Below are 54,425 nucleotides of genomic sequence, written 5' to 3'. Positions count from 1 at the left end.
GGAGCCGATCCGGGCTCAGGTGAGCATGCGCTCCAGGACCATCCGGCGGCTGGAGAGCACGTGCTGCTTGGCCACCTCGGCCGCTCGGTCGGCGTCGCCCGCGGTGATCGCGGCCTGGATGGCCTCGTGCTCGCGGCAGACCCGCTCGGGTTCGAGGTTCATCCGGAACAGCCAGGCGAGCCTGCCGTGCAGCGGCTCCAGCATCGACGCCAGCAGCTCGTTGCCCGACAGCTCCACGAGCTTGTCGTGGAAGGCCCCGTTGGCGTCGGACATCTCGTCGATCGCACCGGCCTCGTAGGCCTTGCGGCCCCGCTCGGCGAGCTCGGTCAGCAGCACGACGTCGCCGGACTCGGCGCGCTCGGCGGCCAGGCGGGCGGCGTGGACCTCCAGCGCCTCGCGCACCTCGAACAGCTCCTTGGCCTGCTGGCGGTCGAGCCCTCGGACGAACACCCCGCGCCGACCAGGAGGAACGTCCACGAAGCCCTCGCTCTGCAGCATCCGGATCGCCTCGCGCACCGGGACGCGGGAGATCCCCAGCTCGACGGCGAGGTCCTGCTCGAAGATCCGGTCACCGGGCAGCAGGCGGCCGTCGGCGATGCGGGCCTGCAACTCCTGCCGCACCCGTTCGCGCAGCGGAACGCGCGGTTCGACGGCTGGTTCTCCGGTGACCGACACGGCTCCTCCTCGTCGCTGGCTGCCGCACCACCCTAGGCCAGGGACCGGGCGGTGCGGCAGCCTTCGCGATCAGACGCCGCGCTTCATGGCCCGGGTGCCCAGCAGCAGGCCGAGCACCGCGATCACCACCGCGGCGATGCCGCCCGCCAGCACGGAGGGGTCCAGGAGCTGACCGGCGAACAGCGCTCGCTCGGCGTCGGCGATGTGCGAGACCGGGTTGATCCGGGCGGCCACCTGCAGCCAGGCCGGGCCGAAGTCCATCGGCAGCAGCACGCCGGACAGCAGCATCAGCGGGAACAGGACGAGCTGGGTGATCGCGTAGAACAGCTCACCGCCGGGGTGCGCGGCGATGGCCAGCACGTAGGACAGGGAGCCCAGGCCCACGCCGAACACCAGCAGCAGCGCCAGCCCGGCCAGCACGCCGACCGGGTGCAGCTGGAAGCCCAGCGGCACCGACAGCGCGATGAGCAGCACGGCCTGCACCAGCAGCAGGACGAACTCCTTGAGGGTGCGGCCGACGAGCATCGCCGAGCGGTTCAGCGGGGTCACCAGCATCCGCTCCAGCGAGCCGCCGCCGAGCTCGACCAGCAGGTTGTAGCCGGACATCATCGGCCCGAACAGGCACATCATCACCAGGATGCCGGGCACGAACCACTGCCACGGCGATGCCGGGAACCCGGAGGTTCCCGCCAGCAGCGGGCCGAACAGGAACAGGAACAGCAGCGGCTGCGCCATGCTGAACAAGATCGCCGTCGGCTCCCGCAGGCTCGGCGTGATCTCCCGCTGGAAAACCGTTGCGGTGTCGCGGAAGAAATGCAGTCCCGCCTCCGGTCCCGCCTCCGGTCCCGCCTCTCCGCGTTTTTCAGTGGTGGTTGCGTTTGGTGTCGTTCTTGCGTTCTGCGGTTTCTTGTGGCTGGTTTGCATCACGGTCCCCTGAGGTGCGGTTGAGCAGGACTCCGGTTGACACAAGACGTGTCACGTTTCGCTCTCGCGCAGGCTGCGGCCGGTGAGTGCGAGGAACACGTCGTCCAGGGTCGGGCGGGCGGTTTTGGCCGCGATGGCCTTGATTCCGTTGTCCTCCAGGGCGCGCAGGTACTCCGGCAGGGCTGCGTCGGCGCGCGGGACGCGGACCTGGATCGTGCGGTCCTCGACGCTCACCGCGTCGGGTTCGGCGATGCGCTCGGCGATCCCGGTGGCGGCCGCCACGTCCGGTTGCGGCACGGTGATGGTGATGCGGTCGCCTGCCAGGTCGGACTTGAGCTGGGTGGGAGTGCCGTCGGCTATGACCCGGCCGTGGTCGACCACCACCACCCGCTCGGCCATGTTGTCGGCCTCGTCGAGGTAGTGGGTGGTGAACAGCAGGGTGGCCCGGTGCTCCGCGCGCAGCCGCAGCACGTGTTCCCAGATGTTGGCGCGGCTGTGCGGGTCGAGGCCGGTGGACGGCTCGTCGAGGAACAGCAGCTCGGGCTCGTTCACCAGGCCCATCGCGATGTCCAGGCGGCGGCGCTGGCCGCCGGAGAGGGTGCCGGGCTTGCGGTCGGCGAGCGCGGTCAGGTCGAGCAGGTCCAGCACCTCCTCGGCTCGGCGATGGGCGTCGCGGCGGGACAGGCCGTAGCTGCGGCCCTGGGTGATCAGCTCGTCGCGGGCCCGGTAGTTGTCGCCCGCGCTGTTCTTCTGCCCGACGTAGCCGATGCGCGCGCGGACGGCGGCGGGGTCGGTGCGGATGTCGTGGCCTGCGACGGTGGCGGTGCCGGAGGTGGGCGGCAGCAGCGTGGTGAGCATCCGCAGGCTGGTCGACTTCCCGGCGCCGTTGGGGCCGAGGAGGGCGACGAGCTGGCCGGGCTCGATGTCGAGGTCCAGGCCGCGGACGGCCTCGACGGGGGTGCGCTTGACGGTGAACCTGCGGGTCAGACCGCGGGCTCGGATCATCGACTGCTCCTAGTTGATCGATCGCCCGCCGAATGCGGGCATGGCGAAGAAACCCCAGTTCAGGGGCTGTTTCGGGAGTGATTCGATCCTGCCCCGGCCAGGGAGTCGGAGTCAAACGTGAACGGTACTTTCATGTTTGCTCTGACCTGCGGAAACGCTGTTCGGCCGGGGTGTGGGCCGGTGCCCGGTTTCGGCTGAATTCGCAGTTCAGCGATCAGTTCGGGAAACCCGGAAGAAATTTTGCTGTGAACCCGAGGTTTACATGTGGTACTGTAAACCACAGGTTCACAGAGGGGTGGGATGATGGCAGCGAACGAAGTCGAGCAGCTGGTGCGGCAGATGGCCGGTGCGCCGGTCGAGGTGGCCGACCCGGGACCCAAGGTTAGCGACGTCGGCGACGAGCAGGGGCGGCGGTTGCGCGCCCTGGGCAGGTTCCGGGCGGCGCTGGACGTCGAGGAGCAGGTGGCGGAGGCGGCGCTGCGGCAGACCGCGGAGGCCGCCGAGGAATCGGTGTGGCTGGGCGCGAGCCTGGCCGACCTGAGCGCGGTCACCGGGCGGACCCGCCAGGCGGCGCGCAAGCGGTGGCCGGAGCTCGGCGGCGTCTACCGGCGCCGCAAGTGGCTCGGCAACCACGTGGAGGACATCGCCTACATGGCCGGGCTGCTCGCGTCCCGCGCCGACGACCTGGTGCCTTCCTACGGCCACGGCACGTTCATGAAGCTGATCCGCCAGCTGCGCGAGGGAATCCGCCGCTGCGAAGCGGACTTCACGCCGGAGTCGCAGGACGTCGAGAACCCCGCCGCCCGCTGGCGGAGCCTGGACGACCTGGTCAACGTGACCTTGCGCGGAGTCATCGAAGCGGCGGGCGAACCGCAGACGCCGGAAGCGGACTTCGCCCTCCACGGTGCCAAGGGCGTCCTCGGCTACTACGACCACGCCGTTGCGGCCGAGGACGCCTGAGAGCACTGTCGGCGTAGCCGTCCGCGCCTTGCAAGCGGCGTCAGCCGCTTTGAGTACGTACGCAGCTTGCACCGCTGCGGGTTCTGAGTGCTTTCCTGGCGAGGACGGCCCCTCCGCCGTGTATCTGGTCATACATCAGGAGGGGCACCCGCAGTCCAGGGAAGCACTCAGAACCCGCCACCCGCACCGCCACGCAAAACAACCACCAACAGGCTAGGGCTTCAGGAGAACACGGCCAATCCGTAGATCAGGAAGACGAGGAGGTGCGCCGCTCCGTGGAGCGGCGTGACCTTCTTGCCCGCGAACGTCGTGATCGACAGCAGCAGGGTGATGCCGAGCAGCACCAGGTTGGCCGGGCTCTCCGCGAGCACCACGGTCTGCCCGGTCAGCAGCCCGATGGTCAGCACCGCCGGGATGGTCAGACCGACCGTCGACACCAGCGCGCCGTGGCACAGGTTGCTCACCCGCTGGATCTCCCCGGCCTGCGCGGCCCGCACGGCGGTGATCGTCTCCGGCAGGAACACGATCATGGCGATGAGGATGCCCGACAGCGCCACCGGAGCACCGGCGCGGCCGAGGCCGTCGTCGAGCAGCGCGGCCATGTCGTGCGAGAGCAGCACGATGGGCACCACGGTGAGCACGAGGACGAGCGCCCGCAGGGCGATCTCGGAACGGTGCTGCGCCAGGACCTCGGAGATCCCCGGCCGCTCGTGGTCGTCCGGGGCGGCCGAGACCTCCTGGAAGTCCGCGCGCTGCTCGCCCATCTGCCGGTGGAGGAAGAAGGCGTACAGGACCACGGTCAGCACGATGACCGGGATCGCCTGCCCGGGCCGGTAGGCGCCGCCGGTGCCGATGAGGCCGGGCATGGCGAAGGCCAGCGTCGAGAGCACCACGAGCAGCGACAGGTAGGCCGACACGCCAGTGCGGTTGGGCTCGAGGTCGTCGTGCCGCCTGCCGCCGACGAGCAGCGCGACGCCGATGACCAGGTTCATGATGATCATCGACACCGCCATCACCGAGTCGCGGGCGATGGTGGCGTGCTCACCGGGGCCGAGCATCACCGCCGAGATCAGGACGACCTCGATGAGCACGATGGACAGCGTCAGCACGAGCGTGCCGTAGGGGTCGCCGAGGCGGTGCGCCAAGTGCTCCGCCTGCGTGACCACGCCGAAGGCGCAGACGACGATCACGGCGATGATGCCCGCGAGCACACCGATCAGCGCGGGGCCCGGCAGGTGCGCGGAGAGGACCGGTTCGGCGAGCAGGACGCCGGCGAAGGCGCCCCAGCCCAGCAGGAGCCGGAAGATCACAGCGGGAGTGATGACGTTTCGGAAGGTGGATGCTGTCCGCACCGACGTGCACCTGGTTCTGCTGGGCCGTCCCCGCTCGCGACTTCGCTCACGGGTCGTCCCGCTCGCACCGTTCCGTGCGCCCCACTCTACCAGCGTCTCGGAAACCGGGCTCCCGGATCCGGCCAGCCTCAGAGATCGGCGATGTGTCTCGCTGACCTCCACGTGTGGACTCCGATCACGATCTGCCCGTGACCAGACTGCGGATGCTGCGACGGGCGTCAGTCGCCAGGAAGTCGCGCACCGCACGGTGTTCTGGTCGTTCTACCAGCGCCTTTGCGAGCACGGTGCGAACCAAGCGGTGCGGGCTTTTCGCCAGGAACAGGCCGTGTTCCGCATCTGCGGGGTCGGCGGCCCACAGCGAGGCGGCCAGCGCCTGGACGTGCGGGTGGGGGTGGGCCGCGAAGAACTGGGGTGGCGTTGTCAGACTCGACAAACCGATCCTGCGCAACGCACGTACGACGACCGGGATTCGGACCTCAGTTGAGCTGCGGAGCAGGTGTATTGCCTGCGTCTGTACGGATGAGCGGTCCGTTTCGGTGACTGCTAGCCAGGCACGGGCGAGGACGGCCCCGTCCGCAGTCGTCTCCGTGCCGAACTTTGTTCTGAAGAACGACAGCGGGTGCCTCGACGCCTGGTGCATGGCATTGCCTTGGGCATGGGGGTGATCCTCATGTGCGATTGGATCGAGTGCGTCGAAGATGCGCCGCCGATGGTCGACGTCGAGATCTGCGGCTATACCGGCAAGTCCGTCCAGGGCGTCGAGCCTGTTCATCATGTCATCGTCCAGATCGAGGGCGTGTCGGAGCATGGCGTCGGCGAGTTCGTTCCTGACGGCTGATGGCAGCAGATGCGCCAGGTTCAGCAGTTCGTAGTACGGACCCCAGTATGTGACTTGCGTCGGGGTCGCTGCGGGCCGATTGATCACCTGCTTTGCACCCTTGATGGCCAGGGAACGAACGGCGTCCGTTGGTCGTCCGAAGCGAGCCAGGACCAGGCAGGCTCGCCTGTTCCCCTCTGACGCGTGCATCACGAACCTGTCTTCCAGCTCCGTGATGCAGTCGGACAGCAGTGGCGAATCCTGGTTGCGAAGTGCTGTGCGGAGGAAATCGTCGCTGCCAAGCAATCCGTCGACGAGCTGCTTCGCAGCACGTTCCGAGAGCTCTTGGTGATCGGCCGCGATGTGTACGAGCAGCTCCGCATGGTCGTGATCCGTCCGGTAGCTGCGTCCTGGAGCGGGGACCAGCGGTCCGAGGATGTCCAGCGCCGTGCGCGCTTGCGCTTCCGTCAGTACGGGCCCCAGTGCGGTGAGCGCCTTGATGGCGTGAAAAACCGGTTCGTCGGGGAAGACGCCAGCGGGTCCCTTTCCGCGCATCGTCGCCAACGCTGCGTCAACCCAGCCGCTCGCGGCCTCGTCGCTGACTAGGTCAGCGCAGACCGATGTTGCGGCGAAAGCGGTCGCTACCTGTCCGGCAGTGGTCCCCATGGCTTCGACGGGCCAGTCGATGGACTCCTCCGGGAGCGACTTCGCGGCTTCGATGGCCTGCTTTCGCGATTCGGACCAGACGAGATGTTGGAGGCCGGCCAGGGGCTCCTGGTTCGCTGCCATCGCCTTGCCGAGTTCACGCGTCGCCTCCATCTCGGAAAGCAGGTTCGCGCGAACGTAAGACCGCCAGCGCCATCGCGACAGCCTGGAGACCGCTTGCCTGGGCTTGTTGGCCAGCAAACTCCGCAACGCCTGCTTGTCGATCAGGGCGTTGCCCGGGAGCCTGCTTGGTCGGCTTTCACCGCGCAGGTGCTGCGCGAACGGGTGCTGGGTGTCGCCTTCCGGGAAGAGGGGGCCCTGTTTCATGCGCAGCATCCGCAGCGCGTACAACCAGTCTGCGGCCTCCTCGTTCATGGACTCGATCAGCGCGTCCTCGATAGCCGCGGAGTAGTCGTGCTCGGCTTCGTGGATCCGATTCGCGAGGAAGTACCACCGCGCTCGGCGTGCGAGGATCCACGGTCGACAGTAGGGCGCGAACTCGCGTCGGGCGCGTTGCAGCAGCGATTCCCATTCGCCGGTGACCTCGGCAACGCACATCGCCAGCCGAACTGCGGACTGCTCGTGTGGTGAACCGGGTTCCGCGATTTCTCCGGAGAGCACGGACAGCTCCTCGGCCCGGTTGGCCACTACGTGCTGATTTCGCGTTGACATGGCCTGTTCAGCGAGGCACACGGCGGCATCGAGCCGATGCGGATCGTCGTCGGTGAGCGTATCAAACGTCGGGGCCAAGCTTCGCTCAACGCAATCGTAGCCGCTTGCCACGTCCGGTACGTTCAACAAGAATGAGGCGACTCGGCGAACTTCCGGGCTCATGACGTCGTTCCCGTGGAGTTCCCCGATCACAGGCTCGATCGGTACGTGCTCGGATCCTTCGCGGAACTCGCTCCAGAGCAACTCCATAGCGGTCAGCGCGGCCTCGTCGTGCTTCCCCGCCGCGCGCAACGCCTTCGCCTGTTCCACCTGGAACGGGCCCGAATGCACTGCGAAACCACTGGCGCGCAGCTTCGCCGCTATGGCGCCGTAGCGATCGGCGGCTTGAAGCGGGTCGGTTTCCCGGAGCTGGTCGGCGCGCGCCCGCTCCGCGTCGAGCCCGAGGTGGCGGAGCGGACCTCGGCTGACCGCATGCGCGAGCTCGCTGCCCGCAGTGCCGACCGGCTGCCCGGGCAAGTCGGGCTTCTCCGGTTCGTCGCGGGACAGGCTGCGTCGGAGCCCTGGAAGGTTTCGGCGCGCTTCTGCTGCGAAGACACGTGCCTGAGGCGCCGGAACTCCGGAGTCCTCGAAAGCCCGGCGTGCGCCTTCCATGGAAATCCCCGGCAGGACCACGACGGTTCCTTCGGTCGGTTGATTCGGGCCCGCGGGTACCAGCACGTGGTGCCCGCGCTGCACCGCTCTGGCCACTCCGGGTGCGTCGAAGGTCGGAACCAGGAGTCGGGACTGCGGAATCTCGATGCAGTACCGCCATGCTTCCTGATCGGAAACGACGACAGCTCGGGCAAGTGGATCTTCTCGGGCTTCACAGAACGCTCCGATGAATGCGATGGCCTGGCTCTGGGAATCGCTTTTGACAAATGTTGCGCTCGGAGGGCCGTGCAACGCTGACTCAATGTCAGCGACCTCCTGCTCGCGCCCGGCCAGCAGGACTCCTGGAGGCATTGCTGGTTCGGTTCCCGCGGACCAGGATGCCCACCACTCGCTCAACTCCTCAGTTCCCGGGAGCTGGATCGCTGCGAGCTCCGGCACCGTGGCGACGAGCTCGGTGATTAACCGGTCGATCTCCTGGACCGCGCCCTTGTAGGTGATCCTGCGGAACTGGCAGCGGGCGAGATCTGCGATGTCGTCGGGAAGATCGCTGCTGTTGAGCTGGGGTGTGTTGTCGATCAGGATAGGAATGACCCGCTTGCCGTTGCCCAGCGCGTACGCGATTTCCCGGCGGACCCAGTCGTCGGGGTCGTCGAGTCGTCGGCCATCGGCTCCGGCCGCGGTCAACCACTCCCGGCCGATCACCGCGATGAGCACGGCGCAGTCGCGGAGCGCGTCTCGAATGGCCTCGTCGAAGTACTCACCGAGGCGTATTTCGCGGGATGCGAAGAAGATCTGTCCCTTTCCCAGCTGTTTGCTGAGCGTGTCGGCGATCAGGCTCGCCACCACGGCCTGCCCGCTGTCATCGACCCGGTAATTGCAGAACACTGAACAGCGAGACCTCTCGAGCACTCTTCCTCCGTGCGTTCGGCTGATGTCGGCACGGTATTCAGGTCGGCCGGAATCTGGCTTGGGCCATTTGGCTGATACTGCGGGGTAGGAAACAGGAAACTAGGTCGTGAGATTGCCGAGTGCTTCCCGTGCCTGCTTTCCTGATTGCGTGATTCCGATTGATGAGGCGGGCCGGTCGTGCTAGGTCCGGCGGGTTTCAGTCCCATGAAAGCGGTTCAGAAAGCCTTTCGCGAGCTCGTCGACTCGAACAGCGCGCCGGTGCTCGACGGCTGGTCGCTGAGCCCGGATCTCTCGGAGAAGCAGGTGCAACTCGGCAGGATTGCCGAGTTGTTGCGGGACCGCACCGCGGAAACCTCGGTTAAGGACGCGGTCTGGGCTGAAGTCGTCCGGTTAGCCCAATCCGTCGGTCAGCCATGGATGCTCGTGGCTACCGGGCTCATGACCTCTGGGCTGACCTCCGTGGTCCGACGCGTGATCCTGAACCGCGGTGGGGAACCTGCCGAGGTGGAGGCAGAGGTTCTGCTGGGCTTCGTCGAAGCCCTGCGGACCGCCGATCCTTCGATGAGGCGGTTGTCGAACCACCTCCGGCAAGTCGCTTACCAGCGGGCGCTGAGCGCCCACCAGTCGCAGTTCCAGCGCGCTGACTCCAGCAGTGTTCCTCGACCGGTGCCGTACACGACGCCGCCGGGACATCCGGACCTCGTGCTGTCTCGAGCGATAGAGGACGGTGTGCTTACTCCGTTTGAAGCCGAACTCATCGGGCGAACACGACTGGAGGGTATGGAGCTGCACGTGGTGGCTGGGGAGTTCGACCTGGCCCCAGCAGTCTGCCTGTCAGTGCGGGCCGAAGCTGAGACAGATCTCGTCGGCTACTTGGGGCAGCGGTGAGCGAGTCCTGCTCACCGCTACCCGCGGCGCCTCAGACGTCGGCGAGGGCTGTGACGGGGTTCTCCACGCAATCCGCCAGGTGGCGGAGGAACCCGCCCGCCGTGCCGCCGTCGCAGACCCGGTGGTCGAAGGTCAGCGACAGCTGGGTGACCTTGCGCAGCGCCAGCTCGCCCCGGAAGGCCCAGGGCTTGTCGATGATCCGGCCGACGCCGAGGATCGCCGCCTCCGGGTGGTTGATGATCGGCGTCGAGCCGTCCACGCCGAACACGCCGTAGTTGTTGAGCGTGAAGGTGCCACCGGTGAGGTACTTCGGTTCGAGCTCTCCCGCGCGGGCCCGTTCGGTGCGGTGGGCGATCGCCTCGGCGAGCTGCGCGGTGGTCATCTCGTGCGCGTCGCGGACCACCGGCACCACCAGGCCGCGCGGGGTCTGGGCGGCGAAGCCGAGGCCGATGCCGCGGTGCTGGACGATCTCGCCGCGCTCGGCGTCCACCGAGGAGTTGAGCTCCGGGAACCGGCGCAGCCCGACGACGCAGAACCGCGCGAGCAGCGCCAGCAGCCCGATGCCGCGCGATCGCAGCTCGTCGCGGGCCTCCAGCAGCCGGGTCGCGTCGACGTCCACCCACGTGGTCGCGTCCGGGATCTCCCGGCGGCTGCGGGTGAGCTTGTCGGCCACCGCGCCGCGCAGACCGCGCAGCGGGATGCGGACCTCGTCGCGCTCCGGCTCCGGCAGCCGGGCGGCCTCCACGTCGCGGCGCAGGATCACCCCGCCCGGACCTGATCCATCCACACTGGACAGATCGACGCCGTGCTGCTTCGCGAGCCTGCGCACGATCGGCGACAGCACGCGCGGCGCACCCGTCGCGGTCCGGGCCGCGGCGTGCTGCGGGCGGACCCGCTGGCGGCGCCTCCGCGCCGCGGTCCCGGTCCCGTAGCCGACGAGCACGTTGCCCGATCCGGCCCGTTCCTCGGTCCGGTGCTGCTCGTGCGGGGAGTCCGCTCCGTCGATCGCGATCAGCGGCGCGCCCACGGCGATCACGTCACCGGGCTCGCCGTGCAGCGCCCCGACGACTCCGGCGTGCGGGCACGGCACGTCCACCACGGCCTTGGCGGTCTCCACCTCGACCACCACCTGGTCCGCCGCGACGTGGTCGCCGACCGCGACGTGCCAGCGAACGATCTCCGCCTCGGTCAGCCCCTCGCCCAGATCCGGCAGGGAAAACGTGCGGTTGGTCAGAACAGGGCTGTTCACGCCGCTCCCTCCTGTCCACCGATCCACTTCACGTCGGGTTGGTCGTCCCACTGGAGGCGGGCCAGGGCGTCGAGCACGCGGTCGACGTTGGGCAGGTGGCTGTGCTCCAGCTTCGGGGGCGGGTACGGGACGTCGAAGCCGGAGACGCGCAGCACCGGGGCGGACAGCGAGTGGAAGCAGCGCTCCTGCACGCGGGCCGCGATCTCGGCGGCCACTCCGGCGAACCCCTGCGCTTCCTGCAGCACCACGCAGCGGCCGGTCTCGCGCACCGCTGCGGTCACCGTCTCGTCGTCGAAGGGCACCAGGCTGCGCACGTCGACGACCTGCACGTCCCAGCCCTCCTCGGCGGCCGCCGCCGCGGACTCCATCGCCAGCGGCACGCTGGGTCCGTAGGCGATCAGCGTGGCGTCGCGGCCCGGTCGGCGGATCGCGGCGCGGCCGATCGGTTCGGTGGTCACCGGCAGCTCGACGTCCTCTTTGGACCAGTAGAGCTTCTTGGGCTCCAGGAACACCACCGGGTCCGGGTCCGCGATCGCCTCGCGCAGCAGCGAGTACGCATCCGCCGCACCGGACGGGGTCACGACCTTCAGCCCCGGGGTGTGCGCGTAGTAGGCCTCGCTGGAGTCGCAGTGGTGCTCGACGCCGCCGATGCCGCCCGCGAACGGGATCCGGATCACCATCGGCAGCGCGACCGCGCCGCGGGTGCGGTTGCGCATCTTGGCCACGTGCGAGACGACCTGCTCGAAGGCGGGGAAGGCGAAGGCGTCGAACTGCATCTCCACCACCGGGCGGAACCCGGCCATGGCCATGCCCACGGCGAACCCGGCGATGCCGGACTCGGCCAGCGGGGTGTCGAAGCAGCGGTCCTCGCCGAAGGCGTCCTGCAGGCCGTCGGTGATCCGGAAGACCCCGCCGAGCTTGCCGACGTCCTCGCCGAAGACCACGACCCGCTCGTCCTCGGCGATCGCGTCGCGCAGCGCCGCGTTGAGCGCCTGCGCCATGCTGGTCGCTGCCATCACAACGCCTCCTGTTCGGCTCGGAGCTGGGCGAGCTGTTCGGTCAGCTGCGGGGTCGGTTCGGCGTAGACGTGGCGGAAGAGGTCCGCCGGGTCGGCGCTGGGCTCGACCTGCATCCGGCTGCGGACCTGCGCGGCGAACTCCTCGGCCTCCGCGGCGATCTGCTCGACCGCGGTGTCGTCGAGGTGCCCGCTCTCGCGCAACCGGCGTTCCAACCGCTCGATCGGGTCCCGCTGCCGCCACCGCTCGACCTCCTCGGCGGAGCGGTAGCGCCCGGCGTCGTCGGCGTTGGTGTGCGCCTCCATCCGGTAGGTGTGCGCCTCGACCAGGAACGGCCCGCCGCCGGACCGGGCGTGCGCCACGGCGGTGTCCAGCACCGACAGCACCGCCGCCGCGTCGTTGCCGTCCACCTGCTCGCTGCGCACGCCGTAGCCGATTCCCTTGTGCGCCAAGGACGGCGCGACGGACTGCTTGGCCAGCGGCACGCTGATCGCATAGCCGTTGTTCTGCACCAGGAACACCACCGGTGCGCGGAACACCGCGGCGAAGTTCAGCGCCTCGTGGAAGTCGCCCTCGCTGGTGGCGCCGTCGCCGATCAGCGCCAGCGCGACCGTGTCGCGGCCCTTGCGGGCCTCGCCGTGCGCCAGGCCCACCGCGTGCAGGGTCTGGGTGGCCAGCGGTGTGCACTGGGGTGCGGTGCGGGTGCTCGGCACGTCGTAGCCGCAGTGCCAGTCACCGCGCAGCAGCGTCAGCACCTCCACCGGGTCGATGCCGCGGGTCACCAGCGCCATCGAATCCCGGTAGGTGGGGAACAGCCAGTCCTGCGCGCCGATGCTCAGCGCCGCGCCGACCTGGCAGGCCTCCTGGCCGCGCGAGGACGGGTACACCGCCAGCCGGCCCTGCTTGGTGAGCGTGGTGGCTTGCGCGTCGAACCGCCGGCCGACGACCATCGCCCGGTAGGCGGCCAGCAGCCGGGACGGCTCCGGCTCCGGGTGGTTCGGATCCGGCAGCTGCACCGGACTGCTCGACGGAAGCCATTCCACGGTCTGCACCTCCATTGGACGACTGGCTTGAGATCGTCGTTCAGCGGAGCCATGTGATACAAGTCATCGGCGAGCAATCGGGACGAACGGCTTCAGGAGCGCGCGATGGTCGACCAGACGTCCGGTGGGAGCGGCATCCGGAGCACCCGGGCCGGACGATCGGCTCCGGCGCTGGACGACATCGACGCGCGCATCGTCGACGAACTGGCCCGCGACGGCCGGATGTCCATCCGCACGCTGGCCGAGCGGGTCAGCATCTCCCGGACCAACGCGCACAGCAGGCTGGACCGGCTGCTCGGCAGCGGGGTGATCACCGGTTTCCACGCCCGCGTCGAGCCGGCCAAGGCCGGGCTGGGCACCGCGGCGCTGATCGGGCTGTCCATCGAGCAGGACACCTGGCGCGAGGTGTCCCGCAGGCTGGCCGAGATCGACTCGGTCGAGCACGTGGCGCTGGTGGCGGGGGAGTTCGACATCGTGGTCCGGGTGCGCACCGAGGACAACGTGTCCCTGCGCAACCTGGTCTTCGACCACGTCCAGTCGCTACCGGGCGTGCGCACCTGCCACACCTGGCTGATCTTCGACGAGTTCGAACCGGAGCACCGCTGACCCTCGGTACACCACGACCACGACCGAGTCCCTCACCACCCACCGTCACCACGGCCCCCACCTGCGCAAACCCGCCCGCGTCACCCGGGGCTGAGTCAATTTCGCACGAAATTGACCATCACCCGGGTGAACGTCAATTTCGTGCGAAATTGACCGCCCGCCTGGCCCGGCCCGGTCAGGGGAGGTCGAGGTCGACGACCACCGGGGCGTGGTCGGAGGTGCCCTTGCCCTTGCGCGCGTTGCGGTCGACGTAGGAGTCGGTGACCGCGGTGGTGAACCGCTCGTCGCCGTAGACCAGGTCGATGCGCATGCCCTGGTTGTTGGGGAAGCGCAGTGCGCGGTAGTCCCAGTAGGTGAAGGGCACGTCGTACTTCAGGGCGCGCGGGTGGACCTCGGTCAGGCCGATCTCGCCGAGCGCGGTGAGGGCCTTGCGCTCGTCCTCGGTGACGTGCGTGCAGCCCGCGAACTCGGCGATGTCCCAGACGTCGGCGTCGGTCGGGGCGATGTTGAAGTCGCCGAGGACGGTGAACGGGAGCTCGCCCAGCTCCTCGGCGGCGGTCGCGCGCAGCGCGTCGAGCCAGCGCAGCTTGTAGGCGTAGTGCGGGTGGCCGACGTCGCGGCCGTTGGGCACGTACACCGACCAGACGCGAACGCCGCCGCACGTGGCGCCGATCGCACGCGGCTCCTCCGCCTCGAACATCGCGCCGTCGGCGAGGAAACCGGGCTCGTCGAGCAGGCCGCGGCGCACGTCCGCGATGCCGACCTTGGACAGCACCGCCACGCCGTTCCACCGCCCGGTCCCGTGCGCGGCGACCTCGTAGCCCAGCTCGCCCACCTCGTCGTACGGGAAGGCGTTCTCGGCGCACTTGAGCTCCTGGAGGCACAGCACGTCCGGCTCGGCGGTGCCCAGCCAGTCCAGCAGCTTCGGCAACCGGGCCCCGACGGAGTTGACGTTCCAGCTCGCGATCCGCACGCCAGAACCCTCCCACACGGCCCCGGCGCGCCCGGCCGGTGGTCAGCGGGGCAGCCATTCGGGGCGCGAGGAACCGCGGGGGACCAGGACGTGGCGGTAGTCGCCGGGTGTTGCGCTCATCCGGACCTGGTCGGTGACGCCCTGGTAGCGGCCGAGCGGGGTGTCCGCGGTGAAGGTCTCCGGAGCGAGGTAGGCGTGCTCCTCGCCGGTGCCGGCGATCGAGCGGGCGTAGTCGCGGTCGAAGACGCCCATGCTCAGGATCCACAGCGCCGCGCGGGTCAGCGAGACGTGCACGCGGTAGCTGCCGCCTTCGGTGGCTCGGCGGATGAGCGCCTGACCGACGCCGACGGCCATCAGCCAGGACACGATGTAGTCGTTGACCACCAGGATGGGCGGCAGCTGCGGGGTTTCGCCGTCGCCCTCGAGGTTCATCATGCCCACCACGCTGCCCGCGGACTGGTCGAAGCCGACCCGCTGTGACCACGGCCCGGTGCGGCCGTTGAAGGAGGTCGTGACGTGGACGACGCCCGGTCGCGCTGCCGCGGCCTGCTCCGCTGACAGGCCGATCCGCTCCAGGTACCCGGGACGCCGGTTGGCGAAGAAGACGTCGGCGCCGGCGAGCAGGCTCCGGATCAGCTCCGGACCGCCACCGCGGTACGGGTCCACTGTGGAGGAACGCATGCCGACGTTGGCGGTGACGTAGGTGGTGTCGTGCTCCAGCTCGTCCGGCCGCCACAGGTTGGGCACGTCGGCGCCGTGCAGCGCCAGCGCCCGCCCGGCACCCGCGCCGGCGATCACGTGACCCATGCCCAGCGCCCGGACGCCGTCCAGCGGCGCGGTGCCGCCGGGCTCGAACGGTTCGGGCTCGCTGTCGCCGATCCTGGTGATCTCGATCAGCGGCTGGTGGACCAGCGATTCCCGGTAGTGCGGCTCGGTGAACAGCTACGCGGGCGTGCGCAGCATCGGCATCACCACGCCCGCCTCGGCCCCGGCGTCCTCCAGGTCGCGGGCCCGCCACTCGGCCACGGCCTTGGCCACCGCGTCGGCGTCGTCGGGCACGCCGAGCAGCTTCTGGGCGGCGACCTTCAGCTTCGGGTACGGGTTGAGGGGCATCACCCAGCGATCGTCCGCGGTGCGGTAGAAGGCGAAGCCGAGCGCGTTGCCGACGTTGGCCGGGCTGCTCGCCGGGTAGCCGTTGAGCAGTTCCCACTTGCGGTCGTAGAACGGGCACAGCCGGTGCGGGGTGCGGCGCAGGTCCACCGCGATGTCCTGACCGGAACCGCCGCGCAGCTGCCAGATCTTGGCCATCACCACCGACTTCGCGGCCAGTGCGATGCCCGCGGCGCCGCCGAGCCGCAGCGTGCTGGGCACCACCGGGTCGGCGCCGCGGAAGGTGATCCGCCCGCCCGCGTCGGCGGGGCTCAGGCCGACTCCGGCGAGAACCTCGGTCAGCTCGGCGTGCGGGTCGAACGCGTCGTCGGTCGCGGGCGCGGCCACTGCGCCGGTGATCCGCTCGGTGAGCGACATGGTGCCTCCGGGTGCATCGACGAACCAGATTCGTTATCGATGCTAACTAGAGGCCTGCTGGACGGCTCGACCGATTCGGGAACTCCGGCGTGACCGCTGCGGTCATGAGCGGATGACGGGTTCTCCTGCGTACTGGTAGCGCCAGACGCCGTCGGCGCGGCGGTCGTGCCGGTCGTAGCGCGCGCACGGGGATTCACCATCTCGCGGGGACGGGAAGGTGAACTGACCGAGGGGTAAGTCCGCCTCCGGTGCGGGGATGATGAACGACCGGCCGTCCTCCGGGCCACCGATCAGTTCGGCGTGCACGTGCTGCTGCATTGGTGGTCTCCCTGGCTGGCGACGAACGCTTTTCTCGCCCCATAGGAACAAATGCGCCGCCAGTTGGTTCCAGGTTTCACCCGATCGTCTCAACTTGATGTGTCAGCAGGCGGTTTTCGCGCCGCGGGCCGGTTGCGCTTGGTTAGCGGACGACCACTCCGGGTAGGACCGGGGCATGGCTGAGGACGAGCTCGGAACCTACCGGCGCAAGCGCGATCTGCGGCGGTCCGGGGAGCCTACGGGTGGTGAACCCGAACCCGGGGACCGGCCGCGCTTCGTGGTGCAGCGGCACGACGCCTCCAGTCTGCACTACGACTTCCGGCTCGAGGTCGACGGCGTGCTCAAGTCCTGGGCGGTGCCGAAGGGACCGTCGCTGGACCCGCGCGAGAAGCGGCTGGCGACTCCGACCGAGGACCACCCGCTGGACTACGCGGACTTCGAGGGCGAGATCCCGGAGGGCTACGGCGCGGGCACCGTCATCGTCTGGGACACCGGCACCTACCGCAACGACACCGAGCGCGACGGTGAAGAGGTGCCGATGGCCGACGCGCTCGCGGCCGGGCACGTCAAGGTGCGGTTGCACGGCACGAAGCTGCACGGCGATTTCGCCCTGACGCGCAGCGAGTTCCGCGGGAAGGAGCAGTGGCTGTTGGTGAAGGTCGACGACGACGGTGCCGACCGGCGCCGGAACCCGGTGAGCACCCAACCGGAATCGGTCCTCTCCGGCCGGACGAACGACGAGCTCCGATGAGCACTCCGTGGGAGGTCGACGGGCACCGGTTCGACGTGTCCAATCCGGACAAGGTGCTCTACCCCGGCAACGGCTACCGCAAGCGTGACGTGCTGGACTACTACCGCTCCGTCGCCGAGGTGATGACCGGGCACAGCAGGGGGCGACCGCTGACGCTGCGCCGATTCCCGGACGGGATCGACGACGACGGCTTCTTCCAGAAGGAGGCCTCGGACCACTTCCCGGACTGGATCCGGGTGGCATCGGTGCCGCAGCGCGGCGAGCGCGGTGTGGTGCACCACGTGGTCCTCGACGATGCCGCGACGCTGCTCTACCTGGCCGGTCAGGCCTGCCTGGAGTTCCACCTCGCGCTCTCCACAGTGGACGACCTGGAGCGGCCGGTGCTGGCGGTGCTCGACCTGGACCCACCGGAGGGCACCGGGCTGACCGAGCTGCGCGAGGTGACCCGGCGGATGTGCGAGCGGTTCCGCGACGCCGGGCTGGATCCGCACGTGCAGGCCACCGGCGGCCGGGGCTTCCACGTGGCCGCGCCGCTGCGCGCCGAGCGCGAGTTCGACGAGGTGCGGGCCGACCTGCGCGAGCTGGCCGAGCGAGCGGCCCGCGACGAGCCGGAGCTGCTGACCACCGAGCAGCGCAAGGACAAGCGGGGCGACCGGATCTTCCTGGACATCAACCGCAACGCCTACGGCCAGACCGCGATCGCGCCCTACTCGCTGCGCGCCCGCCCCGGTGCCCCGGCCGCGACCCCGCTGGACCTCGACGAGCTCGGCCGCGCGGAGCCGCAGTCCTACGGCCTGGCGAACATGGCGCGCAGGCTGGCGCAGAAGAGCGATCCGTGGGCGGATCTGGCCGAACGGAGGTGAGCAGGATGTCCGAGCAACCGGAGGAACCCGAGACCTTGCAGGGCGCCGAGAGCCTGGACGAGGAGGAGCTCGGCGGTGACCCGGTGGAGCGCGGGGTGCAGCCGCCGGACAGGTGGTCCCGGGAGACCGAGAGCCGCCCGACGCCGCGGGAGGAGCGCGAAGGGGAGTCGCTCGACGAGCGGCTCGCCGAGGAGGTGCCGGACGAAGACGGGTGAATGCGGGTTCCGGGAGGCGGGTACGCCTGGTTGGCAGGTCTTGAGGGGAGGCGCTTTGGACACCGAGATCACCCTCGTCGTGGACGGCGTCGAGCACCACCTGGTCGTCGACACCCGCACCACGGTGCTCGACGCGCTGCGGGAGCGGCTCGGCATCACCAGCCCGAAGAAGGGCTGCGACCACGGCCAGTGCGGCGCGTGCACGCTGTTGCTCGACGATCGCCGGGTCAACAGCTGCCTGATGCTGGCGGTGGCCTACGACGGCGCGAACCTGCGGACCGCCGACGGCTTGGCCGACGGTGATCTGCACCCGGTGCAGCGCGCGTTCATCGAGCACGACGCGTTCCAGTGCGGCTACTGCACGCCGGGTCAGGTGGTGTCCGCGGTGGGCATGATGCGCGAGATGCGCGAAGGGGAACCGAGCGCGGTCACCGCCGATGCCGCTGAGCTGGCCGACGAGGTGCGCGAGCGGATGAGCGGCAACCTCTGCCGCTGCGGCGCCTACGCCAACATGATCCCGGCGATCGTGGAGGTCGCGCAGCGATGAGACCGTTCCGCTACCAGCACGTCCAGGACGTCGGCAGCGCGGTGACCGCGCTCGCCGCCGCGCCCGGCGCGGCGTACCTGGCCGGTGGCACCAACCTGGTCGACCTGATGAAGCTGGAGGTCGCGGTGCCGGACCTGCTGGTCGACGTCCGGCAGCTGACCTCCGACCGGATCGAACCGCACCCGGAGTTCGTGCGGATCGGAGCGGCGGTGACCAACAGCGCGCTGGCCGCCGATCCGGTGGTCCGCAGGAGGTTCCCGATGCTGTCGCAGTCGATCCTGGCCGGTGCGTCGGGACAGCTGCGCAACCTGGCCACGACCGGCGGGAACCTGTTGCAGCGCACCAGATGTCCCTACTTCCAGGACCTCAACACGCCGTGCAACAAGCGCGAACCGGGCACCGGCTGCTCGGCGCGTGCGGGCTTCCAGCGCGATCACGCCGTTCTCGGCGCTTCCGAAGCGTGCATCGCCACCCACCCCTCCGACATGGCCGTGGCGCTGGTCGCCCTCGACGCCGTGGTCAACACCGAAGGCCCGCACGGGCCGCGGGCGATCCCGCTGGTGGGCCTGCACCGGCTGCCCGGCGACGAACCGGAGCGGGACACGGTCCTGGAGCACGGCGAGCTGATCACCTCCATCGACGTGCCGCAGCTGGACTTCGCCACCAACTCCCGCTACCGCAAGGCCCGCGATCGCGCGTCCTTCGCCTTCGCGCTGGTGTCGGTGGCCGCGGCGGTCGACACCGCTGACGGCGTCGTGCGCGACGTCCGCTTGGCGCTGGGCGGCGTCGCGCACAAGCCGTGGCGGGCGACCGCCGCCGAAGAGGCGCTGCGCGGTGCCGAAGCGTCGGCGGAGGCGTTCCGCCGGGCCGCCGACGCCGAGCTCGCCGGGACGAGGCCGCTGCCCGGCAACGAGTTCAAGGTTCCCTTGGCGCGCAACATGATCGTCGGTGTGCTCTCCGAGCTCGCGGGGGTGCCGCGATGACCGCGACGACCAGCATCATCGGTGCTCCCGTCGACCGCGTCGAAGGCGTGGAGAAGGTCCGGGGCGCGGCGTTGTACGCGGCGGAGCACCCGGTCGACCAGCCGGTGCACGCCTGCCCGCTGCAGGCCGAGATCACCCGGGGCCGGATCACCGGCATCGACCCGGCCGAGGCGATGGCCGAGCCGGGCGTGATCGCGGTGCTCACCCACGAGAACGCCCCGGAGCTCGCGTCGGGGCAGGACGCCGAGCTGACCATCCTGCAGTCCCCGGAGATCGCCTTCCACGGCCAGCTCATCGGGGCGGTGCTCGCCGAGAGCATCGAGGCCGCGCGCCGGGCGGCGCAGGTGGTGCACGTCGGCTACGAGCAGCGGGAGCACGACGTCGACCTGCACCCGGCGCGGCGCGACCTGGTCAAGCCGGAGCTGGTCAACGGCGGGTTCCAGACCGACACCGCCGAAGGCGACGTGGACGCGGCCCTGGCCAGCGCCGCGGTGGTGGTCGACGAGGTCTACACGACACCGCAGGAGCACAACAACCCGCTGGAACCGCACGCCACCATCGCCAGCTGGACCGACGGCGACCTCACCCTCTACGACTCCACCCAGGGCGTGCACTGGGTGCGCGACAGCATCGCGGCGGTCTTCGGCCTGGACCGGCGGCGCATCCACGTGGTGTGCCCGCACGTCGGCGGCGGTTTCGGCGCCAAGGGGCTGCCGCACGCGCACGTGGTGCTGGCCGCGATGGCCGCCCGGCTGGTGGCGCCCCGGCCGGTGAAGCTGGTGCTGACCAGGCAGCAGATGTTCACCGTCGTCGGCTACCGCACCGGCACCCACCAGCGCGTCCGGCTGGGCGGCGACGCGGCGGGCCGGCTGACCGCGATCAGCCACGACGCGGTGTCGCAGACCTCCCGGATCAAGGAGTTCGCCGAGCAGACCGCGGTGGCCACCCGCACCATGTACGCCGCGCCGAACCGCCGCACCACGCACCGGGTCGCGGAGCTGGACGTGCCGGTGCCGTCGTGGATGCGGGCTCCCGGCGAGTGCCCCGGCATGTTCGGCCTGGAGGTGGCGATGGACGAGATGGCCATCGCCTGCGGCCTGGACCCGGTGGAGTTCCGCATCCGCAACGAGCCGGACACCGACCCGTCGACCGGGCGCCCCTTCTCCAGCCGGAACCTCATCGCCTGCCTGCGCGAAGGTGCGCAGCGCTTCGGCTGGGCGCAGCGCGATCCCGCACCGCGCTCCGGTCGCGACGGCCGTTGGCTGGTGGGCACCGGAGTCGCTTCCTCCACTTACCCGGTGTTCAGCATGCCCGGCTCGCGCGCCACCATCCGGGCCCGGCCGGACGGTCGCTACCGGGTGCTGATCGGCGCGGCCGACATCGGCACCGGCGCGTGGACGGCGCTGACCCAGATCGCGGCGGACGCGCTGGGCGTGGAGATGTCCGAGATCCAGCTGAGCATCGGCGACACCGACCTGCCCTACGCCAGCGGTGCCGGCGGGTCCACCGGGATCACCTGCTGGGGCTCGGCGATCGTGGACGCGGCCCGCCGCTTGCGCGCTCAGCTGCCCAACGGCGAGCCGATCCCGGACGAGGGCGTCGAGGTCACCGGGACGCTCCCGGACAACCCCTACGCCGGGCAGATGGCGATGCACAGCTTCGGCGCGCAGTTCGCCGAAGTCCGGGTGCACGCCGACACCGGGGAGGTGCGGGTGCCGCGGATGCTGGGCGTCTTCGCGGCCGGCCGGATGATCAACGCCAAGACGGCCCGGTCGCAGCTGCTGGGCGGGATGACCATGGGCCTGTCCATGGCGCTGCACGAGCACAGCGTGGTGGACCCGCGCTACGGGCACGTGGTCAACCACGACTTCGCCGGTTACCACATCGCGACCAACGCCGACGTCGGCGAGATCGAGGTGGACTGGATCGACGAGCACGACCCGTACGTGAACCCGATGGGCACCAAGGGGATCGGCGAGCTGGGCATCGTGGGCACCGCGGCGGCGATCGCCAACGCGGCCCACCACGCGACGGGCGTGCGCGTCCGCGACCTGCCGATCACGCTGGACCGCTTCCTGGCCTAGATCCGCTGCACAGCGGCGCGCAGCAGCACTCGCAGGCAGTACCGGACGAGGTAGTGCCCGCGCACCAGCAGCCACGGGAGGCCTTTGCCGACCAGCCAGCGCAGGTGGTCGAAACCGCTGGTCCGGATGCCGCCGGAGGCGACAAGGGAGACCTCGCCGGGCACCGCGACGCCGACGGCGCGGAACTCCTCGGCCAGCGAGGCGGCCAGCAGCCGGTGCCCGAGCTCGGACGGGTGCAACCGGTCGACGCTCCACGTGGTCGGGTGGTAGACGCCGGGCAGCCGGTCCAGGTCCACGATCCCCGCCGCGTGCTCTTCGGCGACCTCCTCCAGGATCCGGTTGAGCGCGTCGATCCGCCTGGCCAGCGCCGCGCGCAGCGGCCCGGGCAGCCGGAAGACCCGCCCGTGGTCGTGGTAGCGGATCGTCACGACGGTCGTTCCCGCCGCGGTGAGCGCGCGCAGCACATCGGTCAGCAGCCGCCGCAGCCGCAGCGGATCGAAGTCGTAGCGCATCGTGTCGTTCATGCCGACCAGCACCACGGCCGCCTCCGGCGCGGCGCGCAGCGCGGCCGGCAGCTGCGTGCTGTGCACGTCGGCCACGCGCGCGCCGCTGGACGACACGTTCGCCAGCTCCGCCGCTCCGAGCGCTTCGGCCAGCAGCGGCGCGAAGCCGCGCCACCCGCCGGTCACCGGATCGCCCATGCCCGCACCGACCGAGTCGCTGAGGACGGCCAGCGCGCGAACTCGTCGCGGACCCGCCCGGTCCGCCAGGATCGCCTCCCGCACGTGATCATGGTGATCGGCGATCACCCTGCCGCGATGAGGCGGCGGTGACGATCCGGCAACCGCTGGGCGAAGAATCGGCGCGCGTCAGCCGGGTCGGTAGCCCTTGCCCGGCCAGAACGGCCACTCCTCGAACGTCCGGCACCTGCCGTCCGGGGCGAAGCCGATGATCCACAGGTCGCGGTACTCCTGAGCGGGCGGATCGCCGTACTGGACCGCCACGCGGACGACGGCGGTGTCGCCTTCGAGGGCCACCGGAGCGCTGGTCATCCGGAACCGCTCGTCCGGACCCGTGCGTTCGGCCTCCCACATCCGCTCGATGGCGGGCAGCCCGGTGCGCGGTTCCAGGTACGGCGCCTGCAGGTAGGTGGCGTCGGCGGTGAAGAGCTCGGCGAGGGCGTCGACGCCCGGCGTCCGCCACGCCCGCTCGTACTCGCCGACCCACGCGAGTGCTCGTTCCCAGTCCATGCCCCTGGACCCTGGCACACCTGCCCGGACCTCGCGTGATCGTCAGCCGTCCCGGGCCGGGCGTCTGGCGAGCCGGTGGCCGAGCCCGTGCACCTGCGTGATGACGAAGACGCCGAGGAAGCCGAACAGGAACATCGGCCACATCCCGTCCGGGCCGGGGTTCATCACCGCGACCAGGGTTGCCGTGCACGACCACCAGCAGTTCCAGGGTCAGCGTCCACCAGCGCGATGAGCCGCACCACCGAGCGCCTGGAGCGGACCGGCCTGGTCACCCGCGGCGTCGACCCGGACGACCGCAGGCGGACCATCGCGCCGCTCACCGACGCGGGACGCCGGCCCCTGACCGAAGCGCGGCGGGAGGAGCGCGAATCCCAGCTGCTGCTGGGCGTGGTCGACGACTACGAGCGCTTCCGCGCGCAACCGCTCAAGATCGTCCGTCACGGTTCCGAGGGCTGAGCGGCCAAGGCCCGGTCGGCGACGGCGCGCAGCGGGAGGCCGAGAGCGGTCGCGGCCGCCACCACGTCGTCGTGCTCCGGTTTGGTGCGCCACGGACCGTGCTTCAGCCGGATCTCGTGGCCTTCCACGGTGACCGTCGTGGTGCGGCGGGGCAGCGCCAGCCGGTCGACCAGGTGGCGGCGGATGCCGAGGCTGCCGGTCTCGGCCAGCACCAGCTCGGTCAGCTCCGGTTCCCGCTGCGGGTGGCACAGGACGTGCAGCACGTGCGCGGGGCGGGACTTCTTCGCCGTCGCCGGGGTGGTCCACGCATCGGCGGCACCGGCCAGCAGCGCGCGGTCGATGAGGTGACCGAGCAGCTCGCCGGTCACATCGTCCACATTGCACTCCAGCACCACCATCGGCTCGGCCGAGGCGTTCAGCGGCGAGCCGAGGGTCGCCGAAAGCACGTTGGGCCGCTGGGCGAACCGCCGGTTCCCGGCTCCGTAGGCGGTGTCCTGCACGATCATCGCCGGAGGTGGGGTGAACCTGGTCCCGGCCGCTTGCAGCAGCGCCGCGCCGGTCGGGGTCACCGTCTCACCAGGCAGGTCGGTGCCGACGACCGCTGCGCCGCGCAGCAGCTGCAACGTCGCCGGAGCGGGCGCGGGGAGCACGCCGTGCGCGCACCGGACCGTGCCGCTGCCGAGCGCCAGCGGCGCGGAATGCACTGCTGCGACGTCTAAAGCGTGCAGTGCGGCGGCCACTCCGACGGTGTCGACGACGGTGTCGAGCCCGCCGATCTCGTGCAGGTGCACGTCGTCGGGGTGCTGGCCGTGCAGCGCGCCTTCCACCTCGGCGATCGCGCGGACAGCCGTCGCGGCCAGCTCCGCGACGGGTTCCGGCCGGGCTCGCCGCACCCGCGCGAGCAGTTCCGATGCGTGCCGCTCGGTGCTGGTGTCGTCGACTTCCACCACGGCCTTGGTCGCCGCGATCCCGTCGACCTGGACCTGCTCGGTGCGCAGCCGCCAGCCCGCGAGCCCGGTCGAACCGATCGCGGCGCGGACCTCGTCGATCGGCGCACCCAGTCCGAGCAGCGCGCCGAGCAGCATGTCGCCGGAGGCACCGGTGACCGGGTTGAGCCAGAGGATCATCGGCGTCCTGCCGCGGTGTGGGCGAGCCGGTGCGCGGCCATCGCCGCCCCGAACCCGGAGTCGATGTTGACCACCGTCAGCCCGGCTGCGCACGAGGTCAGCATCGCCAGCAGCGCCGTCACGCCCTCCAGCGCCGCGCCGTAGCCGGTCGAGGTGGGCACCGCGATCACCGGGCAGGCCACCAGGCCGCCGACCGCGCTGGCCAGCGCGCCTTCCATGCCGGCCACCACGATCACCGCATCCGCCCGCGCCAGCTCCTCGCGGGCCGCCAGCAGCCGGTGGATCCCGGCGACCCCGACGTCGCGCACGACGTGCGCCGGCAGGCCGATCGCGGCGCAGACCGCTTCGGCTTCAGCGGCCACCGGCCAGTCCGCGGTGCCCGCGGTCGCGATGCACACCCGGAACGGCCGGGGCTGCGCCGGGCGCCAGACGGCCAAGCGCGCGGTCTCGTCGTAGCTGCCGCCGGGCACCCGGACCTGCGCGGCGGTGTCGGCGTCGAGCCGCGTGACCAGCACCGGGCCGGTGCTGCGGGCGAGCAGTTCGGTGACGATGCCGGTGATCTCCGAGGGCTGCTTGCCCGGGGCGTAGACCACCTCGGGCAGTCCTTGCCGGGCCTCCCGGTCGGTGTCGACCCGCGCGTAGCCGAGATCGGCGAATCCGGTCATGACGCGCTCCGGACCGGCAGCAGCGGCAGCAGCGCGTTCATCCGTCCACTTCGGAACCCGCCCAGGTCGACGGCGCAGAACTGGAACCCGGCCTCGCGCACCGCCCGGTCGAGCTCGGCGTGCCGCGCGGCGACGCGCGCGATGTCGGCTTCCGGAACCTCCAGCCGGGCCACGGTGCCCTGCCCGTGCGCGCGCACCCGGCACACGTCGAAACCCATTGCGCGCACCGCGGATTCCGCGCGCTCGATGCGGCCGAGCACCTCCGGTGTCACCGGGTCGCCGTAGGCCACGCGGGAGGCGAGGCAGGCGGCAGCGGGCTTGCCCGCGGTGCCGAGCCCGAGCTCCCGGCTCGCCCGGCGAACGGCTTCCTTGGTCAGCTCGGCGTCGACCATCGGCGCGATCGCACCGCGCTGCGCCGCCGCTCGCTGCCCGGGGCGGTGATCGCCGAGATCGTCGAGGTTGGTGCCCAGCGCGATCCGGGCGCCCAGCGCCGCGGCCAGCGGCTCGACGGCGTCGAACAGCGCGGACTTGCAGTGGTAGCAGCGGTTCCCGTCGTTGGCGGCGTACTCCGGCCGGTCCGCCTCATCGGTGCACACCTCGACGTGCGCGAAACCGCGGGAGCGGGCGAACTCCTTGGCCTGCCGCCGTTCCGCGGTGGCCAGGCTGGGGGAGACGGCGGTGACGGCCAGCATCCGCGCGCCGAGCACCTCGTGCGCCACGGCCGCCAGCAGGGCCGAGTCGACACCGCCGGAGAACGCCACCACCAGGGCGTCTTCCTCGCTGATCCGCTGCCGGAGCCGATCGAGTTCGGGGGCGCTCACGGGCCCACTCCTTCCACGCTCAGAACTTGACTTCGTTCTTCTGTTTTGAAACGCCGGAGGCGTTTAGCCCACCCTCGGCGCTTGCACCGCCGCGGGTTCGCTGAGCCCAACCCTTTGGGTTTCCCCGGCGAGGACAGCCCGAGCGCCGTGTATTGGTCATACATCAGTCCGGGATCCCGGAGTCCAGGCGGGCGCTGAGGTTCCGCCACCCGCACCGCCACGCAAATCGACCGGCATACAGTTTTCAGATGGCGGTCATGCCGCCGTCCATGACGAAGGCGCTGCCGTTGGCGAAGCGGGCTTTGGTCAGGAAGACGATGCCCTCGGCGACCTCTTCCGGGGTGCCCATCCGGCCGTCGAGCTGGCGCTGTTCCATGGCCTCGCGCGCGGCGTCGGGATCCGGCGCGTCGGCCAGGATCTTGCCGATCCACTCGCTGGCCACCGTGCCCGGGCAGATCGCGTTGGCCCGGATGCCGCGGTCGGCGTAGTCGACGGCGATGGAGCGGGTCAGCCCGATGACCCCGGCCTTGGACGCGCAGTAGGCGGCGCGGTTGCGCACGCCGACCACTCCGGCGACCGAGGAGACGTTGACGATGCAGCCGCCGCCGGCCGCCACCATCCGGGGCAGCACGATCCGGCAGGTCTCGAACAGCGCGGTCAGGTTGACGCCGAGCACGGCGTCCCAGTCCTCGCGGCTGGTCCCGGTCAGCGTCGCGGCGACCCCGATCCCGGCGATGTTGGCCAGCAGCTCCGGTGCACCGCCGAAGTGCTGCTCAGCGCGCTCCACCGCGGCCTCGAACGCATCGGAGTCGCGCACGTCCAGGGCGGCGGGCAGTGCTTCCGAGCCCGCCGCGGCGACTGCTTCCGCGGCCCGCTCGGTCCCGTCGGCGGCGATGTCGACGGCCACGATCCGGTAGCCCTCGGCGGCGAGCGCGACGGCGGTGGCGTAGCCGATGCCGGAACCCGCACCCGTGACGATGGCCGTGCGAACGTCGTGCAACGGACTGCCTCCTGGTGCTCCACAGTGGACCGAAGGGTCGGTGCGGGCGGATCATCCGACCACTGCACTCTAGGCGGGGAGTGGACGGCGCTGTCAAGGGAGAGATCGGCTGTTGACGGCCGCTGTGCGGGGCGGTAGTGCCGGACTCACCGACGTGTCGCTCGTCCGGGTGGCTCGCCGGGGATCCGGCCGGGCGCGGACCTAGTGTTCGAACCGGGGACGGATCGGCGTGCGGGGAGGACCTGGTGGCGGACGACGCGGCGCGGCAGATCGCTTCGGGCTATGCGACCGGAGGAGCTGCCGTCGAACTCGGGGCGGTGGTCGTGGACGGCGCGGCCGACGCCGGGGCGGCGGTGCGCATCCCGCTGGCCACGATGAACCGGCACGGCCTGGTGGCCGGGGCGACCGGCACCGGCAAGACCAAGACGCTGCAGCTGCTGGCCGAGCAGCTCTCCGAGGCAGGTGTGCCGGTGCTGCTCGCCGACGTCAAGGGCGACCTCTCCGGGCTGGCCGCGGCGGGCGAGGGCGGGCAGAAGGTGACCGAGCGCGCCGCCCAGGTCGGCGACGACTGGCGGGCCACCTCCTACCCGGCGCAGTTCTGGTCGCTGGGCACCGGCGGCCGCGGCGTGCCGATCCGCGCGACCATCACCGGCTTCGGACCGCTGCTGCTGGCCAAGGTGCTCGGCCTGAACGCGACGCAGGAGTCGACGCTCGGGCTGATCTTCCACTGGGCCGACCAGCGCGGCCTGGCGCTGCTGGACCTCAAGGACCTGCGCGCGGTCATCCAGTACTTGACCAGCGACGAGGGCAAGGCGGAGCTGACCGGCATCGGCGGGGTTTCGACGGCCACCGCCGGGGTCGTCCTGCGCGCGCTGTCGAACCTGGAGGCGCGCGGCGGAGCGGAGTTCTTCGGCGAACCGGAGCTCGCGGTCGGCGACCTGCTCCGGCAGGTCGACGGCAAGGGCGTGGTGAACCTGCTGGAGCTGGACGACGTGCAGGCCGACCCGGTGCTGTTCTCCACGTTCCTGATGTGGCTGCTGGCCGAGCTCTTCGAAGAGCTGCCCGAAGCGGGCGACCTCGACCGCCCGAAGCTGGTGTTCTTCTTCGACGAGGCGCACCTGCTGTTCTCCGGTGCCTCCAAGGCGTTCCTGGAGCGCATCGAGCAGACGGTGAAGCTGATCCGCTCCAAGGCGGTCGGCGTCTTCTTCTGCACGCAGCTGCCCACCGACCTGCCCAACGCGGTGCTCTCGCAGCTCGGCGCCCGCGTCCAGCACGCGATCCGCGCGTTCACCCCGGACGACCAGAAGGCCTTGAGCCGCACGGTCAAGACGTACCCGACCACCGAGCACTACCGGCTCGACGAGGCGCTGACATCGCTGGGCACCGGCGAGGCGATCGTGACGGTGCTCTCCGAGACCGGCGCTCCGACACCGGTGGCCTGGACCAGGTTGCGGGCTCCGCGGTCGCTGATGGGCACGATCGGGGAGGAGGCGGTGCGGTCGAGCGCGGCCTCCTCCCCGTTGTGCGACAAGTACCAGCAGACCATCGACCGCGAATCCGCCTACGAGCGCCTGGCGAGCAAGGTCGCCGCGGCGCCGGAACCGGAGCAGGCCGCGTCGGACGAGCCCGGGATCTTCCAGCAGGCGATGGACAACCCGGCGGTCCGGTCGTTCTTCCGCTCCGCGGCCAGCGCCCTCGGGCGGGAGATCACCCGAGGCCTGTTCGGCAACCGGCGCCGGTGACCGCCACCCGTCGACGGCGGTCACCGGCGCCGGTCAGTGATCGCGGTGGGTCATCAGGTGGGCCAGGGCGCTGAGCTGCTCGGCAGGCCGCGGCGCGAGGTCGGCGCGGTGCAGGTCGGCCAGCGCCGAGTTGAGCAGGTCGTCGGTCTGGTTCTGGCTCCAGCTGCGCCCGCCCGCCAAGGCGATCAGCTCGGCGGACTGGGCCAGGTCGCTGCCGGACAGCGGCTGGTCGTGGAGGTAGACGGCGGCCAGCCGCTGCCCGGCCGGCGTGCCGGAGGTCAGCGCGGAGACCACCGGCAGGGTCTTCTTGCGGGTGCGCAGGTCGGAGAACACCGGTTTGCCGGTGATCGCCGGGTCTCCCCAGATCCCCAGCAGGTCGTCGACGTGCTGGAACGCCAGCCCGAGCCGTTCGCCGAAGCTGCGCAGCCGCGCGATCTGCTCGGTCTTGCCACCGCCGAACATCGCCCCGAGCGCGCACGCGCAGCCCAGCAGCGCACCGGTCTTGTCCCTGGCCATCCGCTGGCACTCGGCGAGGTCCACGCTGCGGCGGTCCTCGAAGGACAGATCGGCGACCTGCCCGTTGATCAGGTTCAGCACCGTCGTGCTCAGCGCCCGCACGGCGTCGGTCGCCTCGGGGTGGCGGCACGCCCCGAGCACGTCGGAGGCCAGCGACAGCAGCGCATCCCCGGCCAGGATCGCCGGGCCGCTGCCGAACACCGTCCACGCGGTGGGCCGGTGCCGCCGGGTGACGTCGCCGTCCATCACGTCGTCGTGCAGCAGCGAGAAGTTGTGCACCAGCTCCACGGCGACGGCGGCCGGGACCGCCTCCGCGGGATCGCCGCCGACGGCGCTGGCGGTGAGCAGCACCATCGCCGGTCGCAGCGCCTTGCCGCGATCGGCGCGCACCGGATTGCCGTGCTCGTCCCACCAGCCGAAGTGGTACCCGGCGACCTGCTGCATCCGGGTGGGCAACCGGTCGACCGCGGCCCGCAGCGCGGGCTCGACCATGGTGCGACTGCGGGTCAGCGCCTCGTAAGCAGCGCCCGCGCGGCGGGCGTCCTGCTGCATGGTGGTGGTCACTGGTCCGCCTCTCCGGGTTTTTCAGTGGTGGTTGCGGTGGGCGTTGATCTCGCGTTTCGCGGTTTCTTGTGGCTGGGTTGCATCACGGTCCCCTGAGGTGCGGTTGAGCAGGACTCCGGTTGACACGAGGGGTGTCATCCGAGGTTGGCACGAGGAGTGTCGGTGTTCGAAGCGGTGGCGGGAGCCTGGTGATGGGCTCGTGACGCCGAGTTCGCCGGTCGTGGGCGCGCAGCAGCGCCGCGCGCTCACGGCGGGTCGAGGCCGATCAGCGGTTGGTCTCGACGTGTTCGAGGACGCCGAGGGCGTCCGGGACCAGCACTGCTGCCGAGAAGTAGGTGCTGACCAGGTAGGAGATCACCGCCTGGTCGTTGATCCCCATGAACCGCGCGGAAACCCCGGGCTGCTGCTCGTCGGGGAGGCCGGTCTGCTGCAGGCCGACCACCCCGCTGTCCTCCTCTCCGATGCGCATGCACAGGATCGAGCTGGTGCCGCTGTCGCTGACCGGGATCTTGTCGCTGGGCAGGATCGGCACACCCCGCCACGCGTGCACCTGGCGGCCCTGCACCTCGGTGGTCTGCGGGTAGATGCCGCGCCTGGTGCACTCGCGCCCGAAGGCGGCGATGGTGCGCGGGTGCGCCAGGAAGAACTTCGACTTGCGCCGGCGGGCGAGCAGTTCGTCCAGGTCGTCGGGGGTGGGCGGGCCGGTGCGGGTGTGGATGCGCTGGCGGAGGTCGGCGTTGTGCAGCAGGCCGAAGTCGCGGTTGTTGATCAGCTCGTGCTCCTGGCGCTCCCGCAGCGCTTCGACGGTGAGCCGGAGTTGCTGTTCGGTCTGGTTCATCGGCTGGTTGTAGAGGTCGGCGATGCGGCTGTGCACCCGCAGCACCGTCTGGGCGAGGCTGAGCTCGTACTCGCGGGGTTCGAGCTCGTAGTCCACGAAGGTCGTGGGCAGCGCCGGTTCACCGGAATGCCCTGCGGCGAGCGCGATCTCGGCCTCGCCGTGCTTGTTCTGCAGCGGCGCCGGCTGCCCCCGGGTCGCCGCGATGTGCGCCCGCAGCTGGTCGAACCGGAGGTTGACGGCTTGCAGCGCCCGGCTGGTCAGCACGAGCGCGGTGCACGGTGTGACCGCCTTGTAGGTGTGCTGCCAGGTGCCCTCCTCGCCGAGGAGCGCGTTCGCGCCGAAGAACTCGCCGTCGGCCAGCACGGTCAGCACGGCCTCGTCGCCGTACTCGGCGGTGCCGACCTTGCTCACCTTGCCGTGGGCGATGAGCACGACCTGCTCGGCGGCCTGACCGGCCCGCACGATCACCTGGCCCGGCTCGTACTCCTGCTGGATGAACCGGTCGGCGAGCGCGCCCAGCGCGGTGTCGTCGTCGAACCCGCGCAGCAGCGGGAGCTCGCGCAGTTCCTGCGGGATCACGCGCACGTCGGCGCCGGTGTTGGTGAAGGTGATCCGGCCGTCGCCGACCGCGTAGGTCAGGCGCCGGTTGACCCGGTAGGTGCCTGCCCCGACGTCGACCCACGGCAGCATCCGCACCAGCCATCGCGAGGTGGTGCCCTGCATCTGCGGGACGGTCTTGGTCGTCGTCGACAGCTGCCGCGCTGCCGCGGTGCCCAGGCTCAGCGGGGACGGTTCGTCGGCTCGGGTCTCGGGTTCGGTCACGATGTCCACTGCTCCTAGCTGATCGATGCTGCGGGTGGAAGCCCGGAACCGCTCACGCCCGGCCCAGTTCGACGTGCTCCAGCACGCCGACCGCATCGGGCACCAGCACGGCCGCCGAGTAGTAGGCGCTGACCAGGTAGGAGATCACCGCCTGGTCGTTGATCCCCATGAACCGCACGGAGAGCCCGGGCCGGTACTCGTCGGGGATGCCGGTCTGGTGCAGCCCGACGACGCCCTGGTTGTCCTCGCCGGTGCGCACCAGCAGCACGGAGCTGGTGCGGGTGTCGCTGACCTGGATCTTGTTGCACGGCAGGATCGGAACGCCGCGCCAGGACGGCACCTGGTGGCCCTGCAGGTCGATGCTGTGCGGGTAGATGCCGCGCTTGCTGCACTCCTGCCGGAAGGCGGCGATGGTGCGCGGGTGCGCCAGGAAGAACCCGGGGTCCTTCCACACCAGCGTCAGCAGCTCGTCGAAGTCGTCCGGGGTGGGCGGGCCGGTGCGGGTGTGGATGCGCTGGCGCAGATCGGCGTTGTGCAGCAGGCCGAAGTCGCGGTTGTTGATCAGCTCGTTCTCCTGCCGCTCGCGCAGCGCTTCGATCGTGAGCCGCAGCTGTTGCTCGGTCTGGTTCATCGGCTGGTTGTAGAGATCGGCGACGCGGCTGTGCACCCGCAGCACCGTCTGCGCGACGCTGAGCTCGTACTCGCGGGGCGCCGGCTCGTAGTCCACATAGGTCCCCGACAGCTGCGGCTCGCCCGCGTGGCCCGAGGAGATCTCGATCTCGGCCTCGCCGTGCGGGTTGTGCTTGCGCTTCGGCTGGGCCAGGGTCTGCCGGACGTGCTCGCGCAGCAGTTCCGAGTGGCCGTTCATCTCCTGGAACGCCTGGTGGCGCAAGGTGAGCACGGTGCAGCGGGTGACCGCCTGGTAGCTGGAGTTCCAGGTGACCGGGTCGGTGCCGAGCACGTGCGCGCCGAAGAACTCGCCGTCGGCCAGCACGCCGAGCACGGTCTGGTCGCCGTACTCGCCGGTGCCGATCTTGTTGATCTTGCCGTGCGCGATGAGCACGACCTGATCGGCTGGCTGGCCCGCGGTGGCGATGACCTGGCCCGGCTCGTACTCCTGCTGCACGAACCGGTCGGCGAGCGCGCCGAGCACGGTGTCGTCGTCGAACCCGCGCAGCAGCGGGAGCTCGCGCAGTTCCTGCGGGATCACGCGCACGTCGGCGCCGGTGTTGGTGAAGGTGACGCGCCCGTCGCCGAGGGTGTAGCTTAGCCGGCGGTTGACCCGGTAGGTGCCGCCCGCGGCCTGCACCCAGGGCAGCATCTTCAGCAGCCAGCGCGAGGTGATGCCCTGCATCTGCGGTTCGGACTTGGTCGTGGTCGCCAGGTTTCGGGCCGCCGCCGTGCTCAGGCTCAACTGCGGTGCAACGTTGCCGCCGGTGTTGAGCGGTTCGGTCCCAGTCACGCCAATACCACCAATCATCTAGCTCGCCGAAAGTGACGTCCGAATTGCGCCGAGGAATGGGTTTGACCAGAATGCAGAATAGTTGGAATGAAATGGCTCGCTCGTTGTCCGGCCACTGCCTTCCGCGCTGCCGACGGCGACATTAGCACTGCTGATCTCGGCCGTACAGTCACCCGAAAGTGCTGCTCATATCGGTAAAGTTCGAGGTAGTGCGCGCGTTTTGGATCACCTGGATCGCGGCTTGCGCAAAACGCTGCGTAGTCGCCAATGGCAATGGTGTCCGACAATTCAGCGGTGACCCACCTGCTTGCGCTAGGCCATTTCGGTGATCTTGGAATATTCCCCGGGCATACTGCTCTGAATGGGTGATCCACTTCGCTGCGGTAGATTCCACGCATCGGACTATCTGTGCTCCGTCCATTTCGGAGTACTGTTCGGGCCGCGGAGGAACTGCGTTCTTCGCGGTGTTTCCTTCAGAAATTCTGAAATCGTGTCGAGCGGGCCGCAATGCCCGCTCTCGTGCATCAGGAGGCGGGCGAGCGTGTGCGCAAGCGCCATCCGGTCTGTGCAGATCGAGTGGGAGGCGATGTCGTCGTGAAGTGGAACCTGCGGTTGGTCGCGGCCCAGCGCGGTATCTGGAAGGCCGCCGAGCTGCAACGACTGCTCGCCGAGCACGGTCTGGTGGTCTCGGCCGGGAAGATGTCGGGGCTGTGGTCGAAGACGCCGGCCAGCCTGAAGCTGTCCGATCTGGACATCATCTGCGCCGCGCTGGGCTGCCAGGTCGGCGAGCTGCTGGTGCCCGAACCCGTGCTGGCGCGCGGCGAGACCGCTCTCCGGAGCGCTGAATGAACATCTACCTGCAGGGCACCATCTGGGTCCTGAGCGCGTCGGTGGCCGCGGCCCTGGTCGGCTACCTGGTGCGCCGGATCGGGCAGGACGAGGGCAGACCGAGCAACAACGACGCGGCGGGGCAGGTGTTCACCATCGTCAGCGGTTTGCAGGCGGTGGTGCTGGCCTTCGTGCTGGTCACCCTGTTCGACACCGTGACCGATGCCCGGGAAGGGGCCTACCGGGAGGCGCAGGGCCTGCTCTCGGTCGCCTGGGCGGTGGACTCGCTGCCCGCGCCGGCCGCCGACGAGGTCCGCGAGCTCGGCGCGGGGTACCTGCGCACGGTGGTGGACCAGGAGTGGCCGGTCATGCAGCGCGGCGGCGAGGTGGCCGGGCCGGGCTGGGCGCAGCTGGACCAGATCCGCGAGGTGGTGCTGCGCGCCCCGGCCGACGGCGAGTTCGAGGAGGGCCGCAAGACCGAGGCCACCACGCAGCTCGGCCAGGTCTACGAAGAGCGGCACGAGCGGCTGACCAGGGCGTTCGACCGCGGCGTGGTGGCGGTGGTGTGGTTCGTGCTGATCCTGGGCAGCGTGGTGTGCGTGCTGCTGCCGAACCTCTTCGGCGGCACCCGGTTGTTCCCGCACATCGTGCTGGTCTCCACGCTGGCCGGTGCGCTGGCGCTGCTGCTGTTCGCGATCTTCCAGCTGCAGAACCCGTTCAGCGGTGGTTCGCGGATCGGCCCGGAGGCCTTCACCTGGGCCCTCGAACGGCTCGGTCGAAGTTGATGCGGTGGTGCGCGGCGGCGATCGCCCTGGTGCTGCTGACCTCGGCCACCTGGGTGGTCACCGCGGCGGCGTCCTCGGCGTGCTCGGTGCTGCAGGTCCGCAACCGCGGTGGCCTCTCGGCGCTGCACCGCGTGGAGTTCCCCGGCGCGACCGGCACGAAGCTGGCCGCGCCGGGCTACCGGTTGAACGCTCTCGGGTACTCGGCGCCGCAGGGCGTGGTGTACGCGATGGCGTCGCGCGGATCTTCCGGCCCGTTCCCGGACGGTGGGCGTGCGGTGGCGATCGCGGCGGACGGTCAGACCCGGGAGCTGGGGCCCGTCCGCGCCGGGCGCGAGGGTTCCCGGTGGCACCCGCTGCGCGCACCCTCGGCCGGGGCGGTGTCCGGGAACCGCTGGTACCTGGTGGAAAAGGGCTACCTGTACGCGGTGGACGTCGAGCCGGGGAGCCGGACCTTCCTGGAAGTGCTGTCGATGACCGGCATCGAGGGGGTGGGATGGCCGTCGTCGTTCGACGACTTCGACGTGGACCCGGTCGACGGCGAGCTCTACAGCATCACCGCCACCAGCACCGGGACGGTGGCCCTGGTGCGCCTGGACCGCGACAGCGGGCAGGTGTCGAAAGTGGCCGACGTGCCGGGGCTTCCGCCGCTCAGCTACGGATCGGTGGTGATCGGGTCCGACCGCGCGCTCTACGTCACGGCCAACGAGTCGGGCGGGATGTACCGGGTGGACCGGGACGGTTCGGTGCGGCAGCTGGCGGTCGTCCTCCCGATGGCGAGCTCGGATGCGGCGGGCTGCCTGGCGGGCGAGAGCCCACCTGCTCCGCCGTCGAGCACTGCTCCGCCGTCGAGCACCTCGCCGACGGTCCCGCCATCGACGATCCCGTCGTCGACCCCACGGCCCTCGACCACTCCGCCGCCCGAGCCTCCATCGCGGACTCCGGTCCCGGAACCGAGCCCGATCCCGGAGCCGACGCCCAGCCCTCCGCCGGGCAACTTCGCCGTGCCCGCGGAGGAACCCGAAGTGGAGGCCTCCGGGCACAGCACCGAGGAGAAGCGGCGGTGGGTGCTGGCCGTGCTGGTGCTGCTGATCGGTGGCAGTGCCGCGGTGCGGCGGCTCTCGCGGTGACCGGGGTGGTCTTGGCAACGCAAGTTACCGATGAGTAGCATCCGGGGCATGACCACCGAAACCGCTGCCGCGGATTCCTTCGACGTCGGCGCCTTCCTGACCCAGTCGGTGCCGATGGTGCGCACGCTCAACCTGGAGTACGTCGAGACGACGCCGGAGCGGGCGGTGCTCCGCCTGCCGGACCAGGCGGATTTCCACAACCACGTGGGCGGCCCGCACGCCGGTGCGATGTTCACCCTCGCCGAGTCGGCCAGCGGCGCCATCGTGATCGCGGCGTTCGGCGACCAGCTCCACCGCGCGGTGCCGCTGGCCGTCCGCTCCGAGATCGACTTCAAGAAGCTCGCCATGGGCGAGGTGACCGCCACCGCGGTGCTGGGCCGCCCGATCGCCGACGTGCTGGCCGAGCTGGACGCGGGGGAGCGCCCGGAGTTCCCGGTCCAGGTGAGCATCCGGCGCGCGGACGGCGCGGTCACCGGCGAGATGTCGATCATCTGGACGCTGCGCCCCAACGGGTGACCGGGCGCGCCCCGCGGCGGATCTACTGTGGATGGACGTCGCGGGGCGCACCTGCGATTCCCTTGCAGTTGCAGCGTTGTCGCACGCCTGGTCGCGGGCCTATGGTTCGGACGTCGCCGAACCCGAGGAGTCCGGATGTGGCCGAAGCGGGCGAGAGCAGGGCACGGACATGGGCACGGGCACGGGTGGGCACGGCTGAAGCACGCCGTGACGCCGCACAGCCATGACGCCGTCGATTCCGTCGACCGCGCGCTGACGGCCAGCCGGAAGGGCGTGCGGGCGCTGTGGATCTCCTTCGGCGCCCTGGGCATCACGGCGGTCGGGCAGGCCGTGCTGGTCGCGTTCACCGGCTCCGTCGCCCTGCTCGGCGACACGCTGCACAACTTCGCCGACGCGCTGACCGCGATCCCGCTCGCGATCGCCTTCCTGCTCGCCCGGCGCGCGGCGACGCGCCGCTTCACCTACGGGCTCGGCCGCGCCGAAGACCTCGCCGGGCTGATCATCCTCCTCGTGATCGCCGCGTCCGCCGCGATGGCGGCGTGGGAATCGGTGCAGCGGCTGGTCGCACCGCAGCGCGTCGAGCACATCGCCTGGGTGGCGGCGGCCGGGCTGCTCGGCTTCGCGGGCAACGAGCTGGTCGCGCGCTACCGCATCCGCATCGGCCGGGAGATCGGCTCGGCCGCGCTGGTGGCCGACGGACTGCACGCGCGGGCCGACGGTTTCACCAGTCTGGCCGTGCTCGGCTCCGCGGCCGGTGCGGCGCTGGGCTGGTGGTGGGCCGATCCCGTCGTCGGGCTGCTGATCACCGGCGCGATCCTCGTGGTGCTGCGGGGCTCGGCGAAGGAGGTCTTCGCGCGGGTGCTCGACGCCGTGGACCCCGGACTGGTCGCACGCGCCGAGCGGGAGCTGGTCGCCACGCCTGGTGTGCGGGGCGTGGGCGATCTCCGGCTGCGCTGGGTCGGGCATTCCCTGCGGGCTGAGGTGGAGCTGGAGGTCGATCCGCGGCTCAGCCTCGCCGAGGCCCACCGCATCGCGCACGAGGCCGAGCACCGCCTCTGGCACGCGCTGCCGCGACTGGGCGGCGCACTCGTCCACGCCCACCCGTCGGGCCCGCAGGAAGCTCACGAGCTCGTCGCGCACCACCGCTGACCAGGCCCGGAGCCGATAGGCAAGCATCGACTTGCATGCAAGTGAATGCTTGCCTATCGTGGGTGGGGTGAGCGACGTGTTCAAAGCGCTGGCGGATCCCACCCGGCGGGCGATCCTCGACGAACTGGCCGATCATGACGGCCAGACCCTGTTCGAGATCTGCGGTCGGCTGACCGGCAAGCACGGGCTGGGGTCGTCCCGCCAGGCCATCTCGCAGCACATCGAGGTGCTGGTGGAGGCGGGGCTGGTCGAGACCCGGCGGGACGGTCGTTACAAGTTCCACCACCTGAACACCGGTCCGCTGGAGCACCTCACCGACCGGTGGCTCAAGCCAGATGCGGAGGAGACCCCTTGAAGATCTACGTGACCAGCGTCTTCGTCGACGATCAGCGCAAGGCGCAGAAGTTCTACACCGAGAAGCTCGGCTTCCAGGTGAAGCACGACATCCCGCTCGGCGAGGCCAGCTGGCTGACGCTGGTCTCCCCGGAGGCCCCGGAGGGCACCGAGCTGCTCCTCGAACCGGACGGTCACCCCGCGGTCAAGCCGTACAAGACCGCCCTGGTCGACGACGGCATCCCGGCCACGTCGTTCCAGGTCGAAGACGTGCGGGCGGAGTTCGAGCGGCTCACCGGTCTGGGCGTGCGCTTCACCCAGGAACCGACCGAGATGGGCGACGTGACCACCGCGGTCTTCGACGACACCTGCGGGAACCTGATCCAGATCGTGCAGATGTGACCCGCCGGCGGGCGCCGTCGAGCGGCGGCGCCCGCCGCGGGCAGCACCTGCGGAAGCGGTCCCGGTGCGTGAGACTTGAGGTCCGCGTTGCGTCGTCCCGGGGCCCGGCCCCGGCCGCAGGGAGGCCGCGATGGTCCACCTCACCCGAGCCCGCACGGTCGCGCTGAGCGGCACCGGACTGCTGGCCCTGATCACCGCATGCGCGTCGCCCGGTCAAGAACCCGCAGGTGCCGGAGTCGGCACCCCGCCACCGCCGGTCACGGCACCACCCGTCACCGGCGGCGCCATCGTCCTCCGGACCCACCAGGTGCCCGGCCTCGGCCCGGTCCTCACCGGCCCGGACGGCCGAGCGGTCTACCTGTTCGACGAGGACGGCGACGCCGAACCCACCTGCCTCGAAGGCTGCGCGCGCGACTGGCCACCGCTGACCACCACGGATCCACCGGTGGCGGGCCCGGAGGTGAACCAGGAACTGCTCACCACGGTCCGCCGCCCGGACGGCGGCACCCAAGTCGTCTACAACGGACACCCGCTGTACTACTACATCGGCGACGACATCCCGGGCCAGGCCAACGGCAACGGCGTCCTCTCCAGCGGCGGCCACTGGTACGCCCTGTCCTCCGCAGGCGACAAGATCGACCGCTGAAGGGCACCTCCGCTCCGTACCCACCCGTGCGAGGAATGGAGGTGAAGGGCACCTTTCGCCAAGTGTGCTGGCGAAAGGTGCCCTTCACCTCTCACCCGTCCGTGCCCTTCACCGGTGTCAGATGCGTTCGAAGACGGCGGCGAGGCCTTGGCCGCCGCCGATGCACATGGTCTCCAGGCCGTAGCGGGCTTCCCTGCGGTGCATCTCCCGGGAGAGGGTCGCCAGGATGCGGGCGCCGGTGGCGCCGATCGGGTGGCCCAGGGAGATGCCGGAGCCGTTGACGTTGAGGCGGTCGAAGTCGGCGGGCTTGAACTCCCACTCCCGCGTGCAGGCCAGCACCTGCGCCGCGAACGCCTCGTTGAGCTCGATCAGGTCGACGTCGGCGAGGGTGATCCCGGCGCGCTGCAGGGCTTTCGCGGTCGCCGGGACCGGGCCGATGCCCATCGTGCGCGGCGGCACGCCCGCCCGCGCCCACGACACCAGCCGGACCAGCGGTCGCAGGCCCAGTTCCGCGGCGCGCTCCGGAGTGGTCACGATGCAGATCGCCGCCGCGTCGTTCTGGCCGCTGGCGTTGCCCGCGGTCACCGTCGCATCCGGATCCGCCTTGCCCAGCACCGGCTTCAGCGCGGCCAAGGAGTCCACAGTGGTCTCCGGACGCGGGTGCTCGTCGACCTCGACCGCGGTGTCGCCCTTGCGGGAGCGCACCGTCACCGGCACGATCTCGTCGGCGAAGAGACCGGCGCTCTGCGCGGCGGCGGCGCGCTGCTGCGAGCGCACCGCCAGCTCGTCCTGTTCGGCGCGGGGAATGGCGTACTCGCGGCGCAGGTTCTCGGCGGTCTCCAGCATCCCGCCGGGCACCGGGAAATTCGCACCACCCGCGGTGATCCGGCCGCGGGCCAGCGAGTCGTGCAGCTCCAAGCCGCTGCCTCGGATGCCCCACCGGGCCTCGGTGGTGTAGAACGGCGCGCTGCTCATGCTCTCCGCGCCACCGGCCAGCACCACGTCGCTGACGCCGGTCTGCACCTGCATCGCGGCGTCGAGGACCGCTTGCAGGCCGGAGCCGCAGCGGCGGTCCAGCTGGGTGCCGCCGACCTCGACGGGCAGACCGGCGTCCAGCGCCGCCACCCGGCCGATCGCCGGGGCGTCGGAGGTCGGGTAGCCCTGGCCGAGGATCACCTCGTCGACCGCCGCGCCGTCCAGGCCGGTGCGCGCCAGCAGCGCCCTGATCACCGTCGAGGCCAGGTCGACCGCCGGAACGGTCTTGAACACCCCGCCGAACCGGCCGATCGGGGTCCGCAGCGGTTCGCAGATCACCGCTTCGCGCATCGCTTGCTCCTTCGGTTACGCCCCGGCGGCCGTTCCGCCGCCGTTTTTCGTTCGTAGCACAGCGCCGTTGCGCTCCGGAACACGCGGCGATTATGTTCGATCGGATATCACTGACCGGGCAATTCAGTATTGGACGGTCTTGGCGTGTCGTGCGAAGGTGCGTCGAGGGCAACCTTTCGGGAGGTCGACCATGCAGTGGGCGGAGCAGGTCAACGCGGTGCGGGTGATCGGCACCGGGGTGATGGGGCGCGGCATCGCGCAGATCGCCGCGGCGGCCGGCCTGACCGTGGAGCTCGCCGACGCGCGGACCGAAGCGGTGCGCACCGCGGTCGAGGAGATCGGCCGGATGTTCGACAAGCTGGCGGGCAAGGGCAGGATGACCGCCGAGCAGGCGGCGGCCGCGCGCGACCGGCTGCGCCCGGTGGACAGCCCGCTGGCGCCCACCGAGTGCGACCTGGTCGTGGAGGCGGTCCGCGAGGACCTGACCACCAAGCGCGAGCTGTTCGCCGAGCTGGAGAAGATCTGCCCGGCGCGCACCGTGTTCGCCACCAACACCAGCTCGCTGCAGGTCACCTCCATCGCCACCGCGCTGGCCGATCCGAGCAGGCTCGCCGGGCTGCACTTCTTCAACCCGGTGCCGCTGATGCGCCTGGTGGAGGTCATCCCCGGCGCCCGGACCGCCGAGTGGATCCCCGACGCGCTGCTGGCGCTGGTGCGGCGCCTGGGCCACACCCCGGTGCGCGCCACCGACACGCCCGGCTTCCTGGTCAACCACGCCGGCCGCGGGCTGGTCACCGAAGCGCTGCAGATCCTGTCCGAAGGCGTGGCGAGCACCTCGGACGTGGACCGGATCTGCCGCGACGTGCTGGGCCTGCGGATGGGCCCGTTCGAGCTGATGGACCTGACCGGGCTGGACGTCACCCACCCGGCGATGGAGAGCATCTGGACCGGCTACTACGGCGACCCGAGGCTGCGCCCGTCGCCGATCACGCGCACCCGTCTGGAAGCCGGGCTGCTCGGCCGCAAGACGGGGGAGGGCTTCTACCGCTACGCCGACGGCGTCAAGCAGGAGGCCCCCGAGCCGCAGGCGCCGGAGGCGGTGGCGCGCCCGGTCTGGTCGGACAGCGCGGACCTGCTCGACGTGCTGGCCGCCGCGGGCGTCGAGGTGGAGCGCGCGCCGGAGCCCTCCGCCGAGGCGGTCGTGCTGGTGACCCCGCACGGCCACAGCGCGGCCACCGCCGCGCGATCCGCCGATCTGCCGGTGGCGCGGGTGTGCGGAGTCGACCCGCTGAGCACCGAGGCCCGCTGGACGCTGTCCGTGCACCCGGCCTGCGACGTGGAGTTCGCGCGATCGGCCTGGGCCGCGCTGGCCGCGACCGGCCGCGCCGTGACCGTGGTGCGCGACAGCCCTGGCATGGTCGCGCAGCGGATCCTCGCCGCCATCGTCAACACCAGCTGCTTCATCGCCGAGCAGCGCCTGGCCGACCCGGCCGACATCGACACCGCGGTGCGGATCGCCCTGGGCTACCCGCGCGGTCCCCTGGAGTGGGGCCAGCAGGTCGGGCCGCGCCGGGTGCTGTCGGTCCTGCGCGCGCTGCACTCGGCCACCGGCGACCCGCGCTACCGGCCCAGCCGCTGGCTGGTCGAGCGCGCCGAGCTCGGCCTGGAGCTCACCGGAACCGGCACCACACCGCAGGACCTGCTCACCTGACGAGCCGGGGCGGGGGCCGTGAGCGCTTCGGGGTGCCGGAGCGCCCCGAAACGCTCACGGAGGCCACCTGCGGGCAGCAACACCGAGAACCAAGAGGAACACCGTGGACTTCGAACTCACCGACACCCAGATCGCGTTCAAGGAGATGGCGGCGCAGTTCGTCGACGCCGAGATCGTGCCGCACGTGCGGGAGTGGGACCGCCGCGAGGAGGTCGACCTGGCGATCGTGCGCAAGCTCGGCGAACTCGGCTTCCTCGGCCTGACGCTGCCCGAGGAGCACGGCGGCGTCGAGGCCGACATGATCAGCTACGCGCTGGTGATCGAGGAGCTCGGGCGCGGCGACTCCTCCGTGCGCGGCATCGTGTCGGTGTCGCTGGGACTGGTCGCCAAGTCCATCGCCGGCCACGGCACCGAGGAGCAGAAGCAGCGCTGGCTGCCGCAGCTGGCCGGGGGTGAGGCACTCGGGTGCTTCGCGCTGACCGAACCCGACGCGGGCTCCGACCCGGGCTCGCTGACCACCCGCGCGCGCCGCGACGGCGAGGACTGGGTGATCACCGGGCAGAAGATGTTCATCACCAACGGGACCTGGGCGAAGGTGGCCCTGCTGTTCGCGCGCACCAGCGACGACGGCGGCCGGGGAATCACCGCCTTCCTGGTGCCCACCGACTCGCCCGGGTTCACCGCCAACACCGTGCACGGCAAGCTCGGCCTGCGCGGCCAGGCCACCGCGGAGCTGGTTCTCGACGAGGTCCGGGTGCCGGATTCGGCGCGGCTCGGCGAGGTCGGCAAGGGGCTGGGCATCGCGCTGGGCGCGCTGACCAAGGGCCGGATCTCGGTCGCGGCGGGCGCGGTCGGGGTGGCGCAGGCGGCGCTGAGCGCGGCGACCCGCTACGCGGGCGAGCGGATCCAGTTCGGCAAGCCGATCGCCTCCCGCCAGCTGGTGCAGGAGCTGCTGGCGGATTCCGCGGTGGAGGTCGAGGCGGCGCGGCTGCTGACGCTGCGCGCGGCGGCGCTGGCCGAGCGCGGGGTGTCCCGCGAGCAGCTGACCACCGCGTCGTCGATGGCGAAGCTGCACGCGAGCGAGACCGCGGTCCGCGTCGCCAACAACGCGCTGCAGGTCTTCGGCGGGTACGGCTTCATCGACGAGTACCCGGTCGGCAAGTACCTCCGCGATGCCCGGGTGCTGACCCTCTACGAGGGCACCAGCCAGGTGCAGAAGCTGATCATCGGCAGGTCGCTGACCGGAGTCGACGCCCTGACCTGAGCGCGCGTCAGGAGATGGACCGGAGCGGGCGGCGCAGGCGGTCCACGGCCTGCGCGGTCGGTTCGTCGGCCGGGTGGAACACGACGAGTTGCTGGGCGTCGGCGGGGAGTTCGAGGGTTTCCCGGAGCAACCGGAGCCGGTGCCCGGCCGGGTGGTCGAGCCGCAGCGTCGCGCGGTTCGGCACCACGTGGCGCTTCAGCCGCCGGGTGAAGTCGGGACCGGCGATGGGGGAGAGCTCCGCGGTGAGCCACTCGGAGGTCTCGACGGACGGCGCCAACCACAGGTCGAAGGCCTGCTCGTCGGCGACGACCTCCCAGTCGGCGAAGAACGTCCGGGCGCGCGGATCGGTGAAGACGTACCGCGTGAGGTTGGGCCGGTCGGCGTCGAGCAGCCCGGTGCCGCTGGTGATCGCCTCGAATCCGCTGGTGCGGGCGAGGACGTCGCCGAGACGGTTGGTCACGATGGCGATGCCGGGTTCGAGGAGCTGGAGCGTCCGCAGCACCGGCGCGCGCACGTGCCGGGGCGGTGGTGCGGGTCGCAGGTCGGCCGGGCACGTGCTGCCGGTGAGCTTCGCGAGGTAGCGCAAGTGGTTTCGCTCCGAGAGGGCCAATCCGAGCGCGTCCGCGAGCGCGTCGACCACCGCCGCCGACGGATTGCGGTCCCGGCCCTGCTCGATGCGGGTCAGGTACTCGACGCTGATCCCGGCGCGCGCGGCGAGGTCCTGGCGGCGCAGACCTGGTGCCCGGCGGTTGCCACGGGCCGGAAGCCCCAGGGCTTCCGGCTGGGTGCTGTCGCGCTTGGCCCGGATGAAGTCCCCCAACGGCGTGCCCATGCTCGTGAGCATATGGCCGTTCCCGCTGATCTCGCAGAGCCCGGGGTGGCCCTGCTGGGGCCATCCAGAGCACGGTCTGGTCGTCGCGGCGGCGGGGCCGCACCCTGGTGGGCGCCGAGAACGGTCGCGATCCAATGTGGACCGATCGGTTCTCCTCGTTGCCGGAGTGCTGTCCACGGTGGTGGTTGTCGAGATGAGCGCGTTGGTGGAGCCCGGACGGCCGCGGGCCGGTCGGGTGCTGCTGGTGTGGGGATTGCTGGTGGTGGCCGCGAACCTCCGCCCGGCGCTGACCGGTGTCGGGCCGGTCCTGGACCGCGTGCAGGACGATCTGGGCCTGGCCCCGGCAGCGGCCGGGCTGGTGAGCACGTTGCCGTTGCTGGCGTTCGCGGCGGTGTCGCCGGTGGTGCCGCGCCTGGCTGCGCGCTGGGGCCCGGAGCGGTTGCTCGGGATCGCGCTCGGGGTGCTGGCGCTGGGCATCGCGGTCAGGTGGTTCCCGGCCGCGGGCCCGCTGTTCGCGGGCACCGCGCTGATCGGGGCCGGGATCGCGGTGGGCAACGTGCTGCTGCCGAGCCTGATCAAGCGCGACTTCCCGGCGTCAGTGGGTCTGCTCACCAGCGCGTACGCCACCGTGATGGGCGGTGTCGCCGCCGTGGCCTCCGGGATCGCGGTGCCGATCGGCCAGGTCGCGCCGGGCGGGTGGTCCACCGCGCTGGGGTGCTGGATCGTGCTCGCCGTGGCGGCGATCGCGTTGTGGCTCCCGCAGTGGCGGAATCCGCGTGCCTCGGCGGAAGTCCGCAGGCCCCGGTTGCCGTGGCGGTCGGCGCTGGCGTGGGCGGTCACGGCGTTCATGGGCTTGCAGTCGCTGGGTTTCTACGTCGCCGTGACGTGGTTGCCGCAGGTGTTCCAGGACAGCGGGAGGAGCGCGGCCGCGGCGGGGTGGATGCTGTTCCTGTTCCAGGCGGTCGCGGTGCTGACGAGCCTCGCCGTGCCCGCCGTGCTGCGCGGAGCGCGTGATCAGCGCGCGGTGTCGGTGGTGTGCTCGCTGGTCGTGCTGGTCGGCTACCTCGGCCTGCTCGCCGTGCCGGGGTGGGCGGTGCTGTGGAGCGTGCTGCTCGGGCTGGGTGGCGGAGCTTGTCTCGTGCTGGCCCTGGCGTTCCTCGGCCTGCGCGCGCCGGATGCCGCTGCGGCAGGTGCGTTGTCGGCGATGGCGCAGTCGATCGGCTACCTGCTGGCGGCGGTGGGGCCGGTCCTGTTCGGGCTGCTGCGCACCGCGGGCTCGGGCTGGCAGGCGCCGCTCGTGCTGATGTGCGGCGCCGCGGCCGGGCAGGCGGTCGTCGCGGCGGTGGCCGGTCGCGGCACGGTGCCTCACCCGGACGGACGAGTGTCGGCCTGACCAGCGGGGATTCTTCCGCCTCCGGTTGGCAAGTCCCCTGTTGGGGGGTATTGACGGTTTTTCTCCGCGGTCGCTATCGTGGCCCGCAATTGGGAACTTAGTTTCCGATTTCCCGCCGCCAGAATCGCCTTCGACCGAGGAGACGCCGATGAGGTGGCAGAACTGTGTCCGCGCGGCGGCAGTAGCCGCGACCCTGCTCATGACCGGTACCGCGGCCCAAGCCGCCGCACCGGGGACGACGATCCCGGCTGAGCTCGATCCCGTTGCGCAGAACGGGGTTCTGTCGGTGTGCGGCATGACGCTGTGCAACGACAGCGGAGCGCCCGTGCAGCTGCGCGGGATGAGCACGCACGGCCTGCAGTGGTACAGCCAGTGCGTCAACGACCAGTCGCTGGACGCACTGGCCCAGGACTGGCAGGCCGACGTCCTGCGGATCTCCATGTACATCCAGGAAGGCGGCTACGAGGACGACCCGGCGAAGTTCACCGAGATGGTGAACAACTACGTCGAGGAGGCCACCGAGCGCGGCATGTACGCGATCATCGACTGGCACATGCTCGACCCGGGCGACCCGAACTACAACCTGGAGCGGGCCAAGACGTTCTTCACCGAGGTGGCCCAGCGCCACAAGGACAAGACGAACGTGCTCTACGAGATCGCCAACGAGCCCAGCGGCGTCGAGTGGGGCGAGATCAAGAGCTACGCCGAGGAGCTGATCCCGGTGATCCGGGAGCAGGACCCGGACTCGGTGGTGCTGGTGGGCACCCGCGCCTGGTCGTCGCTGGGGGTGTCCGAGGGCGCCGACGAGAAGGAGATCGTCGACAACCCGGTCAACGCCGACAACATCATGTACACCTTCCACTTCTACGCGGCCTCGCACGGCGAGGAGTACCTGAACACGCTCTCCCGCGCCGCCGACCAGCTGCCCATGTTCGTCACCGAGTTCGGCACCCAGGAGGCCACCGGTGACGGCGGCGACGACTTCGACATGGCGCAGCGCTACATCGACCTGATGGCCGAGAAGAACATCAGCTGGACCAACTGGAACTTCTCCGACGACGCCCGCTCCGGAGCGGTGTTCAAGGAGGGCACCTGCGACGCCGGCCCGTACCCCGGCACCGACCAGCTCAAGCCGGCCGGTGTGTGGGTGCGCGAACGGGTCGGGTGATCGCGGTGCGGCGGCTGCTGTGCGCGGGGATCGCGATCGCTGCTGCGGTGCTCCTGCCGGGCTCGGCGATCTCGGTTCCGGCGACTTCGTGGGAAGCCGAGACCTCGCGCGGCACCTCGGTCTTCGAAGGTGTGGAGGAGAAGCCGGGCAGCATCGACGTCGTCGACGACCCGCTCGGCGAGCACGGTTCGGTGTACCGGCTGCACACCTCCGGTGAGCAGCAGGGCTCCGAGCGGGTCCGGGTGGAGACGCGCGGGCACCGCACGCCGGACGGCGACCGGCTGCGGTTCACCGAGGGCGACACCTACTACATCGGCTGGCGGTCGATGTGGGATCCGCTGCCCACGGCCGAGGGCGAGTGGGTGGCGCTGTGGCAGCTCAAGGACTACGGATCCGGCGCGGCGACCCCGCCGCTGTCGCTGCGCGCCCGCGGTGACGTGCTGGACCTGGAGTACGCCGACCCGGACATGAAGACCACGCGGCTGTGGGAGATCCCGCTGCCCCGGGGGAGCTGGAACAGCTTCGTCGTCGGCGTGCACGTCTCCAGCGATCCGGGCGAGGGCTGGGTCCGCTTCTGGTACAACGGCGAGGAGCAGCTCCTCAATGGACAGCAGCAGGCGCCGGCGGCCACCTTGCGCGCGGACTTCGTGACCGACAAGTGGGGTGTGTACCGGTCCGACGGGGTCCGCGGCGAGGCGACCGCCTACCTGGCCGACGCGAAGGTGGGCACCGGCTACGCCGATGTCGCTCCTCAGTCGGGCTCGCCCAGCGGGAGGGTGGTGAACGAAGCGCCGAGGTAGTCCCGTTCGGCGCCGGGCCGGTTCGGCACCACCTCCGCGGCGTGCTCCTCGGCGTCGTCGCGGGGGTGGTAGCCGATCTGCTCGGCACCGTTGGGCGAGAACAGCCGCCGGGTGTTGCGGGAAACTCCCCACACCACCCGGAATCCGGGGGAGGGAGTGGTCAGGCAGGCCTCGAACAGCCGCCCGGCGTCGTCCGGGGACAGCCAGATCGACAGGTCCCGCTCGTCGTTGGGCCGCGCCGTGCAGGCCCCGATGCGCAAGCAGATCACGTCCATGCCGAACCGGGAGTGGTAGAGGCTGCCCAGCGCCTCCATCGCGGCCTTGCTGAACCCGTAGTAGGTGTCCGGGCAGGGTGGTGCGTCGTCGGGGAAGCCCGCCTCGCCCGCACCGGCGACGGGCAGGAAACCGGTGGCGTGGTTGCTCGACGCGAGGATCACCCGCGGCACACCGGCTTTGCGCGCCGCTTCCAGCAGGTTCCGGGTTCCGTCCACATTGGTCGAGAGGATCTCCTCCCAGGTGTGTTCCCTGCTGCGCCCGGCGAGGTGGATGACGGCGTCGACGCCGTCGCAGGCCTGCTGGACCGCTTCGGGGTCGGTGATCGCCGCGGTGCGCAGTTCGACGCGTTCGCCGGGTCCGGCGGCGGCGGGCGGCTGGATGTCGAGCAGGCGCAGGACGCGGTCCGGCCGGGCCAGGCGGGTGCGCAGCATCGCGCCGACCAGCCCTGCGGCGCCGGTGACCAGGATTCGTTGCGGCGGCATTGGTTCTTCCGTGGGATGCACACCGCACACGGTAGACGGGGGAGCGGCCGGGTGGGGGTTCGCTCCCGCCGCCAGACCTGAGCGAACCCCCGGTCGGTGGACGCGGATGCCGCGTCACGCCCCGGCCTTCGAATCTGAAAGTAGGTCAGTATGTGAATGGTGTCAAGTATGTGACTGACATTCGAAGATGTGAATTCTGGTGAATGCCCGGCAAAACCGGGACTGAACAAATCCACAGTGGACGATGGGTCGAGGCCTGCTCCGGACGGCGAACCGCCCCGGAGGAAGAGCTCCTCCGGGGCGGTTCGTGGCGGGGCGTCAGCTGTTGGCTTGGCGGAGCGTGCGCATCGCTTCGGCGAGGGCGGCCGAGTCGGCTTCGCCCAGCGGCGCCAGCACGTGCTTGCGCAGCACCTCGGCGGCGGTCTTGCGGGAGCGCCGGGCGATGTCCAGGCCGTGCTCGGTGAGCACCGCGTAGGTGACGCGGCGGTCGGTCTCGCACGGCTCGCGGCGGATCAGGCCGGCCTTGGCCATCCGGTCGGCGACCTTGGTGAAGCCGCCGCTGCTGAGCGCGGCCTCGTGCGCGAGCTTGGTCATCGGCATCCGGTGCTCGGGAGAGCGCACCAGGCGCAGCAGGATGTCGAAGGAGGCCGGGGCGAGCCCGAACTCCTCGGCGATCGCGGCGGTCAGCTTGCCCTGGGTGACGTGGTAGCCCTCGATGACCAGACCCCACCAGGTGATGATCTCGTCGTCGTCGGTGCGCGGGTCTGGGCGGGTGCTGCTCACTGCTGCTCCTCGGGGGACGGGTGTTGCTGCAGACAGTCTACTCCTGAAACCTTCGAACGGAAGTCTCTTGCTCGAAAGAATAGCGACGAATGTCATCTTTCTTTCAAGAGATTTATCATCAGCGTGCCCCGCATCCGCCTCGTGTGCTTTAGTGGGTGGCAACCGCTTTAGATGTCCTAAAGTAACCACCTGGACATGGGAGGGCAGGTCATGGCCAACGAAGCCACCGCTGCTGAGAGCCTCGCGAAGGCCGAGGAGTTACGCGCCCGCACCGCCGGTGCCGGGTGGTGGTTCAGCTGGTACCTGGTGGCGCTCGGCGTCGTATCCGCCGCGGAGCTCACCCTCATCGAGACCGTGTTCGCGGAAGGGTTCGCCCGTTCCCTGGTCATCGGCGCGTGGTCGGTGTGCCTGATGCTCGGTTCCTGGTGGGCCGCGCAGCGCACGGTCGTGCCCATCAAGGCGACCGCCTGCACGATGGTGGCGTTCGTGGCGTGGTTCGGCGCCTACCTGGTCATGGTGGGCCCGCTGGTGCGGTGGCAGTTCGGCACCGAGGTGCTGCCGTGGGCGATCGCCGCGCTCGGCCTGTCGATCCCGTTCTTCGTCGCGGCGGTGGTGGTCAGGATGCTCCGATGAGCCACCCGCGGCGCGAGCTCGACCCGGTCATCCACTCCCCGGTGCGCTTCTCCGTGGTGGCGGCGCTCAGCGGCGTGGAGCAGGCGGAGTTCCGGTTCATCCGGGACGCCGTCGAGGTCAGCGACTCGACTCTCTCGCAACACGTGGCCGCGCTGGAGCAGGCCGGCTACGTCAAGGTCACCAAGGCCCGGATCGGCCGCCGCGCGAGCACCTGGCTGGCCCTCACCGGCACCGGCCGCCAGGCCTTCACCCACCACCTGGCGACCCTCAACCGCATCGCCGCCGAACCACCCCGGCCGCCGGAGGGGTGAACGGCGCTACTTGAGGCCGGAGCGGACGAAGGCGTTGACCACCTGGCGCTGGAGGACCAGGTAGATCGCGAAGACCGGCAGGCAGGCCAGGCCCGCCGTCGCCATCAGCGGGCCCCAGTCGTTGCCCTCGGTTCCCATGAAGCTGCGGATTCCCAGCTGGACCATCGCGTTCGTGCGCTGCAGGACCAGCGCCGGCCAGAAGTACTCGTTCCAGGCCTGGACGAACAGCAGGATGCCCAGCGCGGCCAGGGCCGGGCGCAGGTTGGGCACCACCACGGTCCACAGCGTCGCCCAGGAGGAGCGGCCGTCCATCTTGGCCGCGTCCAGGAGTTCCTTGGGGAAGCTGCGCAGGTGCTGGCGGAGCATCAGGACGCTCAGCGCGGAGCACAGCGACGGGACGATCACGCCCGCGATCGTGTTGAGCACGCCGAGCTGGAACAGCAGCACGTAGTTGGGCAGCATCGCCACCTGGAACGGGACCAGCCAGGTGCCCACGAACAGCAGGTACAGGAACTGCTTGGCGCGGAACTCCCACACCGCGAACGCGTAGGCCGCGAACAACCCCGTGAGCAGCTGGCCGAGCGCCGTCACCAGCGCCACCGCGAAGGTGTTCCACAGCATGCGGCCGATGGGGATCTTGTGCCACGCGTCGGTGTAGTTCTCCACCGACATCGGCCACGGCAGCGGCGACAGCGAGAGCACGTCGCCGGGGGCGCGCAGGGACGTCGCGTACATCCAGTAGATGGGCAGCACGCACAGGACGCCCATCGCGCCGAGGAGCACGTTGCCGAGGATCGCCCGCGACCGGCTCCGGGATCCGACCGGGACGTCGGGCTGCCCGTGCTCCGGGCCCTCCTCGACGCCCGCCGTCGTCTCGGATTCCATTGTGGACATCGTCATGAGGTCGTTCGCCTACTCTCGCCCGCGGCGGTCAGTCGTCGTGGAAGCTGATGCGGTCGGCCAGCCACACCAGGAACAGGGCGACGACGCCGAAGACCGCGAAGAAGATCACGCCCGCCGCCGCGCCGAGACCGGCCTGGTGGCTGTGGAAGCCGTAGTCCCACAGCAGGTAGTAGATGTGCGTGGTGGCCGCCGCCGGTCCGCCCTGGGTGAGGGTGTCGATCAGCGGGAACGTCCACTGCGCGCCGAGCAGCACGGTCATCAGGACCAGGAACACCAGGGTCGGCGACAGCAGCGGCAGGGTGATCCAGCGGGTGACCTGCCAGCGCGAGGCGCCGTCGAGCTGGGCCGCCGCGGCGTAGTCGTCGTTGATGCCCGCCAGGCCAGCCGAGACCAGCAGCACGGCGAAGCCGAGCAGGTGCCAGCCGGTGATGCCGATGATCGAGACCATCGCGGGCGCGCTCTCGTTGAGCCAGTTGACCTCCGTGCCCAGCAGCCGGTTCACCGCGCCGGAGCGGGGATCGAGCAGCCACTGCCACACCGCCGCGCTGGCCACCGGCGCGACCAGCATCGGGGCGAAGATCAGCGCCCGGTGCAGCTCCCGGAGGCGACCGCCGACCTGGCGGGTCAGCAGCGCGACGACCACCGGGATCACCACCGTGAACGGCAGCAGCCCGGCGATGACCAGGACGGTGTTCCACACCGCGTTGCCCAGTTCGGGCGCGCCGAGCAGCTGCTCGTAGTTGGCGGTGCCCACCGGGACCATCGGCGAGGTGGGCAGCAGGTTCCAGGAGAAGAAGGACAGCTGCGCGGTCTGCAGCAGCGGCCGGTAGGTCCAGATGATCAGCAGCACGAGCCCCGGCGCCAGGTAGAGGTAGGGCGGTGCGGCGCGCAGGAGTCGCTTCAGCGGTGCTGGTCGTTGCGCGGCCGGTGGTGCGGTGACCGGTGCGGGGGCGGGGATTTCGACGAACACGGCGTTCATTCCGATTCGGGGAGGGGGAATTCGGCGAAGTTGCTGCGGATCCGGCTCAGCGCGGCGGATTCGGCGAGGTCGTAGACCGGCGGCGGGGTCTCGATCCGGACCGCCGTGGCGGTGACGGTCCGGCCGAACACGTCGATGCGGCTCAGCCCGCTGCCGGGCACGCCGCGGAGGCGGCCCGTCGCCAGCGGGTCGATCTGGTTGGCGCACGCCGGCGACACCCAGACCGGGACGCCCGCCAGCGCGCCGCACCCGGTGGCGTGGTTGTGCCCGCAGAGGATGATCCGGACGTCGGTTCCGGCGATGACCTCGCCCAGGCGTTCCGCGTCGTGCAGCCGCAGCAGGTGCACCGGCGGCACGGCCGACGGCAGCGGCGGGTGGTGCAGCGCCAGGATCGTGCCGTGCAGCGCGGGTTGCGCCAGCTCGGCGCGGAGCCAGTCGAGCTGCGCCGGTTCCAGGCGGCCGTCGTGGCGGTGGGGCGTGGTGGTGTCGAGCACGATGATGCGCAGCCCGCCGACCCAGTGCACCGCGTCGTGCGGTTCGGTGGTGCCCTCGGTCGAGAGGAGCTCGCGGCGGAAGGCGGCGCGCTCGTCGTGGTTGCCCATCAGGTAGATCAGGCGGGCACCGAGCCGCTCGGCGGCGGGTTCGACGAGATCGCGCAGCCTGCGGTACGCGGCGGGCGACCCGTCGTCGGTCAGGTCGCCGGTGAGCAGCAGCGCGGACGCGGTGACCCCGGAGGCCGCCACGGTGCTGAGGGCGGCCTCCAGGTTGGCGAAGGTGTCCACCGCGCCGTGCTGGAGCTCCCCGGCGGGGAGGACGTGCGCATCGCTCAACTGGATGAGGGTGTGGTCCGGAACTCCAGCGGTCGTCACCGGATCAGCCCTTCGGCAGCAGGCCCGACGCCCGCTCCTGCGCCTCGCGCAGCGTCGCCTCCGGATCAGCGCCCTGGTAGACGCTCTTCTCCACGGCCGCCATCATGCCGTCGCGGATCTGCTGGTAGTTGACGCCGGGCATCGACACCCACGGTTCCAGCCGGGCGAGCTGCTCGATGTTGGGCTGGACCAGCGGGTTCTGCTCGGCCCACGGCTTCAGGCCCGCGGGGTCGCCGAGCAGGCCGGTGCGCAGCGGCAGGTAGCCGATCTTGGTGGCGATCAGCTGGTAGGCCTCCGGGCTGGTCAGGAACTTGATCAGCTCCCAGGACGCGCGCTGCTTGGCCGGGTCCTCGGACAGCACGAACAACGCCGCGCCGGAGTTGGTCGGCACCGTGGCCTTGCCGTCGAAACCGGGCATGGGCGCGGCGCGCAGGTCCCACTTGCCCCGCGCGGCCTTCTCGAAGTTGCCCTGCAGGGAGCTGGATTCGAGGATCATGCCCATCTCGCCGCGGCCGAAGCCCTCGTAGGCCTGCCGCTGGCCGAGCACCGGCGTCGCGCCGGAGCGCACCATCTGCTGCGCCGCCTCGACGACCTCGACGGAGGCCGGGTCGGCGAAGGTCAGCGACTTGCGGTCCGCGGAGAGCACGCGGCCGCCGTTGGACCGCACCATGGACTGGAAGCACCAGTCCTTGGTGGCCTCGGTCAGGCAGTCGGAGTAGGCGCCGTCCTTGCCGGTGGCGGCCTTGATGGCCAGACCCGCCCGCTCGACCTCGGCCCAGGTCGCGGGCGGCTTCGCCGGGTCGAGCCCGGCCTGCTGGAACAGCGTGGCGTTGTAGTACAGCACCGGCGTGGAGAAGACGAACGGCACGCCGTAGGTCTTGCCCTCCCAGTCGCCGAGCGTCCGCGCGGACCGGTCGTAGGCGTGGCCGGGCCCGTCGAAGTTGGCCTGCACGGCTTCGCGCCCCACCAGGTCGTCCAGCGGCTTGGCGCGGAGCTGGTTGACGGTGAAGTCGAGCTCGCTGAAGCCGAGCTGCGCCACGTCCGGTGGGTTGCCGGTCAGCAGCTGGTTCTGCACGCTGGAGACGGTGTCCGACACCGGGTTCGGGCTGTTGCCCTGCGGCTTCTGCGCGGTCACCGTGATGTTCGGGTGCTGCTGCTGGAACTCGTCGATCAGCTCGTTGAAGGTGTCCGTCCACGCCCCGGCCTGGCCGAAGTTGTAGCTCTCGAACACGATCGAGACCTGCTGGTCGGGCCGCAGCTCGGGGGCCCGCTCGACGGGTGCGGTGGTGGCGGGATCGGTGCTGCCCATCCCGCCGATTCCGCAGGCGGAGGTGGTCAGCGCCAGCGCGGCGGCGGCCGCCAAGCCGCGGAGGGCGCGCGTTGTTCTCATCGGGTTCTCCTCGTGTGCGGGAAGTTCGGCAGGCCGCATCCGGCCGAGCGGTCGTCTGGGGAGTGCTGGGGCCGCTTCACACCGCGGGGACGTCGAGCTCGCGGTTCACGGTGATCACCTCCGGTTCCGGATCGCGCCAGACCAGCCGGCGGCCGGAAGCCGGGTCGAAGAGGTGGACGTGGTGCGGGCTCGTGGTGAAGGTGACGTTCTCGCCCGCGCGCAGGCCCAGCGGGCGCGGTCCGCGGGCGACGAGCCGGGCACCGCCCACCGAGCACAGGGCGATCTCCTCGTTGCCGAGGTTCTCGATCGCATCGACCGCACCGCGGAATCGCGGGCCCTCGGGCACTCGCTCGCCTGCGATCGTCAGGTGTTCGGGCCGGACGCCGAGCACGACATCGCGGGACGGGGGCTCGTCGGCCGGGTGCTCCAGCGGGACGTCGATGTCGCGGGCCGTGACGTGCACCCGGCCGTCGCGGCTCTCCAGCCGGGCGTCGAGCAGGTTCATCGGGGGCGATCCCATGAA

General features: G+C 70.8%; 58 protein-coding genes (1 of these 58 only partly in view). 27 read left to right on the top strand and 31 right to left on the bottom strand.

Going from position 1 to position 54,425, the window contains the following annotated elements; all coding sequences use genetic code 11:
- Positions 1-15: 15 nt before the first annotated feature.
- Both OU416_RS30610 and OU416_RS30605 read right to left on the bottom strand, forming a co-directional pair.
- Positions 16-675 carry a GntR family transcriptional regulator gene (locus tag OU416_RS30610; RefSeq protein WP_270930523.1) on the bottom strand — a complete coding sequence of 220 codons (660 nt, stop codon included), beginning with the start codon at positions 673-675 and terminating at the stop codon, positions 16-18.
- A gap of 69 nt (positions 676-744) precedes the next feature.
- Positions 745-1,440 carry an ABC transporter permease gene (locus OU416_RS30605; RefSeq protein WP_270930585.1) on the bottom strand — a complete coding sequence of 232 codons (696 nt, stop codon included), beginning with the start codon at positions 1,438-1,440 and terminating at the stop codon, positions 745-747.
- On the opposite strand from OU416_RS30605, the gene OU416_RS30600 reads away from it, so the two are divergent.
- On the top strand, positions 1,409-1,612 hold the full coding sequence (locus OU416_RS30600) for a hypothetical protein (RefSeq protein ID WP_270930589.1): 204 nt from the start codon (positions 1,409-1,411) through the stop codon (positions 1,610-1,612). The two genes, OU416_RS30605 and OU416_RS30600, sit on opposite strands and share 32 nt — an antisense overlap.
- Positions 1,613-1,650: 38 nt before the next feature.
- On the opposite strand, the gene OU416_RS30595 is transcribed toward OU416_RS30600, so the two are convergent.
- The gene (locus OU416_RS30595; RefSeq protein WP_270930522.1) at positions 1,651-2,604 is read right to left on the bottom strand and encodes an ATP-binding cassette domain-containing protein; all 954 of its coding nucleotides are present in this window, start codon (positions 2,602-2,604) and stop codon (positions 1,651-1,653) included.
- 303 nt (positions 2,605-2,907) lie between these two features.
- Between OU416_RS30595 and OU416_RS30590 the strand changes: the two genes are divergently transcribed.
- Positions 2,908-3,564: a hypothetical protein gene (locus OU416_RS30590; RefSeq protein WP_270930521.1), complete on the top strand. Its 657-nt coding sequence runs from the start codon at positions 2,908-2,910 to the stop codon at positions 3,562-3,564.
- 221 nt (positions 3,565-3,785) lie between these two features.
- On the opposite strand, the gene OU416_RS30585 is transcribed toward OU416_RS30590, so the two are convergent.
- Both OU416_RS30585 and OU416_RS30580 read right to left on the bottom strand, forming a co-directional pair.
- Positions 3,786-4,874 (bottom strand): calcium:proton antiporter, encoded by a 1,089-nt coding sequence (locus OU416_RS30585; RefSeq protein ID WP_270930520.1) that lies wholly within the window; start codon positions 4,872-4,874, stop codon positions 3,786-3,788.
- 217 nt (positions 4,875-5,091) lie between these two features.
- Positions 5,092-8,646, bottom strand: a complete 3,555-nt coding sequence (locus OU416_RS30580; protein ID WP_270930519.1) for a toll/interleukin-1 receptor domain-containing protein — start codon at positions 8,644-8,646, stop codon at positions 5,092-5,094.
- Positions 8,647-8,874: 228 nt separating this feature from the next.
- On the opposite strand from OU416_RS30580, the gene OU416_RS30575 reads away from it, so the two are divergent.
- Positions 8,875-9,558, top strand: a complete 684-nt coding sequence (locus OU416_RS30575; RefSeq protein ID WP_270930518.1) for a hypothetical protein — start codon at positions 8,875-8,877, stop codon at positions 9,556-9,558.
- A 31-nt stretch (positions 9,559-9,589) separates the two neighbouring features.
- Here OU416_RS30575 and OU416_RS30570 read toward each other — a convergent pair whose 3' ends face one another.
- The 3 genes from OU416_RS30570 to pdhA are packed head-to-tail and all read right to left on the bottom strand — an operon-like array spanning position 9,590 to position 12,881.
- Positions 9,590-10,807 (bottom strand): dihydrolipoamide acetyltransferase family protein, encoded by a 1,218-nt coding sequence (locus OU416_RS30570; RefSeq protein ID WP_270930517.1) that lies wholly within the window; start codon positions 10,805-10,807, stop codon positions 9,590-9,592.
- Positions 10,804-11,823, bottom strand: a complete 1,020-nt coding sequence (locus OU416_RS30565) for an alpha-ketoacid dehydrogenase subunit beta (RefSeq protein WP_270930516.1) — start codon at positions 11,821-11,823, stop codon at positions 10,804-10,806. Before OU416_RS30565 ends, OU416_RS30570 begins: the two co-directional genes overlap by 4 nt.
- Positions 11,823-12,881, bottom strand: coding sequence for a pyruvate dehydrogenase (acetyl-transferring) E1 component subunit alpha (gene pdhA, locus OU416_RS30560; protein WP_270930515.1), 1,059 nt, complete (start codon positions 12,879-12,881; stop codon positions 11,823-11,825). The genes OU416_RS30565 and pdhA overlap by 1 nt, the downstream gene beginning before the upstream one ends.
- Positions 12,882-12,971: 90 nt before the next feature.
- Here pdhA and OU416_RS30555 point away from each other — a divergent pair, with 90 nt between their 5' ends.
- Positions 12,972-13,472, top strand: a complete 501-nt coding sequence (locus OU416_RS30555) for an Lrp/AsnC family transcriptional regulator (RefSeq protein ID WP_270930514.1) — start codon at positions 12,972-12,974, stop codon at positions 13,470-13,472.
- A gap of 175 nt (positions 13,473-13,647) precedes the next feature.
- Here the strand turns inward: OU416_RS30555 and OU416_RS30550 are convergent, their stop codons facing one another.
- The 4 genes from OU416_RS30550 to OU416_RS30540 all read right to left on the bottom strand — a co-directional run bounded on the left by OU416_RS30550 (position 13,648) and on the right by OU416_RS30540 (position 16,290).
- Complete coding sequence (locus OU416_RS30550) at positions 13,648-14,445, bottom strand: exodeoxyribonuclease III (protein WP_270930513.1); 798 nt, start codon at positions 14,443-14,445, stop codon at positions 13,648-13,650.
- A 42-nt stretch (positions 14,446-14,487) separates the two neighbouring features.
- Positions 14,488-15,252 carry a CoA transferase gene (locus OU416_RS40240; RefSeq protein WP_333779667.1) on the bottom strand — a complete coding sequence of 255 codons (765 nt, stop codon included), beginning with the start codon at positions 15,250-15,252 and terminating at the stop codon, positions 14,488-14,490.
- A 135-nt stretch (positions 15,253-15,387) separates the two neighbouring features.
- Positions 15,388-15,972 (bottom strand): hypothetical protein, encoded by a 585-nt coding sequence (locus tag OU416_RS40235; protein ID WP_333779666.1) that lies wholly within the window; start codon positions 15,970-15,972, stop codon positions 15,388-15,390.
- Between the two features lie 102 nt (positions 15,973-16,074).
- Positions 16,075-16,290: a hypothetical protein gene (locus tag OU416_RS30540; RefSeq protein ID WP_270930512.1), complete on the bottom strand. Its 216-nt coding sequence runs from the start codon at positions 16,288-16,290 to the stop codon at positions 16,075-16,077.
- A gap of 175 nt (positions 16,291-16,465) precedes the next feature.
- On the opposite strand from OU416_RS30540, the gene OU416_RS30535 reads away from it, so the two are divergent.
- Genes OU416_RS30535 through OU416_RS30510 form a run of 6 tightly spaced genes read left to right on the top strand, consistent with a single transcriptional unit; the run spans position 16,466 to position 21,733 of the window.
- Positions 16,466-17,041: a DNA polymerase ligase N-terminal domain-containing protein gene (locus OU416_RS30535; protein ID WP_270930511.1), complete on the top strand. Its 576-nt coding sequence runs from the start codon at positions 16,466-16,468 to the stop codon at positions 17,039-17,041.
- A complete protein-coding gene (ligD, locus tag OU416_RS30530) occupies positions 17,038-17,904 on the top strand; it encodes a non-homologous end-joining DNA ligase (protein WP_270930510.1) in 867 nt (288 codons plus the stop codon). Before OU416_RS30535 ends, ligD begins: the two co-directional genes overlap by 4 nt.
- 5 nt (positions 17,905-17,909) lie before the next feature.
- A complete protein-coding gene (locus OU416_RS30525) occupies positions 17,910-18,119 on the top strand; it encodes a hypothetical protein (protein WP_270930509.1) in 210 nt (69 codons plus the stop codon).
- Positions 18,120-18,174: 55 nt separating this feature from the next.
- Positions 18,175-18,666: a 2Fe-2S iron-sulfur cluster-binding protein gene (locus OU416_RS30520; protein WP_270930508.1), complete on the top strand. Its 492-nt coding sequence runs from the start codon at positions 18,175-18,177 to the stop codon at positions 18,664-18,666.
- Positions 18,663-19,649, top strand: a complete 987-nt coding sequence (locus OU416_RS30515; protein WP_270930507.1) for an FAD binding domain-containing protein — start codon at positions 18,663-18,665, stop codon at positions 19,647-19,649. Before OU416_RS30520 ends, OU416_RS30515 begins: the two co-directional genes overlap by 4 nt.
- Positions 19,646-21,733 carry a xanthine dehydrogenase family protein molybdopterin-binding subunit gene (locus OU416_RS30510; RefSeq protein ID WP_270930506.1) on the top strand — a complete coding sequence of 696 codons (2,088 nt, stop codon included), beginning with the start codon at positions 19,646-19,648 and terminating at the stop codon, positions 21,731-21,733. Before OU416_RS30515 ends, OU416_RS30510 begins: the two co-directional genes overlap by 4 nt.
- On the opposite strand, the gene OU416_RS30505 is transcribed toward OU416_RS30510, so the two are convergent.
- The 3 genes from OU416_RS30505 to OU416_RS30495 form a co-directional block, all read right to left on the bottom strand.
- On the bottom strand, positions 21,730-22,518 hold the full coding sequence (locus tag OU416_RS30505) for an SGNH/GDSL hydrolase family protein (RefSeq protein ID WP_270930505.1): 789 nt from the start codon (positions 22,516-22,518) through the stop codon (positions 21,730-21,732). The two genes, OU416_RS30510 and OU416_RS30505, sit on opposite strands and share 4 nt — an antisense overlap.
- A gap of 84 nt (positions 22,519-22,602) precedes the next feature.
- Positions 22,603-22,983, bottom strand: a complete 381-nt coding sequence (locus OU416_RS30500) for a nuclear transport factor 2 family protein (RefSeq protein ID WP_270930504.1) — start codon at positions 22,981-22,983, stop codon at positions 22,603-22,605.
- 42 nt (positions 22,984-23,025) lie between these two features.
- Positions 23,026-23,151, bottom strand: a complete 126-nt coding sequence (locus OU416_RS30495) for a hypothetical protein (RefSeq protein WP_270930503.1) — start codon at positions 23,149-23,151, stop codon at positions 23,026-23,028.
- Between the two features lie 60 nt (positions 23,152-23,211).
- Here OU416_RS30495 and OU416_RS30490 point away from each other — a divergent pair, with 60 nt between their 5' ends.
- Entirely contained in the window at positions 23,212-23,439 is a 228-nt protein-coding gene (locus OU416_RS30490; RefSeq protein ID WP_270930502.1) for a helix-turn-helix domain-containing protein, read from the top strand.
- Here the strand turns inward: OU416_RS30490 and larC are convergent.
- The 4 genes from larC to OU416_RS30470 form a co-directional block, all read right to left on the bottom strand.
- Positions 23,421-24,566 carry a nickel pincer cofactor biosynthesis protein LarC gene (gene larC, locus OU416_RS30485; protein ID WP_270930501.1) on the bottom strand — a complete coding sequence of 382 codons (1,146 nt, stop codon included), beginning with the start codon at positions 24,564-24,566 and terminating at the stop codon, positions 23,421-23,423. The genes OU416_RS30490 and larC overlap by 19 nt on opposite strands.
- Positions 24,563-25,231, bottom strand: a complete 669-nt coding sequence (gene larB / locus OU416_RS30480; RefSeq protein WP_270930500.1) for a nickel pincer cofactor biosynthesis protein LarB — start codon at positions 25,229-25,231, stop codon at positions 24,563-24,565. Before larB ends, larC begins: the two co-directional genes overlap by 4 nt.
- Positions 25,228-26,052: an ATP-dependent sacrificial sulfur transferase LarE gene (gene larE / locus OU416_RS30475; RefSeq protein ID WP_270930499.1), complete on the bottom strand. Its 825-nt coding sequence runs from the start codon at positions 26,050-26,052 to the stop codon at positions 25,228-25,230. Before larE ends, larB begins: the two co-directional genes overlap by 4 nt.
- A 244-nt stretch (positions 26,053-26,296) precedes the next feature.
- Positions 26,297-27,052 carry an SDR family NAD(P)-dependent oxidoreductase gene (locus tag OU416_RS30470; protein ID WP_270930498.1) on the bottom strand — a complete coding sequence of 252 codons (756 nt, stop codon included), beginning with the start codon at positions 27,050-27,052 and terminating at the stop codon, positions 26,297-26,299.
- 242 nt (positions 27,053-27,294) lie between these two features.
- On the opposite strand from OU416_RS30470, the gene OU416_RS30465 reads away from it, so the two are divergent.
- Positions 27,295-28,794, top strand: coding sequence for a helicase HerA-like domain-containing protein (locus OU416_RS30465; RefSeq protein WP_270930584.1), 1,500 nt, complete (start codon positions 27,295-27,297; stop codon positions 28,792-28,794).
- Positions 28,795-28,827: 33 nt separating this feature from the next.
- Here OU416_RS30465 and OU416_RS30460 read toward each other — a convergent pair whose 3' ends face one another.
- From OU416_RS30460 to OU416_RS30450, 3 genes are all read right to left on the bottom strand, one after another.
- Positions 28,828-29,862, bottom strand: a complete 1,035-nt coding sequence (locus OU416_RS30460) for a family 2 encapsulin nanocompartment cargo protein polyprenyl transferase (protein ID WP_270930583.1) — start codon at positions 29,860-29,862, stop codon at positions 28,828-28,830.
- A 277-nt stretch (positions 29,863-30,139) separates the two neighbouring features.
- A complete protein-coding gene (locus OU416_RS30455) occupies positions 30,140-31,534 on the bottom strand; it encodes a family 2B encapsulin nanocompartment shell protein (RefSeq protein ID WP_270930497.1) in 1,395 nt (464 codons plus the stop codon).
- Positions 31,535-31,586: 52 nt separating this feature from the next.
- Entirely contained in the window at positions 31,587-33,014 is a 1,428-nt protein-coding gene (locus tag OU416_RS30450; RefSeq protein WP_372907121.1) for a family 2B encapsulin nanocompartment shell protein, read from the bottom strand.
- A 576-nt stretch (positions 33,015-33,590) separates the two neighbouring features.
- Here OU416_RS30450 and OU416_RS30445 point away from each other — a divergent pair.
- The 8 genes from OU416_RS30445 (at position 33,591) to OU416_RS30410 (ending at position 38,782) form a co-directional block, all read left to right on the top strand.
- On the top strand, positions 33,591-33,845 hold the full coding sequence (locus tag OU416_RS30445) for a helix-turn-helix domain-containing protein (RefSeq protein WP_270930495.1): 255 nt from the start codon (positions 33,591-33,593) through the stop codon (positions 33,843-33,845).
- Positions 33,842-34,609 carry a bestrophin-like domain gene (locus OU416_RS30440; protein WP_270930494.1) on the top strand — a complete coding sequence of 256 codons (768 nt, stop codon included), beginning with the start codon at positions 33,842-33,844 and terminating at the stop codon, positions 34,607-34,609. Before OU416_RS30445 ends, OU416_RS30440 begins: the two co-directional genes overlap by 4 nt.
- Positions 34,609-35,736 carry a DUF6923 family protein gene (locus OU416_RS30435; RefSeq protein ID WP_270930493.1) on the top strand — a complete coding sequence of 376 codons (1,128 nt, stop codon included), beginning with the start codon at positions 34,609-34,611 and terminating at the stop codon, positions 35,734-35,736. The genes OU416_RS30440 and OU416_RS30435 overlap by 1 nt, the downstream gene beginning before the upstream one ends.
- Before the next feature lie 48 nt (positions 35,737-35,784).
- Positions 35,785-36,252, top strand: a complete 468-nt coding sequence (locus OU416_RS30430; protein ID WP_270930492.1) for a DUF4442 domain-containing protein — start codon at positions 35,785-35,787, stop codon at positions 36,250-36,252.
- Positions 36,253-36,387: 135 nt separating this feature from the next.
- Positions 36,388-37,401 (top strand): cation diffusion facilitator family transporter, encoded by a 1,014-nt coding sequence (locus OU416_RS30425; RefSeq protein ID WP_270930491.1) that lies wholly within the window; start codon positions 36,388-36,390, stop codon positions 37,399-37,401.
- 67 nt (positions 37,402-37,468) lie between these two features.
- The gene (locus OU416_RS30420) at positions 37,469-37,756 is read left to right on the top strand and encodes an ArsR/SmtB family transcription factor (protein WP_270930490.1); all 288 of its coding nucleotides are present in this window, start codon (positions 37,469-37,471) and stop codon (positions 37,754-37,756) included.
- Positions 37,753-38,136: a VOC family protein gene (locus OU416_RS30415; protein ID WP_270930489.1), complete on the top strand. Its 384-nt coding sequence runs from the start codon at positions 37,753-37,755 to the stop codon at positions 38,134-38,136. The genes OU416_RS30420 and OU416_RS30415 overlap by 4 nt, the downstream gene beginning before the upstream one ends.
- Before the next feature lie 130 nt (positions 38,137-38,266).
- Positions 38,267-38,782 carry a COG4315 family predicted lipoprotein gene (locus OU416_RS30410; protein WP_270930488.1) on the top strand — a complete coding sequence of 172 codons (516 nt, stop codon included), beginning with the start codon at positions 38,267-38,269 and terminating at the stop codon, positions 38,780-38,782.
- A gap of 117 nt (positions 38,783-38,899) precedes the next feature.
- Here OU416_RS30410 and OU416_RS30405 read toward each other — a convergent pair whose 3' ends face one another.
- Positions 38,900-40,108 (bottom strand): acetyl-CoA C-acetyltransferase, encoded by a 1,209-nt coding sequence (locus tag OU416_RS30405; protein WP_270930487.1) that lies wholly within the window; start codon positions 40,106-40,108, stop codon positions 38,900-38,902.
- A gap of 190 nt (positions 40,109-40,298) precedes the next feature.
- Here OU416_RS30405 and OU416_RS30400 point away from each other — a divergent pair, with 190 nt between their 5' ends.
- Positions 40,299-41,819 carry a 3-hydroxyacyl-CoA dehydrogenase gene (locus OU416_RS30400; RefSeq protein WP_270930486.1) on the top strand — a complete coding sequence of 507 codons (1,521 nt, stop codon included), beginning with the start codon at positions 40,299-40,301 and terminating at the stop codon, positions 41,817-41,819.
- Positions 41,820-41,922: 103 nt separating this feature from the next.
- The gene (locus tag OU416_RS30395) at positions 41,923-43,083 is read left to right on the top strand and encodes an acyl-CoA dehydrogenase family protein (protein WP_270930485.1); all 1,161 of its coding nucleotides are present in this window, start codon (positions 41,923-41,925) and stop codon (positions 43,081-43,083) included.
- 7 nt (positions 43,084-43,090) lie between these two features.
- On the opposite strand, the gene OU416_RS30390 is transcribed toward OU416_RS30395, so the two are convergent.
- On the bottom strand, positions 43,091-43,915 hold the full coding sequence (locus OU416_RS30390; protein ID WP_270930484.1) for a helix-turn-helix domain-containing protein: 825 nt from the start codon (positions 43,913-43,915) through the stop codon (positions 43,091-43,093).
- 193 nt (positions 43,916-44,108) lie between these two features.
- On the opposite strand from OU416_RS30390, the gene OU416_RS30385 reads away from it, so the two are divergent.
- The 3 genes from OU416_RS30385 (at position 44,109) to OU416_RS30375 (ending at position 47,276) form a co-directional block, all read left to right on the top strand.
- Complete coding sequence (locus tag OU416_RS30385; RefSeq protein ID WP_270930483.1) at positions 44,109-45,308, top strand: CynX/NimT family MFS transporter; 1,200 nt, start codon at positions 44,109-44,111, stop codon at positions 45,306-45,308.
- 148 nt (positions 45,309-45,456) lie between these two features.
- Positions 45,457-46,476 (top strand): glycoside hydrolase family 5 protein, encoded by a 1,020-nt coding sequence (locus OU416_RS30380; RefSeq protein ID WP_270930482.1) that lies wholly within the window; start codon positions 45,457-45,459, stop codon positions 46,474-46,476.
- A 5-nt stretch (positions 46,477-46,481) separates the two neighbouring features.
- Positions 46,482-47,276, top strand: a complete 795-nt coding sequence (locus OU416_RS30375) for a heparin lyase I family protein (RefSeq protein WP_270930481.1) — start codon at positions 46,482-46,484, stop codon at positions 47,274-47,276.
- Here the strand turns inward: OU416_RS30375 and OU416_RS30370 are convergent.
- Together OU416_RS30370 and OU416_RS30365 are read right to left on the bottom strand one after the other, a co-directional pair.
- Positions 47,228-48,034 (bottom strand): NAD-dependent epimerase/dehydratase family protein, encoded by an 807-nt coding sequence (locus OU416_RS30370; protein ID WP_270930480.1) that lies wholly within the window; start codon positions 48,032-48,034, stop codon positions 47,228-47,230. The genes OU416_RS30375 and OU416_RS30370 overlap by 49 nt on opposite strands.
- A gap of 318 nt (positions 48,035-48,352) precedes the next feature.
- Positions 48,353-48,817 carry a MarR family winged helix-turn-helix transcriptional regulator gene (locus tag OU416_RS30365; protein WP_270930479.1) on the bottom strand — a complete coding sequence of 155 codons (465 nt, stop codon included), beginning with the start codon at positions 48,815-48,817 and terminating at the stop codon, positions 48,353-48,355.
- A 210-nt stretch (positions 48,818-49,027) separates the two neighbouring features.
- On the opposite strand from OU416_RS30365, the gene OU416_RS30360 reads away from it, so the two are divergent.
- Both OU416_RS30360 and OU416_RS30355 read left to right on the top strand, forming a co-directional pair.
- A complete protein-coding gene (locus OU416_RS30360) occupies positions 49,028-49,450 on the top strand; it encodes a hypothetical protein (protein ID WP_270930478.1) in 423 nt (140 codons plus the stop codon).
- A complete protein-coding gene (locus tag OU416_RS30355) occupies positions 49,447-49,761 on the top strand; it encodes a winged helix-turn-helix domain-containing protein (RefSeq protein ID WP_270930477.1) in 315 nt (104 codons plus the stop codon). The genes OU416_RS30360 and OU416_RS30355 overlap by 4 nt, the downstream gene beginning before the upstream one ends.
- A gap of 6 nt (positions 49,762-49,767) precedes the next feature.
- Here the strand turns inward: OU416_RS30355 and OU416_RS30350 are convergent, their stop codons facing one another.
- The 5 genes from OU416_RS30350 to OU416_RS30330 all read right to left on the bottom strand — a co-directional run.
- Positions 49,768-50,646: a carbohydrate ABC transporter permease gene (locus OU416_RS30350; protein ID WP_270930476.1), complete on the bottom strand. Its 879-nt coding sequence runs from the start codon at positions 50,644-50,646 to the stop codon at positions 49,768-49,770.
- A 46-nt stretch (positions 50,647-50,692) separates the two neighbouring features.
- Positions 50,693-51,643: a carbohydrate ABC transporter permease gene (locus OU416_RS30345; protein ID WP_270930475.1), complete on the bottom strand. Its 951-nt coding sequence runs from the start codon at positions 51,641-51,643 to the stop codon at positions 50,693-50,695.
- Positions 51,640-52,473 carry a metallophosphoesterase gene (locus tag OU416_RS30340; protein ID WP_270930474.1) on the bottom strand — a complete coding sequence of 278 codons (834 nt, stop codon included), beginning with the start codon at positions 52,471-52,473 and terminating at the stop codon, positions 51,640-51,642. Before OU416_RS30340 ends, OU416_RS30345 begins: the two co-directional genes overlap by 4 nt.
- Positions 52,474-52,516: 43 nt before the next feature.
- Positions 52,517-53,902: an ABC transporter substrate-binding protein gene (locus OU416_RS30335; protein WP_270930473.1), complete on the bottom strand. Its 1,386-nt coding sequence runs from the start codon at positions 53,900-53,902 to the stop codon at positions 52,517-52,519.
- A gap of 76 nt (positions 53,903-53,978) precedes the next feature.
- Positions 53,979-54,425, bottom strand: the 3' end of a protein-coding gene (locus OU416_RS30330) for an ABC transporter ATP-binding protein (RefSeq protein ID WP_270930472.1). It continues 711 nt past the right edge of the window; only the last 447 of its 1,158 coding nucleotides appear in the window; the start codon falls outside the window, past its right edge — the gene reads right to left on this strand; the stop codon is at positions 53,979-53,981.

This window comes from Saccharopolyspora indica, assembly GCF_027853965.1.
Taxonomy (GTDB): domain Bacteria; phylum Actinomycetota; class Actinomycetes; order Mycobacteriales; family Pseudonocardiaceae; genus Saccharopolyspora; species Saccharopolyspora indica.
The sequence above is the reverse complement of the archived record's forward strand: the minus strand, read 5'-3'. Positions and strand labels throughout refer to the sequence as shown.

Excerpts from the sequence above, each read along its gene's own strand:
- OU416_RS30600 (WP_270930589.1), top strand. The coding sequence starts at position 1,409 with ATGCTGAACAAGATCGCCGTCGGCTCCCGCAGGCTCGGCGTGATCTCC.
- OU416_RS30595 (WP_270930522.1), bottom strand. The coding sequence starts at position 2,604 with ATGATCCGAGCCCGCGGTCTGACCCGCAGGTTCACCGTCAAGCGCACC.
- OU416_RS30590 (WP_270930521.1), top strand. The coding sequence starts at position 2,908 with ATGGCAGCGAACGAAGTCGAGCAGCTGGTGCGGCAGATGGCCGGTGCG.
- OU416_RS30575 (WP_270930518.1), top strand. The coding sequence starts at position 8,875 with ATGAAAGCGGTTCAGAAAGCCTTTCGCGAGCTCGTCGACTCGAACAGC.
- OU416_RS30565 (WP_270930516.1), bottom strand. The coding sequence starts at position 11,823 with ATGGCAGCGACCAGCATGGCGCAGGCGCTCAACGCGGCGCTGCGCGAC.
- pdhA (WP_270930515.1), bottom strand. The coding sequence starts at position 12,881 with ATGGAGGTGCAGACCGTGGAATGGCTTCCGTCGAGCAGTCCGGTGCAG.
- OU416_RS30555 (WP_270930514.1), top strand. The coding sequence starts at position 12,972 with ATGGTCGACCAGACGTCCGGTGGGAGCGGCATCCGGAGCACCCGGGCC.
- OU416_RS40240 (WP_333779667.1), bottom strand. The coding sequence starts at position 15,252 with ATGGGTCACGTGATCGCCGGCGCGGGTGCCGGGCGGGCGCTGGCGCTG.
- OU416_RS40235 (WP_333779666.1), bottom strand. The coding sequence starts at position 15,972 with ATGTCGCTCACCGAGCGGATCACCGGCGCAGTGGCCGCGCCCGCGACC.
- OU416_RS30540 (WP_270930512.1), bottom strand. The coding sequence starts at position 16,290 with ATGCAGCAGCACGTGCACGCCGAACTGATCGGTGGCCCGGAGGACGGC.
- OU416_RS30535 (WP_270930511.1), top strand. The coding sequence starts at position 16,466 with ATGGCTGAGGACGAGCTCGGAACCTACCGGCGCAAGCGCGATCTGCGG.
- ligD (WP_270930510.1), top strand. The coding sequence starts at position 17,038 with ATGAGCACTCCGTGGGAGGTCGACGGGCACCGGTTCGACGTGTCCAAT.
- OU416_RS30525 (WP_270930509.1), top strand. The coding sequence starts at position 17,910 with ATGTCCGAGCAACCGGAGGAACCCGAGACCTTGCAGGGCGCCGAGAGC.
- OU416_RS30515 (WP_270930507.1), top strand. The coding sequence starts at position 18,663 with ATGAGACCGTTCCGCTACCAGCACGTCCAGGACGTCGGCAGCGCGGTG.
- OU416_RS30510 (WP_270930506.1), top strand. The coding sequence starts at position 19,646 with ATGACCGCGACGACCAGCATCATCGGTGCTCCCGTCGACCGCGTCGAA.
- OU416_RS30500 (WP_270930504.1), bottom strand. The coding sequence starts at position 22,983 with ATGGACTGGGAACGAGCACTCGCGTGGGTCGGCGAGTACGAGCGGGCG.
- OU416_RS30490 (WP_270930502.1), top strand. The coding sequence starts at position 23,212 with ATGAGCCGCACCACCGAGCGCCTGGAGCGGACCGGCCTGGTCACCCGC.
- larC (WP_270930501.1), bottom strand. The coding sequence starts at position 24,566 with ATGATCCTCTGGCTCAACCCGGTCACCGGTGCCTCCGGCGACATGCTG.
- larB (WP_270930500.1), bottom strand. The coding sequence starts at position 25,231 with ATGACCGGATTCGCCGATCTCGGCTACGCGCGGGTCGACACCGACCGG.
- OU416_RS30460 (WP_270930583.1), bottom strand. The coding sequence starts at position 29,862 with ATGCAGCAGGACGCCCGCCGCGCGGGCGCTGCTTACGAGGCGCTGACC.
- OU416_RS30450 (WP_372907121.1), bottom strand. The coding sequence starts at position 33,014 with ATGATTGGTGGTATTGGCGTGACTGGGACCGAACCGCTCAACACCGGC.
- OU416_RS30440 (WP_270930494.1), top strand. The coding sequence starts at position 33,842 with ATGAACATCTACCTGCAGGGCACCATCTGGGTCCTGAGCGCGTCGGTG.
- OU416_RS30435 (WP_270930493.1), top strand. The coding sequence starts at position 34,609 with ATGCGGTGGTGCGCGGCGGCGATCGCCCTGGTGCTGCTGACCTCGGCC.
- OU416_RS30430 (WP_270930492.1), top strand. The coding sequence starts at position 35,785 with ATGACCACCGAAACCGCTGCCGCGGATTCCTTCGACGTCGGCGCCTTC.
- OU416_RS30425 (WP_270930491.1), top strand. The coding sequence starts at position 36,388 with ATGTGGCCGAAGCGGGCGAGAGCAGGGCACGGACATGGGCACGGGCAC.
- OU416_RS30410 (WP_270930488.1), top strand. The coding sequence starts at position 38,267 with ATGGTCCACCTCACCCGAGCCCGCACGGTCGCGCTGAGCGGCACCGGA.
- OU416_RS30405 (WP_270930487.1), bottom strand. The coding sequence starts at position 40,108 with ATGCGCGAAGCGGTGATCTGCGAACCGCTGCGGACCCCGATCGGCCGG.
- OU416_RS30400 (WP_270930486.1), top strand. The coding sequence starts at position 40,299 with ATGCAGTGGGCGGAGCAGGTCAACGCGGTGCGGGTGATCGGCACCGGG.
- OU416_RS30390 (WP_270930484.1), bottom strand. The coding sequence starts at position 43,915 with ATGGGCACGCCGTTGGGGGACTTCATCCGGGCCAAGCGCGACAGCACC.
- OU416_RS30385 (WP_270930483.1), top strand. The coding sequence starts at position 44,109 with ATGAGCGCGTTGGTGGAGCCCGGACGGCCGCGGGCCGGTCGGGTGCTG.
- OU416_RS30380 (WP_270930482.1), top strand. The coding sequence starts at position 45,457 with ATGAGGTGGCAGAACTGTGTCCGCGCGGCGGCAGTAGCCGCGACCCTG.
- OU416_RS30370 (WP_270930480.1), bottom strand. The coding sequence starts at position 48,034 with ATGCCGCCGCAACGAATCCTGGTCACCGGCGCCGCAGGGCTGGTCGGC.
- OU416_RS30360 (WP_270930478.1), top strand. The coding sequence starts at position 49,028 with ATGGCCAACGAAGCCACCGCTGCTGAGAGCCTCGCGAAGGCCGAGGAG.
- OU416_RS30355 (WP_270930477.1), top strand. The coding sequence starts at position 49,447 with ATGAGCCACCCGCGGCGCGAGCTCGACCCGGTCATCCACTCCCCGGTG.
- OU416_RS30350 (WP_270930476.1), bottom strand. The coding sequence starts at position 50,646 with ATGGAATCCGAGACGACGGCGGGCGTCGAGGAGGGCCCGGAGCACGGG.
- OU416_RS30345 (WP_270930475.1), bottom strand. The coding sequence starts at position 51,643 with ATGAACGCCGTGTTCGTCGAAATCCCCGCCCCCGCACCGGTCACCGCA.
- OU416_RS30335 (WP_270930473.1), bottom strand. The coding sequence starts at position 53,902 with ATGAGAACAACGCGCGCCCTCCGCGGCTTGGCGGCCGCCGCCGCGCTG.